We start from the raw sequence: 57,671 nt of genomic DNA on the forward strand, positions 1-57,671 counted from the left end.
CACAATTGCTCGTTAAGGTAGGCGGCTCGTTTTCAACCAATAGAATTTTCCCTCTCTCTTTTGCGTGTTCTGCATGCCTCAGCATCATTTCCGCATTATGCTTATACTGTTTCTCCTTTTCATCCTCTGGCAATAGATTAAAGTCCTCTTGTCGGTATAAAGAATAGATTCTAATATATTGAGCAGAGAAAATATCTGCCAAATCGAATAGTCGAGTCAAGACAGTGCGCATTTGTTTATGATGGTTTTCATCATCATTGCGATAAGATGGAGTTCCAGAGAATGTACAAGGATTTACCGCCCAAGAGCTTAAACTGCATACTTTTAAATTGTTCTCTTTGACTAGCAAGCTTAAATACCTTGCTTTATCCACTGTGATGTTATCAATTGTAGATCCATTTAATTTCCCTCTTAAATCAATATTTTCAAATCTAAGTTCTTTTGTATGATGAAGTGCTTCCTCGAAAGACTCACACCCTAACATATCAGTGAAGATACTAAGTTTCATTTTTTTGTCCTCCTCAAAGTTATTCAATCGTAATCCATTTGCCGGAACGGTTATTTTTATAGGCCTCAAAGATTTTTGTTAAATGCAGCGAATCTCTTAAGGTTGCTCGTTCAATTTTTCTTCCATTTATTACCGCATTTGCGAAGTGATTTACGCTTTGGACCATGCCTTGTAGGAAAAGATTTTTATTGTAAATTTGTCCTAAAGAAAATTCTGGTTCCCAATGGACTGGACCAGCAGCAGGGTCATCGCCAATATAAGATGGCGCTTTCCCATACTCCCCGCTTCCTTTTAATCCCTTATAGTAGGAAAGTCTCATCCCGTTATCGATTACGATATTCTGTTTATTCCCAATTACCTCAAATCTTTCTAATGGACTTGTATCCGCTTGAGTAGAGGGTAATTGTAAATTTCCAACAGCACCTGACTTAAAAGTGAGCAGGGTTTGCACGTTCCCGCTTGGCTGGTGTTCAATAAAGCACATTTCCTTTACCTCACCCATCAGGTAATGAATACCAGACATAGGATGACAAATATCTAAAAACCAGTGTAAACCTGTACGTTCCCCCAGCTCCTCCTGGAATGGGGACAAAGTGAGCGGGTATCTTCCAGATACGGAGACAGGTTCCCCAAACGCTTCACTTTCAAGAATTTTTTTAGCTCTTTCAAATGATGGATAAAAATAGCGCTTATTAGAAACGAGGACGAACTGGCCCGTCTTTTCTTCCAGCTCTATCAATTCTTCTGCTTCTCTTGCTGTATAGGCTACAGGCTTTTCGATCCAGGCAGGCAGCCCAGCCTTCAGGATATCTGGAACGATTTTCGGGTATAGTGGGTGGCCATTTTTATCAAAATTTAATACGACAAAGACAGCATCTAAATCTTCTTTTTTGATCATTTCCTTATAATCTGTATAGGTTTTTTCCGCACCGAATCTTTTTTTGTAAATGTCTGCACGCTCTTGATTTAAATCACAAACCGCGACTAGTTCGATCGGAGCATAATCAAAGGTCGGATACACATTCCTAAATGCATGTGCTCCGCATCCAATAAACCCCACTCTTATTTTTCGTGAATACTCATAATTGAATTTCACTGGTTCCATCTTCATTCCCCTTTTCATTGTGCTATTTTCAAAAATTGATTACTCTCCAATCGTTTTCCTGTCTGGCGCAGAATAGGCAATGATCATTTTACAAGGTTCCCAGCTTGTAACCGTTGCATTGTGCGGGACATTGCGCGGGATTCGCAGCATCATTCCCGGTTTAAGATGGTACGTTTCATCACCCAATGTGTGGTTACACTCACCCGATAAGACGAAGATCAGCTCTTCGCAATTTGGATGAACATGCCGGGGATTAGATTCACCTGCCTTGATGTAAACCATGCCGAATGTCATTTCACACTCGGGATCGATTTCTTCCCCGCAAAGCCACTGAATGGCCCCCCAATCCATTGGTAGTACATGTTTTTCTGAATTCAAATCTGTAATCGTTGCCATTTTAACCTCTCCTTATAGTCGTAATTTCATAAAATCTATTAAAGTAAGAAAAGACTTACTTATTAGCCCCGTCCGTCATCCCTTCTACGAATGACCTTTGAAAGAGGATATAAACGATAATGCTTGGAATCATGCTAATGACAGTTCCGCCAAAAATTAAACCAAAATTTGTTGTTTGTTCACCCTGAAAAGAATATAAACCTAGTGAAATCGTAAATTTTTCTGGGTTTACCAATAAAACTAATGGGAGTAAGAAGTCATTCCAGATATTCATAAAGGTGAAGATCAGCAGAGCTACTAAACCAGGTTTTGCAAGTGGAAGGATGACAGACCAAAAGGTTCGCCATTCCCCTGCGCCATCCATGGCAGCTGATTCCCTCAGCTCTTTTGGTATATCGCGGAATGTATTTCTCATAAGGAAAATGGAAAAAGGCAGCGCCAATCCTGATGAAACCAAGGTAACGCCAGTAAGGGTATTGACTAGTCCCATCGTCTTTAATTGAAAGAAAATCGGGATAATAATAGCCTGGATTGGCAATGACATCCCTAATAAAAACATGTAAAAGAGTAGATTGCTTCCCTTAAAGGATAATTGTGCAAACGCATATCCTGCAGGACACGCAACAAGGGCCACAATCAGCATTCCCCCAACCGTGATAAGTGCGCTATTTAAAAAAATTTGTTTAAAGTTTCCTAGATTCCATGCATTGATATAGTTGTCAAAATTCCATGACTTCGGCAGCGAAAATGGTGAGTTGAAAATCTCCATATTGGTTTTAAAACTGGCTATTACCGCGTAAAAGATCGGTGCCGTGATGAAGAGAAGAAGCAGCAGCAAGACCGTACACAGTGCAATTTGTGAAGTCTTCCATCTCTTGATAAGAGATTCCATTAATTTTCACTCCTTTCACGGTAATAGTTAAAAGCAATCGTAAAAACAATGACGATGATTCCCAAAACGACGCTTCCTGCAGTGGCATAGCTAACCTTATTCATACTGAAGGCAGCCTTATAAACGTAAGTGGAAACGAGCTCACTCATATAAAATGGACCACCTTGAGTCATAATCCAAATCAAAGCAAATCCCTTCAGTGAATTAATAATGACCATACTAATCACAACATTCAAAGTATTCCGTAAACTCGGAACAGTAATACTCCAAAATTTCCGGATCGGGCCCGCTCCATCAAGATCGGCTGCCTCATATAATTCATGATTAATATTTTGCAAACCGGCTAAGAATAAAATCATGTAGAGTCCATAAAAGGCCCAGGTACTCGCTATTACTAGTGCTGGGATGACAAAGAATGGTTCCCCCAGCCAGTTTTTCGCTAGGTTCTCTAATCCAATTGATTTCAAAAATACATTGATTGGCCCCATCATCGGGTCATAAATTTTCGACCACAACACACCAACAACAGCTAATGAAAGAACACTTGGAAGATAGAATCCTGCTCGAAAAAACGTTTTTCCTTTTTTTACTCGGCTAATCAATACTGCCAGTACTAGAGTCGGAATGACCATTAATATCAAACTTAAGACAACCCATAACAAATTGTGGCTAAGAGCTTTCAAAAATATCTTGTCATCGGCGAGCTTGATATAATTTTCAAACCCTACAAAATTCATGGAAGGGGCTGCGCCATCCCAATCAAAAAAGCTATAACGGACCGCATCGATCATTGGAATGAGCATAAATGTGAAATATAGGATTAACGCCGGAAGCAGAAATGATAGAATGGTTATCAACTTTTTAAGCTTTAATTTGTTTTTCCCCTTTACCAATGAGAGATTTTTCTTGAGGTCCATTTCTAAAGAGGATGTAGAATCGTTTAGGTTCAATGCGTTTCCCCTCCTTACTATAAGAGGCTTAAACTATTCAGGTCTCAATCCATAATCTAAGCCTCTTATTTTATTTTCCTTATTTCTTATTTAATTTAAATCCTGCGGCACGGTCTTTCTCAGCAGCCGCTTCAATATTATCCATCGCTTCTTTTGGTTTCGTTAATCCGCCCACTAAACCTTGTAGGTTTTGGTAATAGGCTTCCTTTGCTTCCACACCCATAAAGACACTAGGATTGTAGCCTGAACCATTCTCAATATTTTTCATGGATGATTTTAACACTTCACCTGCTGGCTCAATGCCAATCGAAGCTTTAGAGGCAGGAACAAAATTGTAATCAGGTAAGTTTAAAACAATTTCGCTATAGTCTTTAGAAACGATAAAATTAAACCATTTCTCAGCAAGATCCACATCTTTTGCTTTGGTGGGAATAACCCAAGTTAACCCGATGCCTCCAACTGGTTTGGCTGTTTTGCCTTCTATGAAGGAAGGCATCATGACCGAATTCACGCTAGATTGTAATTTTTGATCCACAAGGTCCGTAATCAAATAGGTTCCTTCAGCCTCCATTGCCGCTTTTTTACTTAAAAATCTAAACTTTGAATCTGCCTGTGTTTGCGTTACGGACTCTTTGGTTATATATCCTTTTTTCACCCAATCAGCCATCATTTCCGCTACTTTCACAATCTCTGGATCATTCCATTTACCATTCCCATACAGAAGTTCTTCCACTTTTTCCGTTCCTGCAGCAGACTCTAACATGACCCCAAATAGCCAACCAATCGCATATCCATTTCGGGCACCTACTGTTATTGGTGCGACTCCCTTATCCTTCAATGTTTGAAGCGCTTTCAAAAATTCGTCTTTTGAAGTTGGAACCTTGATGCCATTCTGTTCAAAAACATCTTTATTATAGAAAAATCCTATCGCATCAACCATATGAGGCAATTCATAGATGTTTTTCTCTCCAGAGATAAGCTCATAAGCAAATGGACGCAACTGATCTTTCCAATTATTTTTTTCATACAATTTATTTAATGGTTGAATTAAATTCACATTAGATAATACCGAAACTCTTCCAGGGCCGGCATTCATGAGAATCGCATCTGGCGGCTCAACGCCTGATTGTAAGAGGGTTGGCAGCTTGCCCGATTCTACCTGCACATCTCCATTTGCTACATTTACATTCACACCAGGATTCAGTTCTTTAAATTTCTCCACAACCTTAGCCCATTGTTGTTTTTCTACATCGTTGTAATAATTAGGGATATATAGGTTCAGTGTTTTATCATGATCACTCTTTGCACTCTCATTCTTGCTTCCATTATTTTTACTAGGTTCCTTCTCATTTGAACCAGCTGTTGGGGACTGACAACCCACCATCAAACCTAAAACCATCACGATTGTTAGCGCTAAAGAAAATAGACGACGATAATCTCTCATTTTTATGACCCTCCCTGATTCTTTAACAATGGAATTTTTAGTAGGATACGACTAGTTGTCTTAAAAAGTATTTTACATTTTATCCTCCCTTCGATTATTCTTAAAATATTAAATTTACAACTTACTGATAATTATAAATTTTTAATATAATATAACAACGGGATAAACAGTTGAAAAAAGGAGACATTTCGTGGATAACATGAAAAGCATGATCTAGATAAAACAAGGGGGTTCTATCAAAAATGCGATTTGCAAACTCAATCTTCTTCAAACTCCTTTTATCATTTGTACTTATTTCAGTCATCCCCCTATCATTTGTGGGATGGATTACCTATGATAAATATTCCCATCATCTTTATGAGAAATTAGAGTACCATGCAAATTACATTTTAAGTCAGAAAATGAAGTCTCTTAACACATTTTTGTTCGATTTAGAAAGAATGCAATCTGGAATGCGGAGCAGTAATGTTTTCTCACAATTTTTAGCCAATAATGATCCCACCATGCACTCTGATTTCTATCTAAAACTGGATGTCTTAATGGAAAGCATTCAAACGATCCGCCCGGAAACAGTCGGAATTACTGTTATTAGTAATAATGGATTTGTGTACAATTATGGGTATTCTCTCAATATGAAGTTTACAAAGGATCATTTTAATACACTTCCATGGCTGAAAGAAATTGAGAAAAATAACCTAAACCCGCTTATTACCAATCTCCATACTCGAGAGTATTCAAACCTGGATAAGAATCAAAAGGTCTACTCCTATGTTCAAAAAGTTTGGGATAAAAAACTTAGAAGCTTCGGTTATATTGTGATCGATTTTAAACCAGAATTGCTCCAAAACCTATTAAATAGTGAGTTGGATACCGCTCTCTCTTCAGGAACATTTATTTATGACCGACAAGGTTTCGTACTATCACCAGAAGCATCAACTCATATATGGTTTGATTCCATTCAAAAACAAAAATCTGGGTTTGTCCTTCAAACAGCACATGATAAAAACTACCTCATTTTCAAGCAATTCAACCCTACCACTAAGTGGTATGTGTCAGAATATTTTGAAGTAGGTGAATTTTATAAGCCCGTCAATGAAGTCAAATTCATTGCTTGGATCATCACTATTACTAGTGTCATCGTTTGTATATTAGCAGCTATGTTTATCTCCCACAGAATATCCCAGCCAATTAGGAGATTGCAGCAAGCGATGACGAATGTAAAACGTGGCGACCTCGACCAAACCTTCCATGTTAAATCAAAAGATGAAATAGGCGAACTTGGAAGAGGATTTAATGAAATGATCGTCCAGATCAAAAAGCTGATCCAATCTGTATCAAAAGAAGAGAAATTAAAAAAAGCAGCGGAAATCACGGCACTCCAGCTCCAAATTAATCCTCATTTCCTATACAATACGCTTGAATCCATTAACTCATTGGCGCGAATTAAAAAGGAGCATGAAATCAGCCACTTAATCGTATTATTAGGGCGATTATTACGATTAAGCATAAGTTCGTTTGAGGAAAAAATCCCTATTCAACAAGAGATTATGTACATAGAAAGTTATCTTGAAATCCAAAAAGTCAGGATGAGAGATCCTCTTGACTATACCATCATTCTTGATGAAGGTATTAAAAATTGTCTCACCACAAAATTGATTCTCCAGCCAATCGTGGAAAATGCCATTATTCATGGAATCGACCCATTGCGGACTTTTGGCAGGATAAAAATTGAGGGGAAGTTTGTAGATGAAATGATCATTTTCACCATTGCCGATAATGGAAAGGGAATACAACCAGATCAGCTGGAACAAATTCGTGAACGTCTGAAAAATAATTCAGAGGATTTATCGAAGTATAAAAAGAAAATAGGACTATACAATGTGCAAACAAGGATTCGCTCACATTACGGAGAAAATTTTGGAATCAGTATAGATAGCAAAGTCAACAAGGGTACGACTGTCACCATTAAATTTCCAATCGAGGTGTGTGATTTCAATGAAAAAAATGTTGATTGTGGATGATGATTGGCTAATTTCGAGCAGTTTGATGTCAATGGATGAATGGCAAGAGAGGAATATTGATGTGGTAGGAACCGCTGAGAGTGGAACTGAAGCATTACATTGGATGGAAAACGAAAAAATAGACTTCATCCTTACTGATATTCGTATGCCGAATATGGATGGCATTGAATTAACCAAACATATTTATGAACATTCCCCTGGTACCCATGTAATTGTAATGAGTGGTTATGAAGAGTTTACCTATGCCCATAGTGCCCTAAAATATAATGCAAAAGGATATATCTTAAAACCTATCGATACAAATGAGCTATTTGAAGTGATTGATAGAATTCAAAAGGAATCCGTCATTCCAAAGGATGAATCTACGAGTGACGATAAGTCTGCTTCCTATCATGAAAGACTCGTATTAAGTGCAAAATCTTACATCCATGCTAATTATATGAATCCCATAACCTTAAAAGATGTTTCCAAGCGTGTTCACCTAACCGAACATTATTTTGGACAAATTTTTAAATCCATTACCAACGAATCCTTCATTCAATTTCTAACTCGTGTAAGAATGGAAAAAGCATGCCAATTGCTTAAAAAGCCAAACCTTAAATATTACGAAATCAGTCAGCAAGTTGGCTACAATGACCCCAAATACTTTACAAAAATGTTTCAAAAACAATATGGTATAACCCCAAAGGAATATAGAAAACAATTTTGAAACACATGAAGTACATTTAGAAAATTTTCACAAAAAATAGGACATCCCATTTGGATGTCCTTTTTTTTACAACTCCCCGCCAAACGTAGCCACTGTCTGCCTTTCAGGAGCAAACACCTGGCCGTTCCATTTCAAGACGGTTTGTACTTCTCCAAGACTGTCAGCATTGTACCTTCCTGCTATCCTTTGATGCGCTGCCAGCTCATATAACATAGATAAAAAAGCATTCCTTATTACTAAGAAATGCTTTAGTAAATAATTTATGGGAAATAAAAATAAGAGGCCATTAGCCTCTTAAATCAATCATAACTACCTTTAATATTAACGTTTGCAGAGGACTGTAAAAATTGAAGAAATTCTTCACCTATTTGTGATATGGTGGACCCTGCTCGTCCCTGTCGAACAATTAATAATTCCAGCTCCTGGAGGATTTCCATTCTCATCCGAATTTGTTGCTCAGATAGATCAATCCCTGCTTCTTCCAACCGCTTTTTAAGAGTCAGCCTTCCAAATGAGGTTCGTTCATGCTTCCCAAATGCAAATATTTTCAGTATTTCGATACTTTCTTCTAAAAAACCATGGGCTTCAATTTTTTTAATAATATCTAAAGGGTTAATCTTATGTCCCTTCAATAACCCAAGTTTACATTCCCCGCTCATCATCCGTATATTTATTGGTAACGACTTCACTCCTATGGTATCCTCTCCCATAGAACAAATATAGGTAATACAATCATAAAGTTCCGTTACATTTCTCGGCCATCCATAACAAAGTAAATGATCCATAGCTTCATCTGTAAAAATGACATCTGTTTTTTTGAGCCTTCGTTTTAATTCCTCAATTAATGGCACAAAATCTTCCATTCTCTCCTTCAAAGAAGGGACGATGAGAGATTGGGATGTCAGCATTTCATAAAAAGGACGATAAAACGTTCCATTGTCAGCAAGTTTGTCTAATTCCTTTGTACTGCAGGCAATCAACCGTGCCTGGAATGGAATGGGTGTTGTGCCGCCAACTCGAAGAAAGTTACTTTCTTTTACAGCATTGAATATTCTAATTTGGAGTGAAAAAGGCAATTCATCTACATCTTCCAAATAAACCGTTCCATTGTTTGTTATCTCAAAAGCTCCCATTGTATGGATAAGATCTTCCTCAAACCCAAACAATTCCTTTTCCAGAATGTCAATTGGTTTTGATTTGCAATTCACAGAAAAAATAGGATCTCCGGTATGATAGGAATAATGATGAATCGCTTGTGCGAGCATACTTTTTCCTGCTCCTTTTTCACCATAAATAAATACAGGGAAAGATGTCCTTGCAAATTCCTTTGCTAGTTGAACCGTTTTTACCATGGACGTACTTTCGGCAATTACATCATCAAACGTATAACGGGAAACATTTCGAATGTCCTTCATCCGGTTCCCTTTTGTGTAATCCATTCCCTCATATTCCAATGAAAGTGAAACTAAAGATTTCATATACCTCTTAACCATCTGAGGTTGATAGTCGATACCGAGCAATTCAGCAAATTCGATAAAGGTTTCAATATCTAAAATTCTATCTCCAATATTGATCACGTTTGTTAACCCATCAGGTAATAAGTCTATCTCCCCTGGAGTTAAAATATAATCTATGTCATCCGGAATATTTTCATCAGGATTATACGGAAAGTACTCATGCTCAGAGATCGTCTCACGAAGTGAGGCAACAGCTTCTTCAATCGTTTTCTTTGTATCATTAACAACAAGTATCTTCTGACCTGGAGGGAGATTGATCAACTCTCTGCAATTAGCCATATTAATGTCTCGTTTTGCAACAATACAGGGACACTCGGGTGGAATCAGTTTATTCACGATTCCTTTAATCATAGGATGGTAAAGGAAGACAATATCATTTGGATGAACCATTTCAGGACGGATTTCCTTTAAAGTTGTAGGCTTTACTTTAATGTGTTGTCCCAAAACTTCCTTCATTTGTTTCATTACTCGTTCTAAGGACTTCTCCTGATATGCTATTATGTGAACAATTTGATTAGACATCGCTAGTATAACCTCCGAACTCCAAGTATTCCTATTATACTAGTATAAATGACACGAAACTAAATGCCCAGATGTATTTTCCCGAAGTTTCGGAATCTCTTTTTTACATACATCCGTAGCAAAAGGACACCTCGTATGGAAGGTACATCCGCTTGGCGGATTGGATGGACTAGGGATATCCCCTTTTAATATAATCCTTTCTCTTCTCAGCCGAGGATTAGGAATGGGTACTGCTGATATTAATGCCTTTGTGTAGGGATGCAATGGATTTTGATAAAGGGTCTCCTTATCAGCCAATTCAACAATTTTTCCAAGATACATGACACCTACACGATCACTTATATGTTCCACCACACTTAAATCATGCGCAATAAATAAATAGGTCAATTGAAATTCATCTTGAAGGTCTTTTAAAAGGTTTAGAATTTGCGATTGAATGGACACATCCAATGCAGAAACGGGTTCATCGGCGATAATTAATTTCGGGTTGACTGCAAGGGCACGAGCAATCCCAATTCTTTGGCGCTGACCGCCGCTAAATTCATGTGGATAACGATCGGCATGATAGGCACTTAATCCCACAACCTCTAGTAACTTATATACTCGCTCTTCCCGTTTCTCTTTAGGATACCCATGAATAATTAACGGCTCGGAGATTATATCTCCCACCTTCATCCTTGGGTTTAGGGATGCATAGGGATCCTGAAAGACCATCTGAAATTCTTTTCTCATATCCCGGATTTGATTATCGTTTAAACTGCTAATCTCTTCCCCTTCAAATAAAATCTGCCCTTCGGTAGGATCAAGTAATCTCATCAGCATTCTTCCTGTGGTAGATTTTCCACAGCCGCTTTCACCAACAAGGCCCAGCGTTTCACCTTTATTAATAGTAAAGGAAACATCATCTACCGCTTTTACAAATGAATTTTTTCTACCAAATAAGCCGCTCTTTTTAGGAAAATATTTTTTCAAGTTTTTTACTTCCACTAATGGAGTTTCCATCACTTAAACCTCCAATACTCCGCTATCTTGATAAAGCCAGCATCTGCAAGTGTGATTCTGATCAACCACGGTTAATTCAGGATCTTGTTTCTTGCATATAGCCATGACTTTACTGCACCTTGGAGCAAATTTACATCCATCAGGCATATTGCCAGGTGTCGGGACATTCCCTGGAATGGATCCTAATCGATTACTTTTTTGACCTAGTTTTGGAACGGATTCAAGCAAACCTTTTGTATAAGGATGTTTAGGATTTTCAAATATCGTATATACATCAGCCTCTTCAACCACTTTTCCTGCATACATTACGACTACACGGTCACACATTTCTGCGACAACCCCTAAATCATGGGTAATCATCAAAATCGAAGAGCTGCTTTCTTCACGTAATTTTCTCATTAAGTCTAAGATTTGTGCTTGAATGGTCACATCCAATGCGGTTGTCGGTTCATCCGCAATCAAGAGTTTGGGCTGGCACGCCATGGCCATCGCAATCATGACACGCTGCCGCATTCCACCGGAAAGCTGATAGGGATATTCATTAACAATCTCCTCCGCTCTCGGTATCCCAACGAGCTGAAGCATTTTTATGGCATGGTCACGGGCTTGTTTTTTGCTATATTTTAAATGAAGTATGATGGATTCTTCTATTTGCCTGCCAATTTTATAAACAGGGTTTAACGAAGTCATCGGTTCCTGGAAAATCATCGCGATTTCATTTCCCCTAATCATTCGCATCTCTGTTTCAGGAATCTCGACCAGGTTTTTGCCTTCAAATTCAATCGTTCCCCCTATAATCTTTCCTGGTGTATCCTTTAACAGCCGCATAACCGATAACGAAGTAACACTTTTTCCACAGCCTGACTCTCCAACTACCCCGACTGTCTCCCCTTTATGAACCGTTAAATTGACACCGTCAACAGCCCTCATAACCCCGCGGTCAGTAATAAAATGAGTTTGCAAATTCTTTATATCCAGTAATTTTTCGGCCATCACCTTACCCCTTTCTGATGGTTAATCTTTCATTTTTGGATCTAACGCATCCCGGAGCCCATCACCAAGCAGATTAAATGCAAGCACGGTCAGGAAAATAGCAAGGCCTGGAAAAAAAGTAACGTGTGGGGCGGTATTTAAATAATCCCTTCCACCGCTTAGCATTGCTCCCCACTCTGGAGAAGGTGGCTGAGCACCAAGTCCAATAAAGCTTAAAGAGGCTGCCGTTAAAATGGCTGTACCTAAACGCATGGTAAAGTTTACGATAATGGCTGAGATGGTTCCTGGAAAAATATGCTTCCAGATAATTCTTCCATGTTTCGCACCCATAGACCTGGTGGCTTCCACGTATACTGCCGTTTTAACAGCTAATGTACTACTTCTTACAATCCGCGCAAACATCGGAACACTAAAAACGGAAATCGCAATCACTACATTTCCTAAGCCTGGTCCAAGAATAGCAATAATCCCAATCGCCAGTAAGATTCCCGGGAAGGCAAAAAGAATATCACAAAATCTCATGATCATATTGTCAATCCATTTCCCATAATAACCACTAATGAGACCAAGAAAGGTTCCAGCAACTGCACCCATTAAAACAGACAATAAGCTAATAAATAAGGAGATCCTTGTTCCAATAATAATCCGGCTAAAAATATCGCGCCCATAAGCATCGGTTCCAGCCCAGTGGAGAGCCGACGGCCCCTCTAAAGTATGATTATAGTCAAATTGAGCTGCACCATATGAAGTAATATAAGGCCCAATCATACCTAAAAGAAACAGGATGCCTACGAAAACACCGGCCGCAACTGCCATTTTTTGTTTCTTAAACTTTCGCCAAAACTCCGCAGCAGGTGTATTTTTTTTTTCTTTTACTGGTTTTGGAAGCGGCCGCTCGATGACTTCCTCTATTTTCACTCCAGCCATTATTCATTCCTCCTTATTCTTGTTCATTTAGTCGTAACGAATTTGCGGATTTAAGAATCCATAGATTAAATCAACAAGCAAATTGATTAAAATGAATTCCAAAGAGAATAAGAGCATTTCGGCTTGGATGACTGGGTAATCCCTAAAGGAAACAGAGTCAATCAACAATCTTCCTAGACCTGGCCAGCTAAACACGGTTTCAATGACAATGGAGCCGCCAAGCAAAAAACCAAATTGCAATCCTGCCATGGTCACAACTGGAATCATTGAATTTTTTAAGGCATGTCCCCAAACCACGCCGCTTTCCTTTAATCCCTTTGCCCGTCCGGTGCGAATATAGTCTTCATTTAGGACGTCCATTAGTGAAGAACGAGAGAACCTGGCGATAAACGCTGCCTCCCCTGCACCTAAGGTGATAGATGGTAAGATATAACTTTTCCAAGAATCCAAACCTCCTGTAGGAAACCATCCTAAATGAACGGAAAAATATTGAATCAGCATTAATCCCAGCCAAAAGGAAGGGAGAGAGATACCAGCAATGGCTCCAAACATTCCAAGATAATCCTGCCACTTATTTCTTTTCGTTGCGGATATAACCCCGACAATTTGGCCAAATAGATAGGCCCAAATCATACTCCACAAAGTCAGCCAGAAAGTTGGCATAAACCGCTCAGAAATTTCAGTAAGAACTGGCCGTTTGGTTTTTAATGAAAGACCAAAGTTACCATGAACAATATTGGTCATAAAATTCACATATTGAGTATATAATGGCTTGTCTAAACCAAGCTCTTTCCGGACAGCATTTACATCGTCAAGTGTGGCATCCGGCCCTGCTACTAATCTGGCAGGATCGCCTGGAATCAAATGAACAAACAGAAAAATAAAAATGGAAACAAAAAATAGGATAGGTATGATTCCAATTAATCTTTTATTAAAATAGCGTAACAATTGGATTCCTCCCTTTCGGATAATTAGATGAGCGCTATATGACTATAGCGCTCACCCTCTCTTACTGTTTGATCTCAATATTCGAGACATCTAATGAACCATCTGGCAGAAGGTAAATACCGTCTAAGTAATTTTTCTTTCCTGCAATCGTATCGTCAACAGATAAGAATGCCCATGGAGCATCATTCCAAATGGCCTTTTCTAGTTTTTCATATGCTGCTTTTCGCTTATCTGGGTCTGCGGTTGCCAGTGCATCACTGATACCTTGGTTTACTTCCTGGCTGTTATAATAAGCAGTGTTATAGGATTTTGGAGGAAAAGCATCATTTCCGCCTAATAATGGGCGGATTCCCCAGTCCGCATCACCAGTCGACGGTGACCAGCCGCCATAATACAATTCAATATCAGCCTTGCTAGGGTCTTCAACGTTCCAGATTTTATCTGACTCTGTACCTGATTCCATTGGAACAATTTCCACTTTAATGCCAATTTGCGCTAACTGTTGTTGAATAAACTCCATTCCTTTAATGGCACCTGTATCGTTATTACCCCATAATTTTGCTGTAAAGCCTTGATCGTAACCTGCTTCCTTCAACAATTGTTTCGCTTTTTCGAGATTAAACTGATACGGCTGTTGTTTTGCGTAAAACTGTACGTTTGGAGCAATAATGGAATCTAATGGAGTCGCAAAACCATTCATTACAACCTTTATAAATGCATCCTTGTTAATCGCATAGTTAATGGCCTGTCTAACTCGGACATCATTGTACGGTTTCTTTAATGTATTCATGGATAAATACCGGACGATAATGGATTGAGCATTTTCAACTACAATTCCACTTTTACCATTAATACTTTCCGCCTGTTCAGATGGTACTGGGTAAATAAAATCTGCTTCACCAGTTTGCAGCTTGGCTACACGTGCTCCATTTTCAGGTGTTGGTTTGAATGAAATGGAATCTACTTTTGGATAGCCTTTTCTCCAGTATTGATCATTTTTAACTACCTTTAAATGGTCACTTGGATCCCATTCAGCAAATTTAAATGGACCTGTTCCAACTGGATTTTTTGCAACATCTTTTCCATATGTCTCAAGTGCTTTTGGGCTGATCATCATCGCAGCAGGATGTGCAAAGGTATTAATCATCGCACCGAATGGCTGGCTTAAGGTCACTTTTACCGTATTCTCATCAACAACCGTTGTTTCTTTTACAAGCTTAAAGAGACTATGACGTTTTAAGTTAAGGGTTGGATTTGCAAGCCGGTCAATATTGACTTTAACGGCTTCTGCATTAAATGGTGTTCCGTCATGGAACTTGATGCCTTGTCGCAACTTAAAGGTAAATTCTGTTGCTGCAGGATTTACTGAATAGCTCTCAGCAAGGACAGGAACTACCTTCATGTCCTTGTCAAATCCTAACAAACCTTCAAGCATTGTTTTCTGAGCGGAGTAGGATAAAGTATCATTCGTATCGTGAGGATCCATGCTGACAAAAGTATTAGCAACAGCAATCGTAATATCTTTTCCTGTTTTTTTGGCAAGCGTTTGTGTCGTGGCTGGTTTAATATTTTTTTTGCCATTCGATGTGTTACTTGATGCACTGTTTGAATTGCTGCAGCCAATTAAGAACATGCTGCACATTACAAAAGCGGCAATAAGTAAAGTTAATGAACGATGTTTCAAATAAAATCCCCCTTTGAATATTTAAATTTAACTTAAAAGTGCGGTTGCACTTTGAAGCTTGAAGTCAGCAACTAACTCCCCAATTTCCTCTTCGCGGCAATTATGCAATTTTGGTCGATAATGGTTCATTAGTAACTCAATCTGTTGCTCTGATAATAAATTCAATTGTTTTAAGACTTCCACTGCAGCCGGATAAGCTGCTCGTCCATCTCCATCTTCGATTTTTACCGCAATTCCGATTCCTTTTTCCAAATCCCCAATGCAATAAACGCCCTCAGCGCCTGCCTTGCCAATAAATCTTCCTTTTCCAGCTTTCATGAAATCCGTACAAAAGCGATCTGTCCCCCCCACCATTTCGGGTGCTGTAACCATCGACTTCGTAATTCTCCTAATTGCATTCCTGCGTTTTTCTGGAAGTTCATCTGGCCGGGCTAGTTTGGCATAGCCATGAGCCAAATTTTCAAGCGGCACCCCATGTACAGGAACACCACAGCCATCAATTCCAATTTCTATTTGATCATTTGGATATTCGGTCATTTCACTTACTGCAGCTAGTATTCGCTGCTGAACAGGATGATTGAAAGAATAGTAATTTTCAAGCGGTTCATTCATTTGTTTTGCTGTAATCAACATCCCCGTATGCTTCCCTGAACAATTATTGTATAAAGGGGTTACTTCTTTACCTTGAAGAATAAGTTCTTTGTATGTATCCGGCCAGCGTGGAGGATGGGTGCCGCATTTTAGACTGGTATCACCAATCCCGGCTTTTCCAAGTATTGCAAGAACACGATCCGTGTGCATTTTTTCTCCATTATGAGATGCACAACATAAGGACAAGTCTGCATCACTAAATTCATAATGATCTGCAGCTCCTGTCTCGACGACTGGAATAGCTTGAATTGGTTTCATTGAGGATCTTGCAAACACAATTTTCTTAGGATTTCCTGCATAATAAAGCAACTGACCTTTTGCGTCGACTACTGCCACATTTCCCTTATGAATGCTCTCAATTACATTTCCCCTTGTTACGTTTACTAACAAAGTAGATTCCACCCTATCACCCCTAATAATTGAATAGTTTGATAATTAAGAATAATCATATAATATAAATCATCCTAAAACAACCTATTTATTAAAAAATTTGGATGTTTTGATAAATTTTGTGTGTGATAGAAAAATCTTCATAGGTTTATATCATTTTTCTTTAACCTGTTTCAACCAATTTTAACGCTAATTACAAGAAGTTCACTCTGGAAAAATAGTTAGCAGAATATAGTACTCTACAAAAAGAAATAAAAAGGTCATGTGGTTTGAAGCTACCTAGCATCCGTTAAACCATAAGAACCATTGGACAAATTTTTGGTGGTTTTGGACATTTTTTTGCGGGGTTTGGATATTTTTCTGTGCACTTTGGACATTTATTAGAGGGCTTTGGAAATTTTTTAAGAGTTTTGGACAATTAAACAATTTTTGGAAAAACCTCGCAAAAAATTCTTTCTTGGATAAAAAACACCATCGGTTCTTTATTAGAATCGATGGTATGAAACATCACCTACCCGAATGGAACAGAAAATTTCAGCTACTTACTTTAATGGATTAATATCAGACAATTAATGTTAAATGAGACTCCGTTGTTGCAGCCTCTTTTATTTCAGATTTGTTTTTAACCAGATTAACAAATATACATTTTTAATTAGGGAAGATTAATAAAAACAACAATATCAGAATGAGGAGAATATAATGGAATCTGCACACATCACGAAACTTTCCGCTGCTGAAGTTGCACAAATTTGGAATAATTACATGAGCACTAGTATGTGCAAGTGTTTATTTACATACTTTTTGAAAATAGCTGAGGATAGCGATTTTCATTCCATCATTAATAACGGATTAGAATTAACGGAAACTCATTTAACAAAATTGTCCCAGATATTTCAAAAAGAAGGGTATGCAATACCATGTGGATTTAAAGTGGATGAAGATGTAAATATATCTGCTCCAAGATTATTTTCGGATAGTTTAATGATGTATATAACACAAAATATGGGTGTCATGGCTCTTAGTTTTTATGCCATTGCAAAAACATTTGCTGTTAAATCAGAAATTGATGATTATTTTACAGAATGTGTTACTGATCTAAACAAATTCAATACTGATTTCAAAAATCTTTTGTTGTCAAAAGGATTATACATTCGATCACCTATTTTGACTCCGTCAAATGAAGTACATTTTGTGAAAAGTCAAACCCTAATATCTGGATTAATAAGAAAGAAAAGACCATTAACTGCTATAGAAGTCACAAATATATTTGCAAATTTACAAAAAAATGCTTTAGGACGAACAGTAATGATGGCTTGGAGCCAGGTGGCTCAATCAAAAGAGGTAAAGGAATTTATGGTAAGGGGTAAGGAAATTGCTTCAAAACACACCAATGTATTTGGTTCCGTGTTAGAAGAAGAAGGATTACCTGTTTTAATGCCTGGAAATGCTGAACTGACTGACTCGGAAATAGCCCCTTTTTCGGATAAAATGATGATGTTTATGGCTACCACTTTAACTGCTTTAAGTATAGGATTTTACGGAACAAGTATGGCAACGAGTTCAAGAAAGGATTTGGTGGTTGATTACGTTCGATTATCGGCAGAAATTGCCTCATTTGCGGAAGACGGAGCCAAAATGATGATTGAGAATGGCTGGCTGGAAGAACCTCCCTTAGCCGTGCCATGGTGATAAATGAGAGAAACACCTTTTCATGGTGATAAACGTTTTAATTTCCTGATAAAGGTTGCCCTATTATTGTTCAGAGAGATTTCAGCAAGCAGCCTAACTAGAAAAGCAGTTTATTTATAACTCACTTTTTCCAATATAAATCTTCTGGCTTATTCAAGAAATGGGCGCTTTTCTGAAGTAACTAAAGCCTAATTTCTCTTTTATAACTCCCGAGAAATTAGGCTTTTTATATTTGTATTTCCTTAACGTTGGAAATCCGCGTTTTGCTGGTGGTACTCCTATTTTAGATGCAAAAAATACAATAAATCAGAAAAATGACGTGCAAACTAATGTCAGTTTGCACGCCATTTTCCTTGCCAGTTATGTGATATGCACCTCAAAACGGAACGGTTTAATTATTAAAAGGCAGCATTTTCATTTGAATCCATGTAAATCGTCCTGTACATTTGAAAAATGTCCTACCTTTATCTTCCATTCATTTTCTTGAAATCGGAAATCACCTTGTTAAATTTCTATATTTGAATAAAAAACAGCCAAGAAATTTGTTGGTTCTTCCCGATTAAGGTTCATTATTTTTTCTTGTCAACATTAACATTGGGTGAATCCCCTGGCCCATTTTTAGCTTTCTTATCGGATGTTCCATATATTGCATTATCTTGGGTTACTTTTGCTCCCTCTAAAAAATTGTCCTTTGTTTTCATTTTTTCAGCTCCTGAATATAAGTAAAATCGCTGTAACTTTCATATTATTGGTTGAAAAACAGGAAATATACAAAATGAATCGGTCATGGCCAAATTTTTGAAATGCTTTCATTATTACTTTCGAACTCATTCTTTCAACTATTGCAATTCCCCTCCAAAGGTAGCCACTGTCTGCCTTTCAGCAGCAAACACCTGGCCGTTCCATTTCAACACGGTTTGCACTTCTCCCAGACTGTCAGCATTGTACCTTCCTGCTATCCTTTGATGCGCTGCCAGCTCATATATTCCGTCCCTGTTTATATCAACTGGATATAAGGCTGCCAAAGGATTAACCCAGCCATTAATGGGCGCCTTCAAAATACCTTGTGGGTTATAAATTTCCGATAGATATTCCTTCCCCTTGTAAGTTAGGTCAAGAATATACTTTTGTTTGAGATGATAACTGATCACCTTTGCTTTGTATTGATTTTCATATGTCACATCATACTTATAGGATTCATTGAATGTATCCGAATCAAAAATCTGCCTTAATTGACCGTTAATAGATGAAAAAATATACGCGTAAATAGTACCGCCACTTCCTCCGGTATCAATGACCACTAAAATATCATCGCCATTTTTACCTGTAAAATCACCAAGAAAAAGAGTTGGATTGTATCCAGCGTTATTTTTAAAATTGATGTATTCATATTTATGTGTTCTCCCATTTTGGACAACCAAGGTGATATCCTTCCAAAATGGGCTATCAGGGGTTTTATTCGCAGTAAGAAAAACATTATCCTTTATCCCGTCTCCGTCGATATCCCCCCTCTTTATCGTTACGACGGAGGGACTGTTGGTGCGCATGTTTCTTTGATCAGCAGATTGCAGTCCAGCCCGTATTTCTAAAAGTTTGTGTTTTGAAGGATATGGATTTGGAAAGGACAAAGCCATATCAATCGTTTGCACTGCTTCATTTATTAATCCGGCTCTTGCCTGCGTATTAGCCAAGCAGTACCAATAAAAAGGATGATTCACTTCACGAATTTTTGTGTAATAGTGATGGAGCTCTTTATTGAAATCATTGGTTCCCATTTCCATCCCCACCTGTCAAATTAGTATCCATTTAGATTTATATGTGGGATTTTGAGTAGCATTCCATCGCTAATGTCAATTGAACCACGAGAATCGCCCTGTAAAAATCTATGATATAATAGGAAAAAATCAAAATCAGTGAGAGAAGGATTTTATATTTATGAAAAAATCTTGCAGTGAATCTAGAACAATTCAAACCGACGGGGTCCTGCCCAACGACACAAACCCGCACCAGACTCTTTTCGGAGGCGCTCTGATGAGCCGAATTGACCGGGTTGCTGGTATTGCCGCTGTCAAACACTGTGGAAATCCCGTTGTGACCGCAAGTACCGATTCGGTCGATTTTTTGCACCCGATCACCCTTCAAGATGCAGTCACATTAGAAGCCTTTGTCACTTGGACCGGGAATACATCGATGGAAGTATTTGTAAAAGTGACAGCGGACAACTACTTTACAAGGCAAAGCCGGGTTGCGGCGACTTCGTTTTTAACTTTTGTATCGTTAGATGAAAAAGGGCAGCCGGCCCCGGTGCCTTCTGTTTATCCCGAATCAGAGGAAGAGCACTATTTGTTTAATACCGGAATAGAACGGTCCATTACCAGAAAGCTCCGAAGAGAACAAAGCAAGCATCTAGCACATACGTTTGGCGGAAAATGAGGATCCCCGTATCTAAAGCTCGGGAGGACATACTATCACTTCCTAAATCTATTAAACCTAAAAATGTAAAAGCCTGTCCTAAAATGAGGACAGGCTTTTACACAAAGTTAGTTGTTTAATTGCTAATAAAAACACTTTATGGGATAACTTTTTCGTCAAAACGTTACTTCTGTATGATCTGAATAAGGTTGCCGCATGTATCGTCGAAAACAGCTATAGTGAGATTTCCCATTTTTGTCGGCTCTTTAGTAAACTTCACGCCATTCTCCAATAATCGTTCATACTCTTTACGAATATCTGCGACGCCAAACATTGTTGCTGGGATGCCTTCGGCAAATATCTTCTTTTGATATTCTTTGGCTGCTGGATGGTTATTCGGTTCGAGCAAAAGCTCGGTACCTTCTTGGTCCTCGGGTGAAACAAGCGTAATCCACCTAAATTCTCCTAAAGGAACGTCATGCTTTTTTACAAAGCCGAGGTTTCCTGAATAAAACTCCAGTGCCCTGTCTTGATCTTGTACGAATAAACTGGTAACAATGATTTTCATATGTTTTTGCCTCCTTTAAGATTTGCTATGTATATTACTTTGGTAACAATCTGGCTACAAGCAAAACAACCCAAAAATCCGTTAAATTTCTTATTCAGTATTTATCATAACACTTTAATCAGTATTTCGAAATCAAGTATTCAATAACCCTCCCCGTTTGTTCAATAAGAAACAAGAAGCTGCATACCTTCAACTCCTTGTTCAGCAACCGCACTTCAGCCCCACCCCCATAATTCCTTAGAAACCCCAATATAAATTAATAGTCACTTAAGATAGTTTTAATCTCTTCTTAATAAAAACTGAAAATCATTATACTATAGTTGATTTAGGTGATGAAAATATGATTTTGATAATAATGGTTACCAAAAAGGAGATGAGTTTTTGACAAAAAAATTATCAGCTACTCAAAATACGGTACTGCAAGAACCAGTCGTAAAACAATTGTTTAGCAAGGTGCCAGAAGTAACTATTTTCTTCTGGATCATTAAGATCTTATGTACAACTGTCGGTGAAACGTTTGCCGATTTCCTTAACTTCAACCTTGGATTTGGATTAACTAACACTACGATCATTATGGGAATAGCATTTTTCATTGCGTTGGTTCTTCAATTTAGAGCAAAGAGATACGTTCCAGGCATTTATTGGACAACGGTTGTGCTAATAAGCGTATTTGGAACGTTGGTAACAGATAATTTGACAGACGGTATAGGTGTACCTCTTGAGATAAGCACAGCCGTCTTTTCCGTACTTCTAGGATTAACTTTTCTATTTTGGTATCTGAGTGAAAAAACACTCTCGATACACTCGATCTTTACAACAAAAAGAGAAGTATTCTATTGGCTTACCATTCTTTTCACATTTGCACTCGGAACTGCAGTCGGTGACTTATATTCCGAACAACTAGGACTTGGCTATCTTAATACAGGAATAACCGTCATTATTATCATATCTTGTATATTCTTAGCATGGAAAATGAAACTTGATGGTGTACTAGCATTTTGGATTGCGTATATTTTGACTCGTCCTCTAGGAGCATCATTAGGAGATTTCCTTTCTCAACCCAAAGTTAATGGCGGATTAGGGTTGGGTACAACTGTGACTAGTGTCATTTTCCTTGTAGCTATCTTAGCGATTATAGTTTTTCTTGCTGTTACAAAAATTGATATAAATGCAAAAAACGAAACAGCAAAAACAGCCCCAACTAAAGGAAGCAAGAAAAATGTTATGACCCAAACCATTGCGGCACTTTGTATTTTCTTAATTGTTGGTATTGGTGGTTATGTGTGGAGAAGTAAAGATATAGCATCGCAAACAGTTTCTTCACAAGCTTCATTAGGTGGACAATTAACAGGATTTATTAAAATCGAAAATGATATGCTAACGGAAGTAAACTCAAATAACTTTAGTTCGGCTAAAACAAGTGCGGATGATTTAGAACATCAATGGGACACATCAGAAGCTAAGCTTAGAAAGATCGATGGCACCACATGGACTAAAATTGATGGTACGATTGACGTTGTATTAGCAGCTGCTCGTTCGTCCAATCCAGATGCCAGCAAGTGTAAAGTTGCACTAAACAATTCGCTCAGTGTCCTAAAATCCGTAAATAAATTATCAGCGAATGCTTCTTCAACAACATTAGTTGGACAATTAACAGACTTTGCTACAATTGAAAATATTATGTTAAAAGATGTTAACTCCAATAACTTTTCTTTAGCGAAGAAAAGTGCCGACAATTTAGAACATCAATGGGATTCATCAGAGCCTAAACTTAGGAAAATAGATGGTACCACCTGGACTAAAATTGATGGAACCATTGACGTAGTGTTGGCTGCAGTTCGTTCATCAAGTCCTGATGTCAGCAAGTCCAAATCTGCACTTACAAATTCGCTTAGTATCATAAATGGTGCAAATAAATAGAAATCCTTAGGAATCGCAAAAGGCGGTTCCTTTTTTATGAGACAACCCCATTTTAAGTGTCTAATGCGAAAAAGTCCACGTTATTGAACAATCCTACCCCGTTAGTTAAGGAAGAAATAAACAAAGAGCGACTTCTGTCACTCTTTTTAACTATTTTATGATCTTTGTTTATTCTGTTTGTAAATATAATCGATCCTGTTCATTGTCCTATATCCTAAAATACCAAGGATTATTGTATATATTGTTGTTAAAATTAAGCCAAGTATAGCAATCCAAAATAATGATGTTAACTTCTTTTTTTTGTTAAGCACACCAATAACCTCCACCAATTAATCCTTATTATCTTGCACTTATTAAGGGAGATTATCCAAAATAAACAATTGATAGGAGCGATCACTCAACCACTCATTCTAATTTTAATTTAAGCTCAAAGAGATTCTGAGTGTCGTTTTGATCGCTAAAATGTTGTGAAGGGTTTTACTTAAAGTATTATGAGTGGAACTGAACAAAGCCATGATTTGAATTTGGCTCAATTTTTACTTCTTATTTTTGGGTACTTATTAATATAGGTATCTCCACCAGCAAGTAGTTGTTTTGTTTCTACATCATATATTGCACATCTTCCCCTAAACTCTTTATCTGTATCTTTAAAAGAATAGAAAAAATATACTTGTCTATCTGGACTGACTGCCTGATTATATTCCATTTTTATATCTGGGTAGGTAGTAAGAATACCATTTCCATCCCAAGTTATATAATTAAATTTTTCCACCTCATGAAACAATACCTTTTTTCTAAAATTTATTGATTCATTGGGCATGTCTTTAAAAAGAGCAGTATCCATGTTTCCAAGTTTATTCTTATGTTTTTTGTAAAACTCATAATGTTTTCTGTAAAACTGCTGATGAACTGGATAACTCCTTTTCCTTAATGCCTCATAAAATTGGTCTACAGTTTCAGTAAATACTTTTCCTTTATTTTCAGGGTATATGTAGTTTATTTCTTGCTTTACAGATTCCTTAGCTGATATTAGATTACTTTCTGCGTGAGCTTGCTGCCCTGTTGCCATTAGAATAGATATGGCAAAAATGCTGAATAAAACTTTGGGTGTCATGTTATAAGCTCCTTCATGTTAAATCTATTTACTATTGCCTACAAAAAGCTTCATTTTGTTCATTGGATATTTTTTCAGTACGATCTACATTTTCCAAATGAAATTCGAATGGTTTCTCTGGACCAATAGGACTATCCGTGAAAGTTATGATATATAAATCATTGGGAGGATTATGAGGTCCCGTAAAAGTAATTAATCCTACCTTAATTAAATGCTTATTATCAATTCTTTTAATACTGAGAATTTTTTTGCAATCATATAATCTGTTTGTTATTTTTAATAAATGTGAAGCATAATGCTGAAATAAAATGTCTTCCATCATTTCTTCCTTTGTCGAAGTCGGATTAGCTCTATTTTCTGCATATGCTTCAGTATCACTAGCTAAAACAAATATCAATAAAGCTAAGAAACATTTCTTCATCATCTTTACTCCTTTTTATTTAAACTTCCCCAAAAGAAGAGAATAATAGGTATCTTATACGATATAACTATCAAATTTTCCTAAGCAACTAACCAGCTTATGTTAGTGAAACAAAAAAAGAGCTGCCGTAGCACCCCATTCTTAACATCTTGCTCCCGTTAGTGAAACAAGTTAGTTTCTTATAACTGCAAACTCATAGTAATTGTCCTAATGCTAAATCCCAATTTTTCATACAGTTTAATTGCTTGATTCCCTGCAAATGCACTTAGACGGATTTCTGAATATCCATCTTGTTTTAGATGGTCAATACCTGCTCTCATTAACAGTTTGGAAATCCCATTCCCTCTAAATTCTTCTAAAACAAATAGTTCGTAAATAAATCCATTCATCATATCAGTAAATGGGTCTTTGCTAGACCCTATAAGAATCCAGCCCATTAATTTATCGTTTTCTGTTGCTATTAAATAATAGCTTCCCTTTTCCAAAAGTGGTTTAACAAGTTGGTCAATTTTTTCTTTCGTAGGTTCTACTTCACCTAACGTGCCATCAAAAACAGCTTGTGGCGAAAGAGAAAATACCTTTTTTAGTTCAAAATCATTAGGTTTTCTAATATCCATTAATTGAATCATTCCTTTAATTTCCTTTTATTCAGTTTAGCATAATATCCCAATAATTCTCCTCTAAAGGCTATTACTTATACAATACATTTTCATCCCATCATGTCGATGGTTGATGGGATGAATGATCATTTCTAAACTGCCTAGGGGTTAAACCTGTGTATTTTTTAAATACTTTTATAAAATAACTTTGATCATTGAAATTTAACCAAGTGCTGATGTCTGAAATCGAATAACTTGATATGGCCAACAGCTTTTTTGCTTCGTCTACTCGTTGTTGTTGAATATATTCACTTATAGGAATACCCACTTCTTTTTTAAAAAGAGATGATAAGTAATTGGGACTTAATCGACACATTTCTGCAAGTTGTTCCAATGTAATGTCTCCATAAAGATGGTTGTAAATATATTGTCGACAAGCAGTTATGGGTGCAGAATATTTTTCTACATTTAAACCGTGAACACGATTGGTAAAATCACTTATGGCTTCTTCCGTTAATCTCAATATGGCCTTTAAGTTTCCTAATTCCTCAATTTGTTGAATATAATAATCACTTAAAGTAAAGGCCGTTTCCTCATTTAAGCCCCCTTCTATGGCAGCTCTGCAAACAAGGGCAATGCCCGTTATCATTAAATTTTTTTCACTTCGTAAGCGATTCCGTCTCGACAATAATCCTAATTCTGCCTCACCCACAATAGAGTAATCGAAGATATCCTTTAATTTATCGATCCGCCCGTTTTTGACATAATCAAGCAATACCCGTTCATAAGAAAGATTGGAATGAAAAATGAAATTCCTTCTCCCTTTTGAAAGCTCAACATCTAAATTCTCTGATTGTATAACACCGAGGTCTATCGCTTTATTGTTTTCTAGCACCAACGTTTTATCTAACGCTTTACGATAAAGCAAATAATAAACCATTAAACTAATCGATAGTAGCTGATGATGGTCCATAATGGGGACGGCTTGATAATATTCAATTAGATTTCTTTTATTTATGATTCCTTTAAAAGCATCTATGATCTTTGTAATATTTTCATCCGATATTTCGGTCTCAAGGGTAGGTCCTACAATAATAGTACCTAAAAAATAGTTCGATTTTTTAAGATTCACAAAGAAAGAATTCAAATTTGAATTTGAAAAAAAGATAGGGAACTCACTCGGATCCTCTTCATACGTATATACACTTATCTGCTCTTTAAATGGAACATAATAGGGATTACTCCGTAGGTCACTACTTGAAAATTCGTACTCGAACTCACCAAATCCATTGACATAATAAACTGGTATTCCATGAACTTCCCAAATAAGCTGGCATATATATTGCATATCCTCCATGGATATTTCCATCTATTTCATCTACTCCATCCCTTTTTTAAATCGTTTACATTATTTATTTTATTACAATAAGAAAATACTATTATCCGTAGAATAATACAATAATTCATTCTTAATCAGCAATAAAATAGATGATGTAAGAAATCATAAACAAAGGGGAAATGAACATGGAATTAGCAAATAAAATTGCGGTTATCACTGGTGCAGGAAGTGGCATAGGAAGAGCAAGCAGTTTAAAACTTGCTAGTAACGGAGCAACCGTTGTCTTAGTTGATTTCAATAGAGAAACAGGAGAAGAAACTTTAAAACTTGTGAAAGAGCAAGGTGGAGAAGGAATTTTCGTTCAGGCAGATGTATCGAAAAGTGAAGATGTGCAAAACTATGTAAATAAAGCAGTCGAAACATATGGCCACATTGATATATTTTTCAATAATGCAGGTATTATCCAAAAGTTCGCACCTTTCACTTCAGTAGAAGAATCTGAATTTGACCGGATTATGTCTGTTAATGTAAAAGGAGTATTCCTTGGATTGAAATATGTCCTAAAAGTGATGGAAGAGCAAGGAAGCGGATCGATTATTAACACAGCTTCTACTGCAGGAATTCGTCCTGAGCATAGTGTTGCTGTATATTCTGCAAGCAAACATGCAGTTATCGGTTTAACGAAAGGTGCTGCATTAGAATATGCTAAAAAAGGAATCCGTATTAATGCACTTTGCCCAGGCGGTGTTCAAACAGCGTTAACCGCTAGTGTTACTGAGCAGTTTGAAAAAGGCGGTTATGTTCCAGAAGAATTTTCAAATATGAGAATGGGTCGTTATGCTGATCCGAACGAGCTTGCTGAAATGGTTGTTTTCTTAGCATCAGATAAAGCAAGCTATATGACTGGTTCAATTGCACTTGTAGATGGTGGTTTAACTCTATAAGCAATTGAAACATCATTCGGGGGGTCATCATTTCTGAGTATATTCTTGAGATGCTATAATAGAATAAATGACAAAGAAGGTCCTTTCAATGATGAATCCCCAGCATAGAATTTTTATTAGAAAACTTAGCTCCGTGCAAATGTATACAATGAAGCATTGTGCGGAGCTTAATCAGGAAGCCTAATGCTTCCTCTATTCATTGGCAAATAGCTTGCTAAAAAAGTGTAGTATTACTTTGCTTATTTGCGTATGACTATTTGCTGATGAATAATTGATTAAAGGGCCAGAGACAATGCTTTGTCTCTGGCCCTTTGTTTTGGAATATTTCAATAAGCTTTCACCACATTGAAATAGTATTTGTTGGATCTATCAATGCAGCAAAACCACCAAAGCAAAGAGCTAGCGTCTTTTATGACGCTGTCTCTTTGCTTTTTTTATTTTTAAGAAAAGAGGAATTATGATGAGTTTACTTGAAGTCAGAAATCTAACCCACAGTTTTATAGACAAATTTCTATATGATAAAGCAAGTTTTGATTTATACAAAGGTGAACATATGGGAATTGTAGGACAAAATGGTGCCGGAAAAAGTACTCTAATAAAAATATTGATGGGAGAAATCATTCCGGATAACGGAATGATTAAATGGCAAAGGGATATTCGGATTGGCCATCTTGACCAATATGTGAAAATCAATGGAACTAAAACAATTATTGATTATTTGAGAACAGCATTTGCCCATTTATTTGAACTAGAAAAAAAACTGAATGATATCTATCAAGAAATGATGCTTACAGGTCTTTATGATCTCATGGACCAAGCAGCAAACGATCAGGAGAAGCTTGAAGCGAGTGAATTTTATTCAATTGAAAGCCTCATCGATAAAGTGGTTTATGGCTTAGGAATTAATGCAATTGGCATTGATTGCCCCATTCAGGAGTTGAGCGGCGGCCAGAGAGCGAAAGTGATTCTTGGAAAGCTATTGCTTGAAAAGCCCCATGTATTATTGTTGGATGAGCCAACAAATTTTCTCGATAAAAAACATGTGGACTGGTTAGCAAGCTATTTAACCGGATTCGATGGTGCTTATATAGTTGTTTCTCATGATATTGATTTTCTTGAAAAAATATCATCTTGCATCTGTGATATCGAGTTTGGAAGGATCAAAAAGTATGCGGGGAAATACTCAGATTTTCTTCGTCAAAAAGAGCATTTACGAGCGGATTATATTCGACAATATGATGCTCAACAAAAAAAGATTGAAAAAACGGAGGAATATATTCGAAGAAATATTGCTGGAGTAAATAGCAAGATGGCTCAAGGACGCAGGAAGCAGCTCGAGAGGATGGAACGAATGGCTCCACCAACCTTTACTACTAAGCCAACTTTTATCTTTCAGGATATTCCACTTTCCGCACAGATGGCTCTTAAAGTACATGACCTTGAGGTTGGTTATGGTAAACCCCTTTTGCCCAAATTAAATTTCTCTGTTTTAGGAGGGGAAAAGCTTGTGATTACAGGCTTTAATGGGATCGGAAAATCCACATTGCTAAAAACACTGGTTCATCATATTTCGGCAGTAGCTGGTAGTTTTCGGTTTTCGGAATCAGTAAAGATTGGTTATTTCGAGCAAGATTTAGCATGGGAAGATGGTACAAAAACACCTATCCAAATTATCTTAGATTTTCACCCCAAATTGGGTGTAAAGGAAATTCGAAATCGGTTGGCTCAATGTGGTGTGAGGAATACTCATACTTCACAAGCAATTGGGACACTAAGTGGTGGTGAACAATCAAAGGTGAGATTATGCCTCCTCCTTCTTTCGCCTTGCAATTTCCTCATCTTGGATGAACCAACCAATCATTTAGATGCAGAAACAAAAGAAGCTTTACAAAATGCAATCGTTCAGTTTAAAGGCAGTGTCTTACTCGTTTCTCAAAGAAAAATTTTATCAAAAGTGGGCGGATCGTTTTCTAAATATTGAGGATGTCGTATAGCGCGGCTCCATTTTTTCATATATTAAACAGTAAAAAGTCCCTTAGACGTTTTATGCAAAGTGAAAAAAAGTAATTCTTACTGGATAAACATATGACTTTCATAGAATGTCAGACAATATATAAAAGGAACATCACAAAGATATAGTGTTGGATCTTTTTACTTTTATAAGCCCTCTTAATGGCTTATTGAGGTAACATTTTAGCAATGAGTTGGAGAGTTGGAGAGTAGTGTCGTCGTCCGGCCTAGGTCATTTTTTTTATGCCAGTTGAAGCGATACACTTAGCCCAATTTAAAAACAAGGCTTTTCCAATATGAACAAGCATTTAAGTAATCTAATAAAATGATACTAACTAAACTCGTACATTTCTTTGGACCTTCATTATAAGGAGACGATATAAAATGAGTATCATAAATGGCAGGGATTTTATTGAACGTTTAAATAATATGAAAAATGAAATTTGGTTTGATGGTGAAAAAATCGAAGGGGAAATTTCAGAGCATCCTGCCTTTAAAGGAATTATTAAGTCAAAGGCTTCCCTTTATGATTTACAAAATTCTCAGGATATAAAAAATGAGATGACTTTCCTTTTGCCAGAAAACCAAAATACTATTGGATTATCTTACTTACAGCCCAAAACGAAAGAGGATTTAAAAAGAAGAAGAAACATGATTGAACATTGGGCAAGACACACTCATGGATTGATGGGAAGAAGTCCTGACTATATGAATACGGTAGTAATGAGTTTTGCCTCCTCCGCCAACGTTTTAAGAGATAGGGAAAATTGTTTTCCCGAAAACATTCAATCTCTATATGAAAGGGCAATGGAACACGATCTATCGTTTTCACATACCTTTATTACTCCTCAGGTAAATCGTTCACAAGTCTACTTAGGCTTTTCCAATGAGCCAATCTCCGCTAAGGTGATAGATCAAAATGAAAAAGGATTGATTATCAAAGGTGCCCGGTTACTTGCCACTCAAGGTGGTATAACGGATGAAATTTTAGTTTTTTCTGCACCAAGATTGTTTTTTGATCCTGACCAGGCGTTCGCGTTTTCCATTCCATCTAATACGAAAGGATTAAAATTTTTTTGCAGGGAATCCTTTGTGGGGGGAGAATCTTCGTTTAATTATCCGTTAAGTTCAAAATATGAAGAAATGGACTCAATTGTCGTCTTTGACAATGTTTTGGTTCCATGGGACCGCGTATTTTATTACGATAATGTAGATGCAGCGACAGATTTCCTGGTTGAAAGCTCTTTTTACCATTTTGCCTATCATCAAGTCATAACCAGACAAATTGTAAAAACAGAATTTTTTCTTGGAGTTGCTCAACTTCTTGTCGAGACAATTAATGTTGGGGAGTATCAACATATACAAGAAAAACTCTCCGAAATCATCATTGGTCTTGAAACCATGAAAGCACTTTTAGAGAAATCAGAAAATGATGCAGAATTGGATGAATGGGGATTTATGCGTCCTAGTATTATTCCAATACAAGTGGCTAGTAACATCTTTCCTAAAATTTATCCCCGTTTCAGCGAAATTATACAAATAATTGGTGCTAGCGGAATGATAACAATACCAACGGAAAGCGCGTTTGATTCCGAAATTCGTTCAGAACTCGACCAATATCTTCAAGCAGATGGTATGAATGCCGAGGACCGTGTGAAACTTTTCCGTTTGGCATGGGATCTTACGATGAGTTCGTTTGGTACAAGGCAAACCCAATATGAAAGATACTTTTTTGGTGATCCGATTCGATTATCCAGTAATTTATACAAAAACTATATAAAAGATAAACATGTTGAAGAAATTAGAGGATTTTTAAATCTAAAAAATTAAGAGTGGCTTATCAAATTGTCAATGCAGTATCCTCCAATTATTAATTCACAAACCAAAACCTTCACCATTTCCAACCCGAAACAGGCGGTTCTACTATTGTAGAACCGCCTGTTTCATTGGACTCTTTTATCAGCAAATCTTAATATGGGTAGTAATAGTGGTGGTGGTGGTATGGGTAGTAATGGTGATGGTGGTATGGGTAGTAGTGATGGTATTGTGGATAGCCAAAACCAAGACCTGGAGCCCCAAATCCAAGACCTGGTCCAAAACCAAAACCTGAACCTGGTCCACCTAAACCAACCCTTTCATATGCATCATAATTAGGAATCATATTCATCCTCCTCTATTATTTTTACAGTAGAGTTTATGCGATTTTGGGTAAAAGTTCTTGGGTATTTATCATGGATCCTGATTTAAATTGGGGATTAATCTATGATCATCTATCCATTCAAATGTTACATAAATAAATAAAAATCGCTAATGTAAACTGAAGTTTTTTTTCATAGTAAAAGATAGGCTTTTTCTATAACTTTGTGAAACATTACACTTAACCTAAACTGCCCCGTTACTTTAAGTGTAAATCTTCACAATTTGTTTCTTATATCAAACAAGCAAAAAAGCGATGCCTTGAATCAAGCATCGCACTCATAAAATGAATAAAAATTCACTTTTTATCCATTACTGCAAAGTAATTATTTTCACTATCTGCAAAATTAAATACTCTACCTGAAGGCATATTTACAATTTCTCCGACTGTAACGTTTTTGTTTGATAAGTCACTATATAAATTATCGAAGTTTTTCGAGAAGAACATTAAAGAAGGTGTTCCAAGATTTAATTCAGGCGCCATCTTCGCTATAAATTCCTTATTATGGAGAATAATCCTTGTTTCAGCTTCTTTAGTTGGAGCAATTTCAATCCATCTCATACCTTGACCATTGTCTTCCTCTGAAATTACACTAAACCCTTCTTTTTCTGTCCAAAACTCCTTTGCTTCATCTTGATTATTAACATACAACATGATTTGACCAACTTGACTAATCATTGATTTTACACTCCCTTATAAAAGTAATTCCAAAAACCAATGTGCCTAAACCTTCCTACACAAGATAACTCTACTTCAACAACTCCACAAGCTCGTTCAAACGGTCCCAAGTTTCGGTGATGCCCTGCAGCATGCCCATGTCCATGACCTTTTTAAGGGACTCTGCGGACACATATTCAGCACGGTTTATCAGTTTTGTCTTTCCACCCAAATCGATGAATTCCAATGTGATCTCAGTTGACGGCATGGAGTCATTCGAATTGCCCTCTGCATCCGAAAAGTAATCGGTGTAGACGATTTTTTCCGGCTCAATAATCTCCTTATAAACCCCTTTACCCCAGGATTCCATACCAAAAAATTGACCCTGATTCTGATCGAAACACTTCATACAGTAGTGCCAGACGCCACCCGGACGGAAATCGATGGTGCAAACCGGAATCTCCCAGCCCCTCGGCCCCCACCAGCGTTTCAAATGCTCCGGCTCTTTAAACATACTGAAAACCAGATCGCGTGGCGCATTGAAAATGCGCTCTAGTACCAATACACGTTCGTTTTCTACTCTAGATATCATTGCGTTGTTTAACATCGTGATTCCTCCTTGAACATCAAATGATTTTATGATTTTTCTTTGTTCTGCAATTCCTTCAAATAATCGTCTAGATTGTCGAATCTTTCTTGCATTATGCGCTGAAAGGACTGTACCCAAGAATCCAGCTCTTGGAAGGGCTCTGGACGGAGCTTGTAGATACGGCGGTTAGCTTCGGCCTGCACTTCCACAATTCCATTGTCGCTTAGCACTTTTAGATGCTTTGAAGTTTGGGGCTGCCTCAATCCCAACTTGTCGGCGATTTCCCCCACGGTCAGTGGTCCGTCACGCAATAGTTCGACGATATTCATACGATTCGGTTCAGACAAAGCGCTCAGCGTCGTCATGTTCACGCCCGGAATCTTCCCTGACATGTTGCTCACCTCGTCAAGTGATGGTCTCCGGGTAAAATCTCATCTACATCATCACTAGTATTATCGTCCTGTTAAATAGATTATACCCGATGAGGAATATTCCTGTCAAGGAATATTGAAAACTAAAGTGATACCCGATCATTACCGAATCGCACCCGTTTGTTAAACAATCAGGACCTTTTACAGTGAAAAATCTTTAAAAAGAAGAATTCCGCTTAGCATAAAAATACCCCCTGAATCTTTTCAAATTCAGGGGGTATTGCTTCGGAATCTACTCTTTTACTGTCAATTTTATCAATGGGCTTTATACTTTTAATTTCTCTTCCTGCGAAAGAGTACTACCCGCTCTAAAATCTTCTAAAGCATGCATGGCAAACCTCGCGTTGTGATTAGTGATCGACCGCCACCTATCACACCTTTTTTATTGGTTTACATGATTTCGTCGATGGTTGCCACGGCATTTTAGCAGCCTTCCATGCAAATGCATTCATCACTGCGTCTGACTATTGATATGGCTAATCCCATAATGGCGTACTTACCCTAACTGGCGTTTAAATTTTTTTATGGCGAAGAAGTAAGCGATGACCATAATGCCGACGCACCAGGCAAGCGCGATCCAGATATCGTTGCCAACAGACCCTTCATACAAGAGAGCACGAATCGAATTCACGATTGAAGTCACGGGCTGGTTCTCAGCGAACACACGGACAATTTTAGGCATGGTTTCGGTGGGGACAAAGGCCGAACTGATAAACGGAAGGAAAATCAGCGGGTACGAGTAGGCTGTCGCCCCTTCCATAGACCCCGCTGTCAATCCGGGTATGACCGCCAGCCATGTCAGCGCCAGCGTAAACAGCCCGAGTATCCCAGCTACCGCGAGCCAATCCAGGATACCAGCGCTGGAACGGAAGCCTATCAAGAGCGCGACGAGGATTACCACCACGATAGTAAGCGCATTGGAAACAAGCGAGGTCAACACGTGAGCCCACAATACCGACGAGCGCTTGATGGGCATGGTAATGAAACGAGCCATCAGCCCGCTTTTTACATCCGTAAACAGCCGCACGGAAGTGTAAGCGACGCCGGATGCGATAGCCATCAGCAAGATTCCCGGCAATAAATAATTGACGTAGTTGTCCGTGCCTGACTCTATTGCGCCGCCAAATACGTAGACAAACAGTAGCATCATCATAATCGGCGTAATCGCCACCGTGATAATCGTATCCGGGCTGCGCATGATGTTGCGCATTAAACGTCCTAGTAATACCCCTGTTTTGCTTTTCATTTACTTCTCCTCCTTTTTGCCGATGATCGCGAGGAAAATTTCCTCTAATGTCGGCTGCTTCTCGATGTACTCCACTTTCGCTGGAGGGAACATCTCTTTGAGTTCGGTGAGGGTACCAGTTGTGATGATTTTTCCGCCATGCAGGATGGCGATACGGTCCGCCAGTTGTTCGGCTTCCTCCAAGTACTGGGTCGTCAGCAAGATGGTTGTGCCTCCGCCAGCAAGCTCCTTGACGGTATTCCAGACTTCAATCCGTGCTTCGGGATCAAGCCCTGTCGTCGGTTCATCGAGAAAAATGACTGATGGCGTCCCGATTAGGCTCATGGCAATGTCAAGCCGGCGTTTCATCCCGCCGGAATATGTGTCCGCCCGGCGGTTGGCCGCATCGGTCAGGCTGAATCTTGCAAGCAGATTGTCGGCGACTTGAGCGGGATTGGAAACTCCCCGCAGCTTGGCGATCATTATCAGGTTTTCCCGCCCGGTGAGCATGCCGTCAAGAGCTGCGAACTGCCCTGTCAGGCTAATGCTCTGGCGAACATGATCCGGTTGTCGCTTGACGTCAAAGCCGCAAATACTTACTTCGCCGCCATCTGGCTTCATCAACGTCGAGAGGATGTTGACCGTCGTCGTCTTGCCCGCTCCATTTGAGCCCAGCAGTGCGAAAATTTCTCCACGCTGCACCTCAAAATCTACGCCCTTTAAAACTTCCTTGTCTTTAAAGGATTTTTTTAACCCTTTTACAGAAATCGCTGCATTGCTCATACTTTTTTCCTCCTTATAAAAAGTGCCTTGCGGAGCTAGATTGCCTATACCCATCTATTATGTGTGACTGATAATCTGTATGACTTATTACCTAGTTAAAAATATAACTGAACAGCGAAGAAGGTGGAATTCACATTTTTAATCAGCTATTCAGTCGGTATGATCTTTTTCATTTATTTTTTTCCCAATCGATTCATGATACTCTGGTTCAAATCTTCACGATACTTGGCGAAATAGGTTCTAGCGTTTGCCACTAGTTCGTCGGCAAAGGACGCAACGTCGTCCCCAGTGATTTCCAGCACTTGTCTGCCTTCCGCCGCACCGGCTTCGAACAACTCGATTAATTCATACTGCATGTGCAGCATATCCATCCCGTTGCCCGCTGAGAAATTCCACATGTAGTTTTGAATTTTCTTAAATACAAACTGGTAGTCCTCTGGCAGGGCTTCAACCCGTGCCATCATCATTTTGTACTCTTTTTTATCACCAATCAATTTTTTGAACATTTCCATCATGTTATTTTTCCTCCTTATTTAATGCTGAACAAGACACTCCTAAAATACCGGACGGAATATCTTATGAAGCTAGATTGACTTCAAGACGTTAATTTTTGATGATACAAAGTCCCATTTTTCCCAAAACAATTCAAGTTCCTGGCGGCCAGCCTCATTAAGTGAGTAAAACTTGCGTGGCGGCCCCATATCTGACGGTTTCTTTTCTATGCTCACCAGTCCTTTCTTTTCTAGTCGCACGAGGATGGTATAGACCGTCCCTTCCACGACTTCGGTAAATCCAAGCTCGTTCAGGCGGCGGGTTATCTCGTAGCCATAGGTTTCATGGCGGCTGATGATTTCCAGTACGCAGCCTTCCAGCGAACCCTTCAGCATTTCAGTTAAATTTTCCATGTTCAGCGGCACCTCTATTTTGTCTGACTTATATTCAGTATTACTTAGTACTAAGGTAAATTTTTACTGAATAGCTTTTGGGAAATCAAACTATTTAGTATTACTTATTACAAGTACATTGTAACACCGAGTAGCAAAGAGTGTCAACTATCTTTCTTAAAAATAGTTTGATACCCATATTAACAGCTATGCAACACCTTCAAATTGATACGGTATCTATTTCGTTTTAGCGGAAGTAAATAGTACAAAGGTTTGAAAAAAAAGAGGCACACCTTTTCAGGTAATGCCTCCCACTAAGATCCTATTTGTCTTTATTTTTTTAGGTGATACGGAACAGTTGTAATCACTATATCCTTGTGGCGGATAAACCAAAACCGCAATAGAAGAGCCGTTTGATTATGCAATAAATTATGCCACCATTTTTTAGGTATAAACTGTGGAATGACCAAATGAATGTGCCCGTGACCTTTCTTTTCTTCCACTAATTTTATAAAGCGATTAAGTGGTTCCAACACTGAACGATATTTACTTCGAAGCACGACTAACCTACATGGCGTACCCCATTTTTCCCACTTTTCCTCCATTTTCACAATGGATTCATCATCAAATCCCACGTAAACAGCAATCATGTTGCCGCCCAAACTTTTAGCAAAAGACATCGTATTATTAACTACTCGATGAACTCCTGAAACAAGAACTATCGTTGTAACTTCTCTTATTTCGGGGAATTCTTTTTCAATGTCCATACGGAGATCTTCTGCCACAAAGTTATAATGGCGACGTATAGCTAAAGACATGAAAATCATTAAAGGCAATATCACTAAGACAAGCCATGCTCCACCTGTGAACTTGGTAACAGCAACAATTACCGTAACCGTGCATGTGACAATTAACCCAACAATATTAACGGCCAATTTAATTTGCCAACGTGAACCCTTTACCCTTAACCATCGGCGGACTAATCCGAATTGGGCAATTGAGAAAGACAGAAATACACCAATTGCATAAAGCGGAATTAATGCATGGGTTTCTGAATGGAATGCTAAGATTAATACGCTTGCTGCAGCTGCTAATGCCATAATACCATTGGAATATGCTAAGCGATCCCCTCGGTTTGTTAGGACACGGGGTAAGAAACCATCGGCTGCTACTATCGCAGATAATTGGGCAAAACCAGTGAAAGTCGAATTTGCTGCCAAAATCAATACAATGAATGTGAACCAAATGATGATCTGATACAGAATTCCATGACCTACATACATTTCTGCTAACTGGGATAACATCGTGTTATCAGGTGAAGGTGAAATTCCTTTGATATATAAAAGATAGGCAAAACCTAAAAGAGTAAAACCAGTAATTGCTCCTAAAGTGATATAGGCTTTTATGGCTCCTTTTTGTTGTGGATCCCTAAAAACAGGGACCGCATTTGAAATCGTTTCAATTCCTGTAAGTGCCGAACAAGCTGAACTAAATGCTTTTAGGATCAGTAATATGCCTAAACCTTCAGGAACTGTACCAAATGGCGGGGTAGACTCCTGGACAAATCCATGTTTCAATCCGTCAAATACACCAGTAAAGATTACTAAGAGCATACATAACATAAATCCAATGGTAGGCCATGCAAATATTTTTGCTGACTCAGCCACACCACGCAAGTTCATAATCAATAGCAAAAATACAATTGTAACACCTAACACCGTTCGGAAAGGATGAACCGCAGGATAAGCGGAGGCAACTGCTTCTAGGGCTGCTGATACAGACACGGCAACGGTCAATATATAATCAATCAGCAGGGAACTGGAAGCTATTAATGAAACCCATCTAGCCTTAAAATTATCTTTTGCAATTGCGTATGCTCCACCACCGCTGGGATAAGCTAAAATCCCCATAATGTAGGAGGAGATTAATATAGCCAATAGAGTAACTGTTGCAATAGTTATGGGGATGATTAGCCATTTTCCCGCTTCCCCAAACTTGGCAAGTTCAGTCATCCCTGCTTCAGGTCCATAAGACACGGAAGAATAAAGGTCAGCAGCAAGGATAGGCAAAGCAATGAACCATATTATTTTTGTGTGTTGTTCAAAAAGCTCTGCGGTTCGCATACGGCGACCAATTAAAAATCGTTTAAGACCCGATAAGTTAGTAAATGCACTCCATATAAGGGCTAAGGCTATAATAAATAAAAATATCTCAATCCAATGCCATGGATCATTCATTTAAAACTCTCCCTTTTCGTTTAAATTACAGAAACGAGTTTATACATTACCTTAAACTTAAATGAAGTAGTAGCTCTAATTTTCTCGTTTCAATGCTTAAATCCAATCCCGTAATAGATGGGTAATAATTTATTAACTAATTATCATATGTATTAGTGCGAGCAGATTAATTATAATATTCCTCCCTTGACCATTCTTATCAAAACAAAAAGACCTCCTAAATGGAAAGTAAGCTTTTTCTGTAAAAAAGAGCACAAAAAAAGCACCTTCATAGGTGGTCTTTTGACCTCCTTCGCTTTAGCCGACGAAGTTAGCTGACGGGTAGGATGGCGAAAGAGAATGACATCCCTTCTACATAAGTAGAATTAACCCCAAAAAATTGGTTCCTCCGTTCCCTTTCGGGATTAGGCAATATGAATTTTTCTTCTTTGAGCATGATATTACGCATATGAAAAATAATTGTAAAGGGTTAAAAAATGTTAAAAACAGGCTAAATACTTCAATTTTTTTATATTAAAGCGCTTACACTCATGGTTTACACCGACTTTCTCGTTATCGCTAAATTTTAATACATTCTAGTCCATTTTTGGTATTTAATTTGAAATCTTTTATAGGAGTGTAAAAAAGAAAATATGGGAAAGGTATGAATAAGTGAACTAAGGAGTGATAAACATGGAACAAGTTTGTACTGTTTGTGGTGATAAAAAAGGTGATAGTGAAAAAGAAGAAAAATCTGTTTTAATCATTTGTGAAACCTGTCTATATAGTGATGATCTTCATCCCCATTTAGATAAATTTCTTTAATTCATTTGTTTCACGCCATCATTCGGTCACCTTACTCCTAAAATCTCCCTATTACCATTTGGTTACGTTTATGTCTTCCCTTATTAATATCTGGATGAACATTTTCTGTTTCCTAAAAAAATTTCATCAATTCAACTTTTTAGAGAGAAAATAATGTAATCTTACCATCCCTGTGACATTCACTTGTTAACCGGAGAAAAAAGTGCTGCCGCCTTAAATCCACGGGTGTTCTTGGTTTTTCAATAAAAAAGGTCCAATCTTTTTAAGAGACAAGACCTTAAAACTTTTAGTTGGATTTACTTTTTCAAGGTTCGTTGATGGGCTCTTTTTAATATTTTTTCCATTTTGATTCTTTCTTTCATTTCCGACACTTCTCGAACTCGAACGATACTTTCGAGTTTGGGAAGTTAAGGGCAGTACTTAGGCAATAGTTCGATAGAATTTGTCGTCAAGTAATAGGTTTCTTCTATTTTTTCATAGCCTTATTGACTTTTTGATTGACCGATTCTTGATAGAGATCAGCGTAAGTTTTTGAATCTTCAATCAGCGCATCGCAGAAAGCAGCGACATCTGTTCCTGTGACTTCAAGCACGCCTCTCCCAGCAGCTGCACCATCTTCAAAGAAGCTTAAAATTTCCGAGAGCAGTCCGATACCTTCGTTTAGCTCAACAGGTCCGACTTTGAAGAGGTATTTTTGGATCTCTTTATAGACAATTTGGTAATCTTGTGGAAGCGTTTTGACACGCGCAACATGGGCTCTCCATTCTTTTTTGCCTTCGATGATTTCTTTGAAACTCATTTCAGTCCTCCTAATTTTCTTGCTACGTTCTTGTTGAGTTGGTCACGCCATTTATCTCGATAAGTTTTTGCACCATCGTCACCAACAAGCGCTGCGCAGAAGCCTTTGATATCGTCTCCTAGTACTTCTTCGACGCTCTGGCCGTCTGATGATGTAACTTCAAGCAGTTCAAGAGCACTGTCAAGAATCGGCATCAGATTACGACCGGTGAAATCTCCGTGAATCCAAAGATTACTTCCAATTTCTTTCCAAGCAGTTTGAAACTCAGCTGGCAAGACTTTTGCTCGTGCTTTAAAACCTTTCATTTCTTTAGTCATATCGCTGCCGGTTATTTTTTCTAAAAAGTTCATTGTAGTCTCCTTTAAGATACTAAGCTGTTCAGCAAAGTTCTATTATTTAATCGCATCGTTGAGTTTTTGACGTTGCTTATCAACCCACGATTTTGCATCAACGACGAGATCATCACAGAAGGCTGCAACGTCGTTGCCAGTAACTTCTTTAACGCGCTTGCCATCGGCTGAGGCTTCTTCAAGATGGTCGATGATGTGATTAAAGACGAATTTCGTTTCTTGCCAATCCATCACGCCGCCAGTGTTCCAGAGATATTTTTGCATCGCTTTGTAGGCATTGTAGTAGTCTTCAGGTAAGGCTTTTGCGCGGTTTTCCATTTCACGCCATGCTTTCTTTTCGCTAAAATCTCCAAAGATTTTTTCTAAAAAACTCATGTTTGTTCTCCTCCTTTATTTTGCTTTTAATTCGTTTAGTTTGCTTGAGACAAAGTTCCATTTGTCCCAGAAATTTTCCAGTTCTTGCTGGCCAGCTTCATTGAGCCGATAAAATTTACGCGGTGGGCCCATCGTTGATGACTTTTTCTCAATTTCCACGAGTTTATTTTTTTCGAGCCGCATCGTGATGGTGTAGACTGTCCCCTCCACAATGTCACTAAAGCCCAGTGCTCGCAGCTGCTGCGTGATTTCATAGCCGTAAGTTTCGCCACGGCTAATGATTTCAAGCACACAACCCTCAAGCACCCCTTTCAGCATTTCTGTGATATTTTCCAATTTTTACCTCCATTTATATTTAACTTATATTTTTTTCAGAACTCTGTAATACAGGTATTTTGTGTTACTTATATTTAGTATTACAGACTACTAGTATATAGTATTACAAAATAGCATCAATTGTCAATAAAACTTTTCGTCAAAAAAGCCCGTTTTTACGGCTTCAAAGGTGTTTTTATCAAATCTGACAGCTTAAACTTAGCCAGAACTTGATTATTCTCAAAAAGATCTAAATAATTTAAAAATAACTGGTGAATAGGTTGATGACCAGGAACTCGCTCTTATTGGTGGATTTGATTTACAGTTAAAGTGACCAAAATGATGATTAGAAATACAAAACGGTTTCGACTTCGCAAAAAAAGCAGGCGACTATTTAGTTACAAACTTATTGAGTCAATTAATTTGATGCATTTGATTTTAGGTATAGGCATCAATAAGTTTGTGAAGAAATTCACTTAAACTAAACCGCCCCTGTACTTGAAGAAAAAAAAGCTTTGCTCCAATTTATGAAGTAAAACCCCCTGTTCATCCATTAATTAAATTAAACTACACGGTTAATTGTATACCCCGTTTTATATAAATATTGGTAATTCCATAATCTAGGCATCCATCCAATCATATTTGGGTATACACTCATAATTTACTGTAACTTTGAATGAAAGGATGATATTAATGGTTTATTACATAATTTTGCATCATCACTACAATCCATGGTATACACCATTTATGGTTCCATTTATTCCTCCACCACCGGTACCACCAGCTGCTGTGACCTATCGAAATTTGTTGAACGATTATTGTTTAAAATACCCTAATTAGACTAGGCTGCCGTAAAAGAAGCTAGATCTTTCAGGAAAGCCGCCGTAGCTTAAGTATATTCCTTCACAATCTACATGAGAGAAAAATAAAAACAGAATAGCAGTCTCGTGAGAACCTCCTTGACATGTGTGACGTTCGTAGCTTTGTAAACTCATTTCGCTGTAAGGAATATTGTTAAACAACTCATAGTAAATTTTGAATATGCCCTTTTAGAACACCTTGTCCAAAAAGACCGCTCTAAAACGTTAGAACGGTCTTTCCTTATATATTCAAATTTTAATTACTACTCTCGTCACTACTTTCATCATGATGGTGATGGTGATGATGATGGTCGCTGCTTTCTTCCTGGTCATGCCCGTAAGCTAGTGTTGCGGGATTCGTATTTACAAATGTCAGATACCACGGCACCCCTAATGGTCCTCCCTTTTTAAAAGGAGGCACAATTTCCTTGAATTTCTTGGAATCGACATTGTAGCGCCGTACAGAACCGGTAAATTCTCCCGTTGGGACACTCGTTCCATCCGGTTTGTCGTCGGAAGGGCCGGAAATGGGGACATACAACTTTCCGTTCGGGCCGAACAGGAGTGCCTGTGCGAAGGCCCGCGGCTGTCCCGGAGCATAGAGGTCAATCTTGTCGAGTAACTTACCCGTTTCGCCATCAAAGATCAAAATTTTGTCGGTATCATTTGGGTCATTAAGGTTTTGGAAACTGGTGACGTAAAGGTTACCGTCGGGTCCAAAGACTAGGCCTTCAGGGCGATGGAGGTTGTTCACATCATCGCTCTTAATGAACACCTCGAACTCCCCTGATTTCAGGTCGAAGCGCAGCACCCAGCCTCTAAGTCCATTATCCCCTTCCGATGGGTCAAAAGCGGAAACATAAAGCAAGCCGTCGGGACCGAACACCAATCCGCGGGGATGTAAAGGATTGAAACCGGGGTGGCTGAGGTTACCACGAAACACCCCAGTTGTTCCATCATACGTCCGCACTTCTCCTGGCGTGTCTACGCCCTTAAAAAAGTCACCCAAGTCCGCCACAAATAGGACATTGTGTTTGGAGAGAACGATGCCACGAGGTGCCAACGGAGAGTTTGGATCGAGTGAACGGACAAGTTCGCCCAAAAAAGCCCCGGTTTGCCCATTGAACTTCAATACGTCTCCATTAAAGGGAGTCAAGACTCTCTGGTTAGAAACTAGAAGATTGCCCTTATGGTTAAAGATAAGTCCCCGGGGACCGTGCAAGTTGTTGCTGCTATTTTTTGCAACAAAAGTACCAAGGAATTTCCCTGTTTCCGGATCGAAAGTTTTGACGGTGTCGTCAGTGGCGTCACCAATGTAGAGATGGTCGCACTCGAAGCACCTGTCATGATCCTTCTGATTATACATTCTATCATCCTTTTTAAAAAAAAATTTAAGTAAAAGCTTACTTTTACCTAAATTAATATATGCCTTCGAGAGATTTTTCGTATAGGACAAGCATCCTGATAAAAAATGTTAAAGTTACCTGTTTCTTAGTTCAAAAAGAAAATTGCCGCAGCAGTCCAAATCTGTATTTGATGACTGATGATAAGTCTGTTCACTGATGCAATCGAGAATTAATAATGAGTAAATTTATTTATCTCTTCACTTCAAAGCGTTAAGTGCGACCTTGGCAGCTTCTGCAATAAGCGTATTGTTATAGGTGGCATTCTGTGTATCGCGGCTAGATAGAACAGCGATGACAATGGGAGCTCTATTCGGCGGCCAAACAATCGCAATGTCATTCCGCGTTCCATAGCTTCCTGCCCCGCTCTTATCATCGACTTCCCAACCTGTTGGTGCACCAGCACGAATCAATGCATCTCCAGTGGTATTTCCCCGCATCCAATCTGTCAAGATTTTACGTTTTTCAGTAGGGAGCAAGTCGCTAACTGCGAAAGCCTTAAGGCTCGTTGCAAGTGATTTTGGTGTGCTTGTGTCACGTGTATCTTTAGGAACTGCTGAGTTCAAATCCGGCTCGTAGCGATCAACCTGGGTAACGTTATCACCAATCTGCCTCAGTGCTGTTTCAAATCCCTCAGGGCCTCCCAGTTTCTCTAATAAAAGGTTCCCTGCGGTGTTGTCGCTAAATCGGACAGCAGCCTCTATAACATCCCGAAGAGTCATCCCGGTATCAACGTGAAGCTGTGTGACCGGTGAATATGAAACTATGTCCTCGATATTGTATGTGACTAACTGGTCGAGTCGATCAATTGAATAATGCTGCAGCAATGCACCTGCGGCTAGAGCTTTGTAAGTAGATGCGTAAGCGAACCGCTCATTAGGCCGATAGGAGACGGTCCGATGTGTACCTGTATCGATAGCGTAGACTCCGAGCCGGGCATCATATTTGTTCTCGAGTTCTGCAAAATCACGGCGTATTTGGTGTGCCGGTACTTTTGTGACTCCCTTTTCGGGCTTGTCAGAAAGGTTATTGGTGGTCATCGACCAGCCGGCGAGGGGTACAATTGCAACCACTAGCACAAGCAGGGCAAATATAAAATTATTAATGCTGAAAATATCATGTGTTTTCCTCAAGATCTATACCTCTTTTATTTAATATTAGATGTCCTGAAAATTGAATAAGTGGGTTTAATCATTATGTTTTAATTAACATCGATCGACTATAAACCAGCAGATTCTAAAAATTTTGTATTACACTTAGATTCAATTCCATTATTTATGCAACGAAAAACTTATTGGGTTAGCAGCTTATTTATCCATGTTCAATATCATTTTCATAACTATATGCTACCCCGAACTACTAAGGGAGCTTTTCCTCCTTTCTCCAATTTGATTACATGTGTAATATTAGATTACGCACATAATACTACATGTGTGGTATTTGTTGCACATGTAATACTACACGCGTAATAAAAGGATGTCAATATCATTTTGTAGTTTGCTGTACTTTTTCATTAAGGTCAAAATATGCCCGAAAAGCCCTCTGGCTGATGATATTAGCTGCACTGTGCGGCTGAGCATAACCATCAATGTAGGCATTTGGTACAATAACGGCAATGGCAATCTCGGGATCATTGAATGGAGCATAACCAGCAAAAGAAAGATTCCAAGTCTTTACCCCATGTTTATAGGATTCCGAGGTCCCGGTTTTACCTGCTGCATTGTAGGGTTCGTCTTTAAAATATCCTCTTGCTGTTCCTTTGGGACCATGTGTAACCAGCCAAAACCCTTGTTGAACCCGTTTTACCATCTCCTCACTCATATCCAGCTGATTCAGCACCACTGGTTCGATTTCATCGATCACGTTGCCCGGTTCATTGCCATTCATATTGGACTCACGAATCTCCTTCACCAATTGAGGCTTCATCCGGTATCCTCCATTGGCAATCGTTGTTATATACTGGGCAATTTGCATCGGTGTGTAGGTATCTAATTGTCCGATGGCAATTTGAAAGTAGGTGCTTGTATTGGTTCCTTTAATTCCCGCCGTTTCATTATCAAAACCAATTCCGGTCGGGATGCCTAATCCAAATTGGTTGAAATAATAACGGATGGTTTCAATTTTTTTCGGATTAATATTCAATGTGCCATTGGGGACATACTTGCCTCCCATAATTTCAATCGCGGTTTTCCACATGTATACATTTGATGAACGCTCTAATGCCTCTAATTCGTTAATTCTGTTCATGACTTGGTAAGAGGAAAAGGTTCCCGACCCCTTAAACCTCATGACTTCATCCAGCTCGATTTCCCCGAAATCCCTGACACCCGTTTGGTATCCGGTTAATACGGTGGCACCTTTTACGACGGAACCCTGTTCAAACGCATAAGTGAAGGTTCCCGGTGTAAAATCGGTAAACTCCCCGGACTGCCTGTTATACACCTTTCCTGACATTGCAAGAATGCGGCCTGTTTTTGGTTCCATCGCCACAACAAAGGCAGTGTCAAGCGTATCCGTATGCGGCTTTTGGATGGCACTGACTAACTCTTCCTGCATAATTTTTTCCACTTGGGCTTGGAACTCCATATCAATGGTCAGAACAATACCCTTGCCGCTCTTCCCTTCCGATACAGTCTCTGTACTCACCACATTTCCATTTGTATCTGTCACCGTTTTCACATTTTCCTTTTGGCCTTGCAACACTCCATCATAAAGCTCTTCAATATAGCTTTTCCCGACGCGATCATTCAGTTTGTACCCTTTAGACGTATAGTATTCTACCTTATCAGCCGGAAGGCCTTCATCTGCACTCGTTACTTCCCCAAGCATATTCCAAAACGTTTCCCCGTAGGTGCGGCCCCTCTTCCAATCGGTCGTGACATCCACACCCGGCAGATTTTCCAGATTTTCATTGACCTTTGCATATTCTACTTCTGTTACATTTTCATTTTTGATCATCGTCGGGGTTAAAGCGATGGCGGAAGAAAGTTTCCGATAGATGGCTGCCAGGTTTTTGTCCATTGCCTGGAGATCGTTTTCTGTAATGCGGTTCAATTTTAATTGATATAAATCTTTGTCATTCAACTTTTCCTTTTTGTATAATTTCTCCTCTTTCTTTGTAATTAAATCCGTGCCATTGTTATGTACCAACAACCAGATATCTTTCAAATCCCGATCGGTTACTTTATTGATCTCTCTTTCAGTCATGACCAGAAAGGTATTTAACTTTTTGGCCAGTTCAAGCAATTCGCCCGGCTGCGGATTTTTCGGCGGTGTATAGATAATCGCCTTTTCCGGAATATTGTATACAACTAACTTATGATTCGTATCATATATTTTTCCACGCGGAACTGAATAACTGACGGGCGTCACATCTGTCTGCTCTGCCTGTGCCGAATAGGCTTCCCCATTGATAATTTGGAGAACACCTAGGCGGAGAATAAGGATAGAAAAAAGAACAAATATCATGAAAAAGAGTCCATTCAGTCTCCATCGGATTGGGTTTTTTACTATATTTTCTTTCTGCCTCTTCTGCTTCAAAACGCACCAGCCCTTTCATATTAGGAAGTTTGTGTACAAGTTTATTAAAATACTACATTTGTAGTATTTGGTCCAAAAAAGTCCCAAAAAGGTGGGGTAATCCTTTCTGGGGGTTAATTATTAATATATCTTTTTATGATGCAGGATCTGCTTGGCAATCTCCGCGGCCTTGCTTCCTTGGGCCTGCCCATTCCTATCTTGAATATTAATGGCAAAATAAAAACGATCATCACCTTTTTCGACAAAGCCAATAAACCAGCCATTTACATTCTTTCCATTAATCATGCCGGTTCCCGTTTTTCCATACAACCGCCCATTCTTTTGGACATCGATTAAAATTGCCTTTTTTACCGCATTGATATGTTCTGCTTTAAAATCCCATTGATTTTCTCCTAATTGGTATAATAATTCAACTTGTTCAATGGGTGATATTTTTAAGGAAGATTCCATCCAGTAACTATCCAAATTCCCTGAAAGATCCTCATTCCCGTATTTTATTTTGTGAAAATAATCTTGCAGCTGCTTTCTCCCTACTTTCCGATCGGTATTTTGAAAATACCAATTAACGGAACGGCTCAAGGCAGTCGCTAAATTCTGATTTTGATTCCATTCTGAAAAGGGATAAATTTTCCCGTCCCAAACCTGTTCATTGTTATTCGCGGAAATCACATTGGATTCCATTGCAAATAATGCAGAATATATTTTATAGGTACTATCAGGAGAGATCCTCTGTTCACTCATCTCTCGATTATAAATTTGATACTGGTTTTTAGTGGGATCATATAAAACAAAACTTCCCTTGTAGCCATTAAAATAGGAGCTTAGATCTTCATAGACCACATTATTGCCACTAAATCGATACACATCATCTGAGCTGGCAATAACGGTAGTGATTGGAGCAAGCAATAGTACAACAATTCCTAAAACAGCGCAGATGACCTTGCTTTTCCATTTCAATATAAGAGAATCGCTAGAGAATCTTGCAATGCACTGGATTCTTTGTGTGATTTGTTTTTTTGTGCCACCTATACCTGGAGCAAAATGTTCAAGGTTACGATCATATTTTTTATCTGCAAACCGAATGATGGTATGGCCATATTCGATATATCCGCTCTCATCCAAGAGATTTAAAACGGAAGCATCACAGGCTAATTCCCGATCGAATCGAATCCTTTTTAAGGCATACCAAACGAACGGGTTAAACCAATAAATAATTCGAAACATCCACATGACGTAATTCACGAACAGATCCTTGCTTTTATGATGGTGCAGCTCGTGCAAAAACACGTATTTTAATTCATTTAACGAAAATGCTTCTCTCGTTTTGCTTGGTAAAAAAATATAAGGTTGAAAAATCCCCACCGTGATAGGCGAGGTAATAAGAGAGGTCTCCCTCAGCCTTATGTTTCTTTTCACCCCAACCAATTCTTTGCAAGCATCTAATAGTTCATTTAACTTTTGGTTATGAACAGCCTCAGCTGACTTTTTCATCTGATAGATTTGAAAGTTTGAATAAACAGCAGCCACAACAAAAAGAACCACACCAATTACCCAAACTGTAAAAAATATATGGTAGACGAAATCGGGCGTTGACTTGTTTACCGATACCGCGAAATCATGTAATAAATCGCTGTTTGGCGCCTGAGAGGCATCCACTCCATTCAATCTTTCACTCTTTGATAGCGCGTCTCTATGAAAAAAAAGTAAGCTATTAAAATAGCGCGTTCCTTCTCCAAGGCGAACATAATTCCAAGGTATAAAGGTAGCAAGGATTGGAATGCAAAGAAAATACCAAATATGATAATGTGCTTTCACCGTCATATGATTGTTTAATAGCTTTTTGATTAACAGAATGATAAAAATAAGGAGGGATACCACGACTGTACTAACTAAAACCCGCAGTATCATGGTATCCATTATTTTTCCCCTTTCTTGTCTCTCATGGATAATATTTTCTTTAATTCCGAAATATCTTCATTCGATAACTTATCATTTTCAATAAAATTTAATATCATTGAATTTAACGTGCCGCCGAAAAACTGCAGCAGAAAGGATTTACTTTTTTGCTCAACATATTCGTGCTTTTCAACCAATGAAGAATAAATAAACACTCGGCCATCTTTTCTTGCGTGCAAAGCCTTTTTCTTAACTAGGCGCGCCAGCATAGTGTGAATGGTATTTGGCTTCCAATCACTCTTATTCGATAATTTCTCCACTACCTCAGGAGTTGAAATCGGCTCAAAGTTCCATATAACCTTCATCACTTCATATTCTGCTTCTGATATTTGTGGAATATCCTTCATGATAACCCTCCTACTTTTACAACTGTAGTATTTATTATAGCAAGACAGTCCAAAAACATAAAGAAATAGTCGTGACTTTAGGCTATGGAAAATAATCCCCCTTTGCATGCTGAGGATAATTTCTTACAAGCTTGATAACCACATGCTTAATTTTCTTTGCTATAATAAAAATCAGATAATTGTGGTAGGACTGAGGTGAATCAAAATGTTTTGGACTCCATTATTTGAAAATGATGTACCAGTAGCTCTCTTCTGCTCTTAATGGAGTGAAGATGACTACATCTCTCCGTTAGGGGCATTCTCGACCTAAAAAAAGACGGAGGGCACAAAAAATGAAAAACACCTTATTAGGTTCTTTATATTTAATTTTAGCTTCAAGTATTTGGGGCGGTATGTACGTTGTTGTTAAAGTCATAGTATCGGTCATACCTCCGCTAGAACTTGTGTGGATGCGTTATTTAGTGGCGATTATCGCACTTCTCGTTATGGGCTTTATAACAAGACAAAAATGGCGTATTGAAAAACGTTATGTCTTAATAATCATAGCCATTGGAATTATAGGTAATGCCATTTCAATTGTTACTCAGGAAACTGGTACAATGCTATCAACGGCACAAATGGGAGCCATCATAACTTCCTCAACACCAGCTTTTATGGTTATTTTTGCTCGCTTCATCCTTAAAGAATCGATGACCTTAAAAAAGGGAGCCTCCGTTTGTTTAGCCACAATTGGAGTGTTCCTCATTGTTGGAATTAGCAATGTGAATATGTCTAGTACACTTGGAGGTATTGCACTACTTATTGCAGCTTTAACTTGGGCACTGATGTCCGTACTTGTAAAGCTTTTGCCTAGTGATTATTCACAAATTGTGATAACGACCTATTCCATCTTAGTTTCATTAATCGTGTTGACTCCTTTTGTATTGCCACGATTACAAGAAATTAATATCTCTCAATTGACTCACCCGACCATTTGGGGAGGAATATTGTATTTGGGTATTGTTTCAACAGCAGGTGGATTTCTACTTTGGAATCGTGGATTACAAATGGTGAACGCCTCAAGTGGAGGAATATTTTTCTTCTTTCAACCCGTGGTTGGAACATTACTTGGCTGGCTTATTCTAGGAGAGACCATAGGTTTAACATTTTGGATAGGCTCTTTTCTAATTCTCACAGGTGTTTTATTTGTTATCATCGAGAAAAAATAGAATTAAAAACCCCTTCAATTAAATTTGAAGGGGTTTTGCTTGATTTTTCCTGATAAAAATATTCTCTGTTTATAAATTATATCATTGAATTTTTAGCCCAATAAAAAATTAAGGCCCTAAGATCTCTTTACTTTTTTTCTCCAATTAAAGATAAAATAAATAAGAGTAAGAATAATGGCGATAAAAATCACTGGTGTGACAAATGGTTTTGCTGCACTATTAATCTGTTCCCAATTAGAACCTAAGTTCATTCCAAGGTATAGGAATAAAATGGACCATGGAATAATAGCAAGAAGTGTGTAAAAGCTGAATTTAGAAAAAGACATTTTTGCAATACCCGCTGGAATAGAAATTGCATGTCTAACAACTGGAATAAACCTTGCTGTAAAAATAACTCCTGAACCATATTTACTAAACCATTTTTGAGCTATGTCAATATGAGAAGGCTTGATAAGAAAGTACTTTCCGCATTTTACCAGAAATGGTCTTCCACCATATTTTCCAATCCAATAAAGAAACCATTGGGCAATAATACCACCAATCGTGCCTGCTGCAACTGCTCCTATAAATGAAATCTTCCCTATTGAAATCAAGTATCCGCCGTAGGCTAATACAACCTCACTTGGTATGATTTCAACCATTAAACCTAATGCAATTCCTAAATACCCTAGATTAGAAAGCATATCAAATATCGTTTGAATGAAATGCGACATAAATGATAACCCTGCCTATTCTCTTTTAGTTTGTGGCCTGTCCTTATATCGTCTAATAATAGACCAGCTAAATGAATATAAATCTCTAATTTTCTTGTTACCTACAATTCATCAATTCTTACACAAGATATATTTCGGTTGGATAATTCTTTAAATACGTTTTTTAACGCATTGATGGTGTTCATTGGTGCAGATTGATCAGCCCCCATTGTTTCCCCACAATCATGCAAAAGGACAACGTCCCCTTTTTTGATATTTTGTAACAGTCTTTTTTCTATTTTTTCACTGCCGCCCTTTTCGCTCCAGTCTTCCGCCATAACCGACCAATGTATGATCTTATACTGTTTCATTAGGAGCAAATCCAATAAATTTAATAACCCCCATGGCGGACGATAATAGATAGGACGTTTTCCAGTAATTTTTTCAATAATAGTTGCACTCTTTCTTAAATGACGACGAATGGTCCAGGGACTCAATACCCAGTTAGATTTATGCACGTAATTGTGCAATCCAATTAAATGTCCTTCAGCGTGAATTCTTCCAATAAGCTCCGGATATTTTTCCGCTTTAGAACCAACGACAAAAAACGTCGCTTTAATATTATGCTGTTTTAACAAATCCAATAACATAGGGGTATAAATTGGGTTTGGTCCATCATCAAAAGTAAACGCCAATTTTTCAGTATTCTCTTTCCTTTTTAAAACCCCAATACCTGCACCGGCAGTAAGAAAGAATGGTATCAACCAATAAAATGATAGGATGACCAACAGTAGTAATAAGATCTTAGTCATTTTCCGGTTTTCTCCTTTCGTCCTATGTTGTACTAATTTGTATCATTATAGAGAAACTTTAAGCACTTAATCTGTCTTTCTTCGTAAAGCTATACATAGAATGGAGGACAAAATGAAAAGTCCACCTCCAATAATAAAAGGAAATAAACTTCCATGACGAATCCCTGCAAAGAGGGTACTCACTGAAATCGTATAAGGCAATATCCCTAAAGCAGTCGTCCATATAAATGCCCTTTTGTTTGCTCTCAAAATGCCTGCACCATAATTGATAAAATGATAAGGCACCAATGGGACAAAACGGATAATCAACAGCCCTAAATCACCATTTTTCTTTAACCAACGATCGATTTTTTCCAAATAAGGCTTTGCCAATGGCTCAATGATTGGGCGCGCAATCCAATTCGAGAGATGATACGCAACAATGGCTCCTAAAATCCCACCGATCCAAGAATAGAATCCTCCTGCAACTGGTCCATATATTTCGATCAAAAACAGAGAAACAAATTCCCCAGGTACAGGTAGGACATTTACGAATGTTTGAATGATAATACCTGTAACAATCCCTATTAAACCTAGATGGCGGATCGATTCAAGCCATCCTTTTGCAGTACCAGTATGAAGACAATACAAATAAAGTCCTGTAAAAAGTAAGAAGAATATCAAACTTCCAATGGATAGGGAACGAGCTGCCAGTGATTTTTTTTTCATGTATGGTTCGGATAAGATATTTTCCATAATCCACTCCTTTTCTTGACTTATCAACCTAAGGTATAGATTAAGTCAACCAAACGATTATTGTCCTGTTTCGCATTCAGAATTACTTCAATCGAAGCAAACGCCGATTCTTTTGGATGAAACTGTTTAGAATTTTCCCTCATCTGTTGAAGTAGTTCCTTATTGTACAATAAATTAGAAATATGCTCTATTAAATCTTGATTGGTTTCGGCTTGTACAGCCACACCTGAACGGACTAAAAATTTCGCGTTATCCTGTTCTTGACCAGGGATAGGCTTATAAAGGAGCATCGGCAATTCCATGGCAATTGCTTCAAAGGTAGTCACTCCTCCAGGTTTTGTAATCATAAGCTCGGATATGGACATCAACTCATGGACGTAATTGATGTAACCAGTGAGATGGATCCGATGTTTCGAACCCTTTAGCTTTTCCTGTAATTCCAAACGAAGTTTTTCATTATGTCCACAAACAATAATTAATTGGATTGGATCTGGTAATGCATCAATCTCCTGAATGGTAGAATTTCCATCCCCAATCAAACCGCATCCACCCCCCATCACTAATAAGGTTGGCAAATGAGGATCTAACCCGTACTTCTCAAGAATTAAATCTCGTTGAAAGGTTTGAGAAAATTGCTGACGGATAGGAATCCCAGTTTCTGCAATCCGACTTCCTTCTACGCCTAAACTAATCAATGAATCACGAACAACACCCGAACCAACAATATATTGATCTGTGAATGGGTAAATCCAACAGCTATGATCAGTATGATCTGTTATAGTCGTTACCGTAGGAATATCCGTTAAACCATATGACTTCAATTTAGACATGACAGCTGCAGCCAATGGGAATGTACTCACTACAACCGCCGGCTGTATTTCTCTAATCAATTTAAGCATCCGTCCAACTCCTGTAGACAAAATGGTCTTCATCAAATTCGATAATTTGTTCACTCGTCTTGTTTTTTGGTAGATATACCCATACAACTGAGGGAATTTTTTCACTCCCTGTAGGTAAATATAACGGCTAAACTGATTGGTTAAAGGATGAACCCATTCCATAAAATCAAAAATCACAGGTTCTAATGATGGATATCTAATTTCTATTGCATCGTAAAGAGCTTGAGCTACTTGTATATGACCATCTCCGTAATTCCCTGTAAGAAATAAAACTTTCTTTTGATTTAATACGTTCATTTTTCTCCACTCCCCTTAATGTAATATTTATAATTAGACTCTTTCCTCCCCCGTTACCAGCGGGTCATTTAAACAATCCTGGCTATACCGAAAAAGACTTTTGGGCAACAGGTTTACCGGTTCGTTTCGGTACTAACAACCAATCATGCACAACGTCTACTATTTTAAATAAGCATTCAACCAATAAAATGGAAGCGAACACATCCATAAGCACATGTTGTTTTATAAACAAGGTGGCAAGGATGATGGAGATTGAGAAACATCTGATTCCCCATTGGATCCACCATTTTTTCCACAAACAATTCCGAATGGCGCGAATCATTAAATAGCTGCTCATGACATGAATACTTGGAAAGCAATTATATGGTTGATCAATTTTATAAACATACTTCAACAATCGTGAAAGGAAATCATCACCTGATATCACAGGGCGTACAGGACCTACTGTTTGATAAAAATAAAAAATGATAAAAGAAGCTAATAATCCCAGATCAAAAACAAGAATCGTTTTAAATGCAAGTGTAGAATCTTTAAAACAAAAGTAAATTAACGTTATAGTTAAATAACCAACCCATGCAACATAAGGAATCACAAACCATTTCACAACAGGAATGGTATTATCTAAACTAGTAATTAGCGTATGAACTCCGCGAGCAGGTGTATTTAAATATGGATAAACCAACATCATTGCTGGAATGCTCAACAAAAAACAAAGCATCGCAGCTATTTTCCAATTTTTATTCATCTTCCATTTCCTCCTCGTGTGTCTGTTTTTATGTTACAAAAAACTTCTTAAGGAAACGTAACATTCCTTCTTAAGATTTTCTTAAAAGTAAAAGCAAATCTTCAGAAAATCTTCAGAAATTCTTTTGTCTTTTCTTAAGAGGAATAGAGTACACTTTAGGCATTAGAAAGGAGAGGTTTAGATGCAAGAAACCATTCTAATTATTGATGATGAAAAGGAAATACGTGATTTAATCGGGATTTATCTAACAAATGAGGGATATAACATACTGAAAGCAGCAGACGGAATGGAAGGGTTAAAATACCTGGAAGAAAACAACGTTCATTTAGTGGTTTTAGACATCATGATGCCTCGTTTAGACGGAATCCAGGCTTGTTTGAAAATAAGAGAAAGCAGAAATGTTCCTATTATAATGTTATCGGCAAAATCACAAGATATGGATAAGATTATGGGATTAACAACAGGAGCAGATGATTATGTCACAAAACCGTTTCAACCTTTGGAATTAGTAGCAAGAGTGAAGTCTCAGCTTCGTCGTTATCTGCGGTTTAATCAGATAGATGGAGTTACTCAACCAAATTCAGTCCAACAGATGGATATCATTTCTATAGATGAACTTATAATAAACGTATCTACACATCTTGTTACCGTAGAGGGCCAAGAAAAAAAATTAACGCCAAGGGAATTTGCGATTTTAGAACTGTTAGCTCGAAACCCTGGTGTTGTATTCAGTACAGAAAAAATCTACGAACAGGTTTGGAACGAACCCTTTTATGAATCAGAAAATACCGTTATGGTTCACATCCGGAACCTACGTGAGAAACTGGAGAGCAACCCTCGCGAACCTCGGTATATAAAAACAGTTTGGGGGGTTGGGTACAAAATTGAACAATGAGAAATATTCCAAGTCCTTAATTCAGAGCAACAACTATTTTGCTAAACTCGTTCATCTCTTTAAGACAAGTATTAGAATTCAGGTAATCCTAACGTTTATGCTCTGTATTCTCTTTTCCTTACTCGTTTTTTTCATTTCTAGTCCCTTCTTTGTAAATCAGGATCGACATCTTGATTTTACCGAAGGCATTGTAACTATTGATGAACGTGCGCGGGATTTGGTCACACAGTTAAATCGTATGGATCAAAATTTAAATGGGCTTATAACTGAATTAGGAAATAAAGATCCAGATTTTAAGAATATGTATCTTAACCGGTCTATCCCCTCCTCTAAAAAAAATGAGGAATGGATAAAAGTTCCATTCAAAGGAACTACTGCCTACCAATTAACAAAAAAGGAGTTAATTCTTTATTTACTTGATTCATCAAGAAATCGAAACAATTTTGATGCCTTTATTACAGATATGAATGGTAAAATTCTATTCAAAACTGCTGGAGTTAACCAAACACAAGTGAGTATTAAAAATATAAAGGAGGATACTGAAAAATCTCTTATTAGAATAAAGCATGAGATTCCAACTGTTACACGATTGTATCCAATCTCCCTTAACGATGAGCAAAACTATTTAGTGGTACGCGGCACCCCTAAATCCACTACGGTTTATACGAAGGAAACCGGGGTTACCCCTTACCTTCTCGGGCTTATTACATTTATTCTCTGTTTTTATATAATCACCAAACATAAAATGAAGGAAATTGAGGAGATTGCTTTAGGATTAATGGAAATTGCAAAAGGAAATCTAAACTATCGGATTCGGGAGAAAAGTAAAGACGAAGTGGGCTCTCTAGCGACTAATATCAATTATATGGCTTCCGAATTAAACGAGATGATTGAAAGGCAAAGGCAGACGGAAAAATTAAAGGATGAGCTTATCACCAATGTTTCCCATGATTTACGTACCCCGTTAACTTCTATCATGGGTTATTTAAGGCTTGTGAAAGACCACCAATATAAAAACCAGCAACAAGTAGATGAATACGTAGATATTGCATATGGAAAATCGGTACAATTAAAAAAGTTAATCGAGGATTTATTTGATTTTACTCGTTTAACCAATCAAGGTGTGCAGTTAAAAAAGGAATATGTAAGCCTAAATCAAATGCTGAGACAGTTAATGGATGAACTTAATCCGATTGCTAATGACAATAATGTTCAGTTTACTAGCGATCTCCCAAATGAACCAATAATGATGAAAGTTGATCCCAACCAAATGGTTCGAGCATTGGAAAATATATTAACAAATGCAATTAAATATAGTACGCCTCCTGGAAACATTCAGGTTAATATGAATAAGAATATACATTCTGTTCAGATTTCTGTATCAAATCCATGTGAATCAATTTCAAGAGATGAGGTTGTTCGGTTATTTGACCGGTTTTATCGTGTTGATACTTCACGTTCTTCCCAGCAGTCTGGTGCGGGATTAGGCTTGTCAATAACAAAGAGTATCATTGAATTACATCATGGAACCATCAATGCTGATTATCAAAATCAAGTGATTACACTCTCAATTACTCTTCCTTTTCATGAAAAATAACTTTAGATGTCCAATTAGCTAATGAAATAGCAGAAAAACACATTATAAAAGAGCATCGAATAGATGTTCTTTTAACATTTTTAAAATCACCGTATTATTGAAATGCCCCATCATCAAAAGACCAATAAATCTAGCTGCAAGTGATAATAATAAAGCAAAACCTACTAATTCACCACCAGTCCCCAATTTCCTTCTTCAGTTTACCTGCCCATTTAGTTGAAGAACAAAAGGGAAAGGAGCCCCATTTCAGAGACTCCTTTCTCCATCCATCACCCGATTCGATGATCACATATTGTTTATGGATACGCCGTCCGCGCTGAAGGTGATAATTCTGGTTTTGCCTGCGTTGTTCCAGATGGTATTC

56 protein-coding genes, 2 pseudogenes and 1 riboswitch (2 of these 59 only partly in view) are annotated in these 57,671 nt (G+C 38.1%); of the genes and pseudogenes, 12 read left to right on the forward strand and 46 right to left on the reverse strand.

Features of this window, described 5'->3' with window-relative positions; genetic code table 11:
• The 6 genes from AC59HZ_RS18900 to AC59HZ_RS18925 form a co-directional block, all read right to left on the reverse strand.
• Window positions 1–508, reverse strand: partial view of a sugar phosphate isomerase/epimerase family protein gene (locus AC59HZ_RS18900; RefSeq protein ID WP_496547340.1) — the 5' portion only. Its footprint begins 407 nt before the window's first position; the window shows 508 of its 915 coding nt (coding positions 1–508); it begins with the start codon at window positions 506–508; the stop codon falls past the left edge of the window.
• 19 nt (window positions 509–527) lie between these two features.
• On the reverse strand, window positions 528–1,613 hold the full coding sequence (locus tag AC59HZ_RS18905) for a Gfo/Idh/MocA family protein (protein ID WP_496547341.1): 1,086 nt from the start codon (window positions 1,611–1,613) through the stop codon (window positions 528–530).
• Window positions 1,614–1,652: 39 nt separating this feature from the next.
• Window positions 1,653–2,009: a cupin domain-containing protein gene (locus tag AC59HZ_RS18910; protein WP_496547342.1), complete on the reverse strand. Its 357-nt coding sequence runs from the start codon at window positions 2,007–2,009 to the stop codon at window positions 1,653–1,655.
• A 55-nt stretch (window positions 2,010–2,064) separates the two neighbouring features.
• A complete protein-coding gene (locus tag AC59HZ_RS18915; RefSeq protein WP_496547343.1) occupies window positions 2,065–2,901 on the reverse strand; it encodes a carbohydrate ABC transporter permease in 837 nt (278 codons plus the stop codon).
• On the reverse strand, window positions 2,901–3,851 hold the full coding sequence (locus AC59HZ_RS18920; RefSeq protein ID WP_496547344.1) for a carbohydrate ABC transporter permease: 951 nt from the start codon (window positions 3,849–3,851) through the stop codon (window positions 2,901–2,903). Before AC59HZ_RS18920 ends, AC59HZ_RS18915 begins: the two co-directional genes overlap by 1 nt.
• A gap of 79 nt (window positions 3,852–3,930) precedes the next feature.
• Window positions 3,931–5,295, reverse strand: a complete 1,365-nt coding sequence (locus AC59HZ_RS18925) for an ABC transporter substrate-binding protein (RefSeq protein WP_496547345.1) — start codon at window positions 5,293–5,295, stop codon at window positions 3,931–3,933.
• Between the two features lie 242 nt (window positions 5,296–5,537).
• Between AC59HZ_RS18925 and AC59HZ_RS18930 the strand changes: the two genes are divergently transcribed.
• Together AC59HZ_RS18930 and AC59HZ_RS18935 are read left to right on the forward strand one after the other, a co-directional pair.
• A complete protein-coding gene (locus AC59HZ_RS18930) occupies window positions 5,538–7,316 on the forward strand; it encodes a cache domain-containing sensor histidine kinase (RefSeq protein WP_496547346.1) in 1,779 nt (592 codons plus the stop codon).
• The gene (locus tag AC59HZ_RS18935) at window positions 7,291–8,025 is read left to right on the forward strand and encodes a response regulator transcription factor (RefSeq protein WP_496547347.1); all 735 of its coding nucleotides are present in this window, start codon (window positions 7,291–7,293) and stop codon (window positions 8,023–8,025) included. Before AC59HZ_RS18930 ends, AC59HZ_RS18935 begins: the two co-directional genes overlap by 26 nt.
• Before the next feature lie 66 nt (window positions 8,026–8,091).
• Here the strand turns inward: AC59HZ_RS18935 and AC59HZ_RS18940 are convergent.
• The 8 genes and pseudogenes from AC59HZ_RS18940 to AC59HZ_RS18975 all read right to left on the reverse strand — a co-directional run.
• A pseudogene (locus AC59HZ_RS18940) lies at window positions 8,092–8,235 on the reverse strand (YybI family spore inner coat protein); the annotation flags it as partial.
• An 89-nt stretch (window positions 8,236–8,324) separates the two neighbouring features.
• The gene (locus AC59HZ_RS18945; protein WP_496547348.1) at window positions 8,325–10,064 is read right to left on the reverse strand and encodes a sigma 54-interacting transcriptional regulator; all 1,740 of its coding nucleotides are present in this window, start codon (window positions 10,062–10,064) and stop codon (window positions 8,325–8,327) included.
• Between the two features lie 39 nt (window positions 10,065–10,103).
• Window positions 10,104–11,066, reverse strand: coding sequence for an ABC transporter ATP-binding protein (locus AC59HZ_RS18950; RefSeq protein WP_496547349.1), 963 nt, complete (start codon window positions 11,064–11,066; stop codon window positions 10,104–10,106).
• A 3-nt stretch (window positions 11,067–11,069) separates the two neighbouring features.
• The gene (locus AC59HZ_RS18955) at window positions 11,070–12,059 is read right to left on the reverse strand and encodes an ABC transporter ATP-binding protein (protein ID WP_496547350.1); all 990 of its coding nucleotides are present in this window, start codon (window positions 12,057–12,059) and stop codon (window positions 11,070–11,072) included.
• Window positions 12,060–12,080: 21 nt separating this feature from the next.
• Complete coding sequence (locus AC59HZ_RS18960) at window positions 12,081–12,986, reverse strand: ABC transporter permease subunit (RefSeq protein ID WP_496547351.1); 906 nt, start codon at window positions 12,984–12,986, stop codon at window positions 12,081–12,083.
• Between the two features lie 27 nt (window positions 12,987–13,013).
• Complete coding sequence (gene gsiC / locus AC59HZ_RS18965; RefSeq protein WP_496547352.1) at window positions 13,014–13,934, reverse strand: glutathione ABC transporter permease GsiC; 921 nt, start codon at window positions 13,932–13,934, stop codon at window positions 13,014–13,016.
• Window positions 13,935–13,995: 61 nt separating this feature from the next.
• The gene (locus AC59HZ_RS18970; protein WP_496547442.1) at window positions 13,996–15,576 is read right to left on the reverse strand and encodes a glutathione ABC transporter substrate-binding protein; all 1,581 of its coding nucleotides are present in this window, start codon (window positions 15,574–15,576) and stop codon (window positions 13,996–13,998) included.
• 69 nt (window positions 15,577–15,645) lie between these two features.
• Complete coding sequence (locus AC59HZ_RS18975) at window positions 15,646–16,671, reverse strand: asparaginase (protein ID WP_496547353.1); 1,026 nt, start codon at window positions 16,669–16,671, stop codon at window positions 15,646–15,648.
• Between the two features lie 687 nt (window positions 16,672–17,358).
• Between AC59HZ_RS18975 and AC59HZ_RS18980 the strand changes: the two genes are divergently transcribed.
• Entirely contained in the window at window positions 17,359–18,348 is a 990-nt protein-coding gene (locus tag AC59HZ_RS18980) for a DUF3231 family protein (protein WP_496547354.1), read from the forward strand.
• Between the two features lie 569 nt (window positions 18,349–18,917).
• Here AC59HZ_RS18980 and AC59HZ_RS18985 read toward each other — a convergent pair.
• Window positions 18,918–19,049 carry a hypothetical protein gene (locus AC59HZ_RS18985; protein WP_496547355.1) on the reverse strand — a complete coding sequence of 44 codons (132 nt, stop codon included), beginning with the start codon at window positions 19,047–19,049 and terminating at the stop codon, window positions 18,918–18,920.
• A 138-nt stretch (window positions 19,050–19,187) separates the two neighbouring features.
• Window positions 19,188–19,895 (reverse strand): YybI family spore inner coat protein, encoded by a 708-nt coding sequence (locus AC59HZ_RS18990; protein ID WP_496547443.1) that lies wholly within the window; start codon window positions 19,893–19,895, stop codon window positions 19,188–19,190.
• A 388-nt stretch (window positions 19,896–20,283) separates the two neighbouring features.
• Here AC59HZ_RS18990 and AC59HZ_RS18995 point away from each other — a divergent pair, with 388 nt between their 5' ends.
• Window positions 20,284–20,781, forward strand: a complete 498-nt coding sequence (locus AC59HZ_RS18995) for an acyl-CoA thioesterase (protein WP_496547356.1) — start codon at window positions 20,284–20,286, stop codon at window positions 20,779–20,781.
• A gap of 163 nt (window positions 20,782–20,944) precedes the next feature.
• Here AC59HZ_RS18995 and AC59HZ_RS19000 read toward each other — a convergent pair whose 3' ends face one another.
• The gene (locus AC59HZ_RS19000; RefSeq protein ID WP_496547357.1) at window positions 20,945–21,328 is read right to left on the reverse strand and encodes a VOC family protein; all 384 of its coding nucleotides are present in this window, start codon (window positions 21,326–21,328) and stop codon (window positions 20,945–20,947) included.
• A 381-nt stretch (window positions 21,329–21,709) separates the two neighbouring features.
• Between AC59HZ_RS19000 and AC59HZ_RS19005 the strand changes: the two genes are divergently transcribed.
• Window positions 21,710–23,248: a hypothetical protein gene (locus AC59HZ_RS19005; protein ID WP_496547358.1), complete on the forward strand. Its 1,539-nt coding sequence runs from the start codon at window positions 21,710–21,712 to the stop codon at window positions 23,246–23,248.
• Between the two features lie 529 nt (window positions 23,249–23,777).
• Here the strand turns inward: AC59HZ_RS19005 and AC59HZ_RS19010 are convergent.
• The 4 genes from AC59HZ_RS19010 to AC59HZ_RS19025 form a co-directional block, all read right to left on the reverse strand.
• Window positions 23,778–24,362, reverse strand: a complete 585-nt coding sequence (locus AC59HZ_RS19010) for a hypothetical protein (protein WP_496547359.1) — start codon at window positions 24,360–24,362, stop codon at window positions 23,778–23,780.
• Between the two features lie 31 nt (window positions 24,363–24,393).
• Entirely contained in the window at window positions 24,394–24,786 is a 393-nt protein-coding gene (locus AC59HZ_RS19015; protein WP_496547360.1) for a hypothetical protein, read from the reverse strand.
• Between the two features lie 176 nt (window positions 24,787–24,962).
• Window positions 24,963–25,400 carry a GNAT family N-acetyltransferase gene (locus AC59HZ_RS19020; protein ID WP_496547444.1) on the reverse strand — a complete coding sequence of 146 codons (438 nt, stop codon included), beginning with the start codon at window positions 25,398–25,400 and terminating at the stop codon, window positions 24,963–24,965.
• 100 nt (window positions 25,401–25,500) lie between these two features.
• Window positions 25,501–26,751, reverse strand: a complete 1,251-nt coding sequence (locus AC59HZ_RS19025; RefSeq protein ID WP_496547361.1) for a helix-turn-helix domain-containing protein — start codon at window positions 26,749–26,751, stop codon at window positions 25,501–25,503.
• A gap of 155 nt (window positions 26,752–26,906) precedes the next feature.
• Here AC59HZ_RS19025 and AC59HZ_RS19030 point away from each other — a divergent pair, with 155 nt between their 5' ends.
• The 3 genes and pseudogenes from AC59HZ_RS19030 to hpaB all read left to right on the forward strand — a co-directional run bounded on the left by AC59HZ_RS19030 (window position 26,907) and on the right by hpaB (window position 31,505).
• On the forward strand, window positions 26,907–27,665 hold the full coding sequence (locus tag AC59HZ_RS19030) for an SDR family NAD(P)-dependent oxidoreductase (protein ID WP_496547362.1): 759 nt from the start codon (window positions 26,907–26,909) through the stop codon (window positions 27,663–27,665).
• A 460-nt stretch (window positions 27,666–28,125) separates the two neighbouring features.
• Window positions 28,126–29,659, forward strand: a pseudogene (locus AC59HZ_RS19035) (ABC-F family ATP-binding cassette domain-containing protein).
• A gap of 400 nt (window positions 29,660–30,059) precedes the next feature.
• On the forward strand, window positions 30,060–31,505 hold the full coding sequence (gene hpaB, locus AC59HZ_RS19040) for a 4-hydroxyphenylacetate 3-monooxygenase, oxygenase component (RefSeq protein ID WP_496547363.1): 1,446 nt from the start codon (window positions 30,060–30,062) through the stop codon (window positions 31,503–31,505).
• A gap of 139 nt (window positions 31,506–31,644) precedes the next feature.
• Here the strand turns inward: hpaB and AC59HZ_RS19045 are convergent, their stop codons facing one another.
• The 9 genes from AC59HZ_RS19045 to AC59HZ_RS19085 all read right to left on the reverse strand — a co-directional run bounded on the left by AC59HZ_RS19045 (window position 31,645) and on the right by AC59HZ_RS19085 (window position 38,678).
• Window positions 31,645–31,836: a hypothetical protein gene (locus AC59HZ_RS19045; RefSeq protein WP_496547364.1), complete on the reverse strand. Its 192-nt coding sequence runs from the start codon at window positions 31,834–31,836 to the stop codon at window positions 31,645–31,647.
• A gap of 333 nt (window positions 31,837–32,169) precedes the next feature.
• A complete protein-coding gene (locus tag AC59HZ_RS19050) occupies window positions 32,170–32,550 on the reverse strand; it encodes a VOC family protein (protein WP_496547365.1) in 381 nt (126 codons plus the stop codon).
• Between the two features lie 70 nt (window positions 32,551–32,620).
• On the reverse strand, window positions 32,621–33,136 hold the full coding sequence (locus tag AC59HZ_RS19055; protein ID WP_496547366.1) for an SRPBCC domain-containing protein: 516 nt from the start codon (window positions 33,134–33,136) through the stop codon (window positions 32,621–32,623).
• Between the two features lie 29 nt (window positions 33,137–33,165).
• The gene (locus AC59HZ_RS19060) at window positions 33,166–33,510 is read right to left on the reverse strand and encodes an ArsR/SmtB family transcription factor (protein WP_496547367.1); all 345 of its coding nucleotides are present in this window, start codon (window positions 33,508–33,510) and stop codon (window positions 33,166–33,168) included.
• 535 nt (window positions 33,511–34,045) lie between these two features.
• A complete protein-coding gene (locus AC59HZ_RS19065; RefSeq protein WP_496547368.1) occupies window positions 34,046–34,795 on the reverse strand; it encodes an ABC transporter permease in 750 nt (249 codons plus the stop codon).
• Window positions 34,796–35,557: an ABC transporter ATP-binding protein gene (locus tag AC59HZ_RS19070; RefSeq protein WP_496547369.1), complete on the reverse strand. Its 762-nt coding sequence runs from the start codon at window positions 35,555–35,557 to the stop codon at window positions 34,796–34,798.
• A 173-nt stretch (window positions 35,558–35,730) separates the two neighbouring features.
• Window positions 35,731–36,072, reverse strand: coding sequence for a DUF1048 domain-containing protein (locus AC59HZ_RS19075; RefSeq protein WP_496547370.1), 342 nt, complete (start codon window positions 36,070–36,072; stop codon window positions 35,731–35,733).
• 69 nt (window positions 36,073–36,141) lie between these two features.
• Entirely contained in the window at window positions 36,142–36,462 is a 321-nt protein-coding gene (locus tag AC59HZ_RS19080) for a PadR family transcriptional regulator (RefSeq protein WP_496547371.1), read from the reverse strand.
• Between the two features lie 311 nt (window positions 36,463–36,773).
• Window positions 36,774–38,678 carry an APC family permease gene (locus AC59HZ_RS19085; RefSeq protein ID WP_496547372.1) on the reverse strand — a complete coding sequence of 635 codons (1,905 nt, stop codon included), beginning with the start codon at window positions 38,676–38,678 and terminating at the stop codon, window positions 36,774–36,776.
• A gap of 284 nt (window positions 38,679–38,962) precedes the next feature.
• A riboswitch (cyclic di-AMP (ydaO/yuaA leader) is annotated at window positions 38,963–39,099 on the reverse strand.
• Between the two features lie 251 nt (window positions 39,100–39,350).
• Here AC59HZ_RS19085 and AC59HZ_RS19090 point away from each other — a divergent pair.
• A complete protein-coding gene (locus AC59HZ_RS19090; protein ID WP_496547373.1) occupies window positions 39,351–39,482 on the forward strand; it encodes a hypothetical protein in 132 nt (43 codons plus the stop codon).
• 466 nt (window positions 39,483–39,948) lie between these two features.
• Here the strand turns inward: AC59HZ_RS19090 and AC59HZ_RS19095 are convergent, their stop codons facing one another.
• The 9 genes from AC59HZ_RS19095 to AC59HZ_RS19135 all read right to left on the reverse strand — a co-directional run bounded on the left by AC59HZ_RS19095 (window position 39,949) and on the right by AC59HZ_RS19135 (window position 49,427).
• Window positions 39,949–40,281: a DUF1048 domain-containing protein gene (locus AC59HZ_RS19095; RefSeq protein ID WP_496547374.1), complete on the reverse strand. Its 333-nt coding sequence runs from the start codon at window positions 40,279–40,281 to the stop codon at window positions 39,949–39,951.
• Window positions 40,278–40,631 (reverse strand): DUF1048 domain-containing protein, encoded by a 354-nt coding sequence (locus AC59HZ_RS19100; protein WP_496547375.1) that lies wholly within the window; start codon window positions 40,629–40,631, stop codon window positions 40,278–40,280. Before AC59HZ_RS19100 ends, AC59HZ_RS19095 begins: the two co-directional genes overlap by 4 nt.
• A 42-nt stretch (window positions 40,632–40,673) precedes the next feature.
• A complete protein-coding gene (locus AC59HZ_RS19105) occupies window positions 40,674–41,006 on the reverse strand; it encodes a DUF1048 domain-containing protein (RefSeq protein ID WP_496547376.1) in 333 nt (110 codons plus the stop codon).
• Between the two features lie 15 nt (window positions 41,007–41,021).
• A complete protein-coding gene (locus tag AC59HZ_RS19110; protein ID WP_496547377.1) occupies window positions 41,022–41,342 on the reverse strand; it encodes a PadR family transcriptional regulator in 321 nt (106 codons plus the stop codon).
• A gap of 1,095 nt (window positions 41,343–42,437) precedes the next feature.
• Complete coding sequence (locus AC59HZ_RS19115) at window positions 42,438–43,547, reverse strand: Vgb family protein (RefSeq protein ID WP_496547378.1); 1,110 nt, start codon at window positions 43,545–43,547, stop codon at window positions 42,438–42,440.
• 237 nt (window positions 43,548–43,784) lie between these two features.
• Window positions 43,785–44,699 (reverse strand): class A beta-lactamase, encoded by a 915-nt coding sequence (bla, locus tag AC59HZ_RS19120; protein ID WP_496547445.1) that lies wholly within the window; start codon window positions 44,697–44,699, stop codon window positions 43,785–43,787.
• Between the two features lie 370 nt (window positions 44,700–45,069).
• Window positions 45,070–47,052 (reverse strand): peptidoglycan D,D-transpeptidase FtsI family protein, encoded by a 1,983-nt coding sequence (locus tag AC59HZ_RS19125; protein ID WP_496547379.1) that lies wholly within the window; start codon window positions 47,050–47,052, stop codon window positions 45,070–45,072.
• Between the two features lie 192 nt (window positions 47,053–47,244).
• Window positions 47,245–49,041, reverse strand: a complete 1,797-nt coding sequence (locus tag AC59HZ_RS19130) for a BlaR1 family beta-lactam sensor/signal transducer (protein WP_496547380.1) — start codon at window positions 49,039–49,041, stop codon at window positions 47,245–47,247.
• Window positions 49,041–49,427 (reverse strand): BlaI/MecI/CopY family transcriptional regulator, encoded by a 387-nt coding sequence (locus AC59HZ_RS19135; protein ID WP_496547381.1) that lies wholly within the window; start codon window positions 49,425–49,427, stop codon window positions 49,041–49,043. The genes AC59HZ_RS19130 and AC59HZ_RS19135 overlap by 1 nt, the downstream gene beginning before the upstream one ends.
• Before the next feature lie 332 nt (window positions 49,428–49,759).
• Between AC59HZ_RS19135 and AC59HZ_RS19140 the strand changes: the two genes are divergently transcribed.
• On the forward strand, window positions 49,760–50,635 hold the full coding sequence (locus AC59HZ_RS19140) for a DMT family transporter (RefSeq protein WP_496547382.1): 876 nt from the start codon (window positions 49,760–49,762) through the stop codon (window positions 50,633–50,635).
• Window positions 50,636–50,751: 116 nt separating this feature from the next.
• On the opposite strand, the gene uptA is transcribed toward AC59HZ_RS19140, so the two are convergent.
• The 5 genes from uptA to AC59HZ_RS19165 all read right to left on the reverse strand — a co-directional run bounded on the left by uptA (window position 50,752) and on the right by AC59HZ_RS19165 (window position 54,815).
• Entirely contained in the window at window positions 50,752–51,348 is a 597-nt protein-coding gene (gene uptA / locus AC59HZ_RS19145; RefSeq protein ID WP_496547383.1) for an undecaprenyl phosphate transporter UptA, read from the reverse strand.
• Window positions 51,349–51,449: 101 nt separating this feature from the next.
• The gene (locus AC59HZ_RS19150) at window positions 51,450–52,139 is read right to left on the reverse strand and encodes a polysaccharide deacetylase family protein (RefSeq protein ID WP_496547384.1); all 690 of its coding nucleotides are present in this window, start codon (window positions 52,137–52,139) and stop codon (window positions 51,450–51,452) included.
• Window positions 52,140–52,205: 66 nt separating this feature from the next.
• A complete protein-coding gene (locus tag AC59HZ_RS19155) occupies window positions 52,206–52,874 on the reverse strand; it encodes a TVP38/TMEM64 family protein (RefSeq protein WP_496547385.1) in 669 nt (222 codons plus the stop codon).
• Between the two features lie 23 nt (window positions 52,875–52,897).
• On the reverse strand, window positions 52,898–54,070 hold the full coding sequence (locus tag AC59HZ_RS19160; RefSeq protein ID WP_496547386.1) for an MGDG synthase family glycosyltransferase: 1,173 nt from the start codon (window positions 54,068–54,070) through the stop codon (window positions 52,898–52,900).
• Between the two features lie 82 nt (window positions 54,071–54,152).
• The gene (locus AC59HZ_RS19165; protein WP_496547387.1) at window positions 54,153–54,815 is read right to left on the reverse strand and encodes a phosphatase PAP2 family protein; all 663 of its coding nucleotides are present in this window, start codon (window positions 54,813–54,815) and stop codon (window positions 54,153–54,155) included.
• Between the two features lie 181 nt (window positions 54,816–54,996).
• Here AC59HZ_RS19165 and AC59HZ_RS19170 point away from each other — a divergent pair, with 181 nt between their 5' ends.
• Window positions 54,997–55,710 carry a response regulator transcription factor gene (locus AC59HZ_RS19170; protein WP_496547388.1) on the forward strand — a complete coding sequence of 238 codons (714 nt, stop codon included), beginning with the start codon at window positions 54,997–54,999 and terminating at the stop codon, window positions 55,708–55,710.
• Window positions 55,700–57,307: a sensor histidine kinase gene (locus AC59HZ_RS19175; RefSeq protein ID WP_496547389.1), complete on the forward strand. Its 1,608-nt coding sequence runs from the start codon at window positions 55,700–55,702 to the stop codon at window positions 57,305–57,307. Before AC59HZ_RS19170 ends, AC59HZ_RS19175 begins: the two co-directional genes overlap by 11 nt.
• Before the next feature lie 42 nt (window positions 57,308–57,349).
• On the opposite strand, the gene AC59HZ_RS19180 is transcribed toward AC59HZ_RS19175, so the two are convergent.
• Both AC59HZ_RS19180 and AC59HZ_RS19185 read right to left on the reverse strand, forming a co-directional pair.
• Window positions 57,350–57,493, reverse strand: a complete 144-nt coding sequence (locus tag AC59HZ_RS19180) for a hypothetical protein (RefSeq protein ID WP_496547390.1) — start codon at window positions 57,491–57,493, stop codon at window positions 57,350–57,352.
• A gap of 99 nt (window positions 57,494–57,592) precedes the next feature.
• Window positions 57,593–57,671: the end of an endo-1,4-beta-xylanase gene (locus AC59HZ_RS19185; RefSeq protein WP_496547391.1), read on the reverse strand. It continues 2,255 nt past the right edge of the window; only the last 79 of its 2,334 coding nucleotides appear in the window; the start codon falls outside the window, past its right edge; its stop codon occupies window positions 57,593–57,595.

Source organism: Neobacillus sp. DZ-9 (assembly GCF_059587065.1).

Bases quoted from the DNA above. Each gene is read 5' to 3' on its own strand.
- AC59HZ_RS18985 (WP_496547355.1), bottom strand. From the start codon at position 19,049: ATGAAAACAAAGGACAATTTTTTAGAGGGAGCAAAAGTAACCCAAGAT.
- AC59HZ_RS19065 (WP_496547368.1), bottom strand. From the start codon at position 34,795: ATGAAAAGCAAAACAGGGGTATTACTAGGACGTTTAATGCGCAACATC.
- AC59HZ_RS18950 (WP_496547349.1), bottom strand. From the start codon at position 11,066: ATGGAAACTCCATTAGTGGAAGTAAAAAACTTGAAAAAATATTTTCCT.
- AC59HZ_RS19170 (WP_496547388.1), top strand. From the start codon at position 54,997: ATGCAAGAAACCATTCTAATTATTGATGATGAAAAGGAAATACGTGAT.
- AC59HZ_RS19155 (WP_496547385.1), bottom strand. From the start codon at position 52,874: ATGGAAAATATCTTATCCGAACCATACATGAAAAAAAAATCACTGGCA.
- AC59HZ_RS18970 (WP_496547442.1), bottom strand. From the start codon at position 15,576: ATGTGCAGCATGTTCTTAATTGGCTGCAGCAATTCAAACAGTGCATCA.
- AC59HZ_RS18930 (WP_496547346.1), top strand. From the start codon at position 5,538: ATGCGATTTGCAAACTCAATCTTCTTCAAACTCCTTTTATCATTTGTA.
- AC59HZ_RS18955 (WP_496547350.1), bottom strand. From the start codon at position 12,059: ATGGCCGAAAAATTACTGGATATAAAGAATTTGCAAACTCATTTTATT.
- AC59HZ_RS19105 (WP_496547376.1), bottom strand. From the start codon at position 41,006: ATGAGTTTTTTAGAAAAAATCTTTGGAGATTTTAGCGAAAAGAAAGCA.
- AC59HZ_RS18990 (WP_496547443.1), bottom strand. From the start codon at position 19,895: ATGCGCACCAACAGTCCCTCCGTCGTAACGATAAAGAGGGGGGATATC.
- AC59HZ_RS18960 (WP_496547351.1), bottom strand. From the start codon at position 12,986: ATGGCTGGAGTGAAAATAGAGGAAGTCATCGAGCGGCCGCTTCCAAAA.
- hpaB (WP_496547363.1), top strand. From the start codon at position 30,060: ATGAGTATCATAAATGGCAGGGATTTTATTGAACGTTTAAATAATATG.
- AC59HZ_RS19070 (WP_496547369.1), bottom strand. From the start codon at position 35,557: ATGAGCAATGCAGCGATTTCTGTAAAAGGGTTAAAAAAATCCTTTAAA.
- AC59HZ_RS19055 (WP_496547366.1), bottom strand. From the start codon at position 33,136: ATGTTAAACAACGCAATGATATCTAGAGTAGAAAACGAACGTGTATTG.
- AC59HZ_RS19030 (WP_496547362.1), top strand. From the start codon at position 26,907: ATGGAATTAGCAAATAAAATTGCGGTTATCACTGGTGCAGGAAGTGGC.
- AC59HZ_RS19135 (WP_496547381.1), bottom strand. From the start codon at position 49,427: ATGAAGGATATTCCACAAATATCAGAAGCAGAATATGAAGTGATGAAG.
- AC59HZ_RS19020 (WP_496547444.1), bottom strand. From the start codon at position 25,400: ATGGATATTAGAAAACCTAATGATTTTGAACTAAAAAAGGTATTTTCT.
- AC59HZ_RS19010 (WP_496547359.1), bottom strand. From the start codon at position 24,362: ATGACACCCAAAGTTTTATTCAGCATTTTTGCCATATCTATTCTAATG.
- AC59HZ_RS19060 (WP_496547367.1), bottom strand. From the start codon at position 33,510: ATGTCAGGGAAGATTCCGGGCGTGAACATGACGACGCTGAGCGCTTTG.
- AC59HZ_RS19165 (WP_496547387.1), bottom strand. From the start codon at position 54,815: ATGAATAAAAATTGGAAAATAGCTGCGATGCTTTGTTTTTTGTTGAGC.
- AC59HZ_RS19080 (WP_496547371.1), bottom strand. From the start codon at position 36,462: ATGGAAAATTTAACTGAAATGCTGAAGGGTTCGCTGGAAGGCTGCGTA.
- AC59HZ_RS19095 (WP_496547374.1), bottom strand. From the start codon at position 40,281: ATGAGTTTCAAAGAAATCATCGAAGGCAAAAAAGAATGGAGAGCCCAT.
- AC59HZ_RS18945 (WP_496547348.1), bottom strand. From the start codon at position 10,064: ATGTCTAATCAAATTGTTCACATAATAGCATATCAGGAGAAGTCCTTA.
- AC59HZ_RS19090 (WP_496547373.1), top strand. From the start codon at position 39,351: ATGGAACAAGTTTGTACTGTTTGTGGTGATAAAAAAGGTGATAGTGAA.
- AC59HZ_RS19075 (WP_496547370.1), bottom strand. From the start codon at position 36,072: ATGATGGAAATGTTCAAAAAATTGATTGGTGATAAAAAAGAGTACAAA.
- AC59HZ_RS19150 (WP_496547384.1), bottom strand. From the start codon at position 52,139: ATGACTAAGATCTTATTACTACTGTTGGTCATCCTATCATTTTATTGG.
- AC59HZ_RS18925 (WP_496547345.1), bottom strand. From the start codon at position 5,295: ATGAGAGATTATCGTCGTCTATTTTCTTTAGCGCTAACAATCGTGATG.
- AC59HZ_RS18915 (WP_496547343.1), bottom strand. From the start codon at position 2,901: ATGGAATCTCTTATCAAGAGATGGAAGACTTCACAAATTGCACTGTGT.
- AC59HZ_RS18995 (WP_496547356.1), top strand. From the start codon at position 20,284: ATGAAAAAATCTTGCAGTGAATCTAGAACAATTCAAACCGACGGGGTC.
- AC59HZ_RS19160 (WP_496547386.1), bottom strand. From the start codon at position 54,070: ATGAACGTATTAAATCAAAAGAAAGTTTTATTTCTTACAGGGAATTAC.
- AC59HZ_RS19115 (WP_496547378.1), bottom strand. From the start codon at position 43,547: ATGTATAATCAGAAGGATCATGACAGGTGCTTCGAGTGCGACCATCTC.
- AC59HZ_RS19100 (WP_496547375.1), bottom strand. From the start codon at position 40,631: ATGAACTTTTTAGAAAAAATAACCGGCAGCGATATGACTAAAGAAATG.
- AC59HZ_RS19125 (WP_496547379.1), bottom strand. From the start codon at position 47,052: ATGATATTTGTTCTTTTTTCTATCCTTATTCTCCGCCTAGGTGTTCTC.
- AC59HZ_RS19025 (WP_496547361.1), bottom strand. From the start codon at position 26,751: ATGGAAATATCCATGGAGGATATGCAATATATATGCCAGCTTATTTGG.
- AC59HZ_RS19000 (WP_496547357.1), bottom strand. From the start codon at position 21,328: ATGAAAATCATTGTTACCAGTTTATTCGTACAAGATCAAGACAGGGCA.
- AC59HZ_RS19050 (WP_496547365.1), bottom strand. From the start codon at position 32,550: ATGATTAGTCAAGTTGGTCAAATCATGTTGTATGTTAATAATCAAGAT.
- AC59HZ_RS18980 (WP_496547354.1), top strand. From the start codon at position 17,359: ATGGAATCTGCACACATCACGAAACTTTCCGCTGCTGAAGTTGCACAA.
- AC59HZ_RS18910 (WP_496547342.1), bottom strand. From the start codon at position 2,009: ATGGCAACGATTACAGATTTGAATTCAGAAAAACATGTACTACCAATG.
- AC59HZ_RS19015 (WP_496547360.1), bottom strand. From the start codon at position 24,786: ATGATGAAGAAATGTTTCTTAGCTTTATTGATATTTGTTTTAGCTAGT.
- AC59HZ_RS19085 (WP_496547372.1), bottom strand. From the start codon at position 38,678: ATGAATGATCCATGGCATTGGATTGAGATATTTTTATTTATTATAGCC.
- AC59HZ_RS18905 (WP_496547341.1), bottom strand. From the start codon at position 1,613: ATGGAACCAGTGAAATTCAATTATGAGTATTCACGAAAAATAAGAGTG.
- uptA (WP_496547383.1), bottom strand. From the start codon at position 51,348: ATGTCGCATTTCATTCAAACGATATTTGATATGCTTTCTAATCTAGGG.
- AC59HZ_RS19130 (WP_496547380.1), bottom strand. From the start codon at position 49,041: ATGGATACCATGATACTGCGGGTTTTAGTTAGTACAGTCGTGGTATCC.
- AC59HZ_RS19140 (WP_496547382.1), top strand. From the start codon at position 49,760: ATGAAAAACACCTTATTAGGTTCTTTATATTTAATTTTAGCTTCAAGT.
- AC59HZ_RS19045 (WP_496547364.1), bottom strand. From the start codon at position 31,836: ATGATTCCTAATTATGATGCATATGAAAGGGTTGGTTTAGGTGGACCA.
- AC59HZ_RS18935 (WP_496547347.1), top strand. From the start codon at position 7,291: ATGAAAAAAATGTTGATTGTGGATGATGATTGGCTAATTTCGAGCAGT.